The following is a 43,566-nucleotide window of genomic DNA, read 5'->3' on the forward strand; positions in this document are numbered from 1 at the left end:
GGAAACCCTTTGAAAAGGGTTCTCCCCTCCCCGAACCCCACCCCTTCCTAAACTTTTTGGTTTCATCGCGGCCCGGAATCCCCGAATAGATTCCGGGCCTTTGAACATATTTTTGGCTGCCGACAGACAAAGACCACGAGATCCCAGCAATGTTTCCCTTAGAGCATTTTGCTTTTGAAAATGCTCTGCAAGCCATGCGTCGGCATGGCTTGCCGCTAGCTTCGGCGTAGGCGCAATTCACTTGCGCCGTCAACGCCGGAGCGGGCGTCTTAAAAGCAATCTGCTCTAGGAGCTGACGATGGATGTGTGCTTGGCGACAATGCAAGACTATGATGACTGGTTGATCCTCGCTCGCGAGGTTGAACACCTCTTTGGGCCCATGGCTGACGAGACTTCGTTCCAGGAAGCCTTGCGGCAGTTACTCGCCATGAAGCAGGCCTTCTGCGTGCGTGATGGAGACGGTGGGTCTGGCTGCACATTGCTTGGTGGCATAGCCATCGATGTAGGAGAGAACGCCATTGCCTGGCTTGCGGTAGCGACGCAGGCTCAGGGCCGAGGAATTGGCAAGGCGCTGCTTATGCGTGCTATCGAGGCGCTCGATCCTGACCGCAACGTGGTGGTACAAACCTTCGCGCCCGAAGTCTTGCAAGGCATCCCGGCGCGCAAGCTCTACCAGCGCTTCGGCTTCATGGATCACGCGCTTGCCGATCCCACGCCCGCTGGAGTTCCCACGGTTGTCATGGTCAGGCTGGCAATCCAACGGAAGGAATAACCCGACACTGTCGCCGGGTTCAACGCGGAGCGGAAACACATGATGAACATAACGCGCACGCCTTTTCCTTATTGCCATGGCGATGCCGATCTCTACGGCGTTCTCGTGCGCGACGAATCCCTTCCGTCGCTCTGTCCCGGCATCCTGCTCATTCACGAATTCACCGGCCTGACAGCGCCCATGCTGGCCCATGCCGAGCGGCTGGCGGGCGAAGGGTACGTCGTGCTTGCCGCCGATATGTATGGCCGGGGCATCCTGCCGGCTGATGCGTCCGAGGCCAGCCGCATCTCGCGCATCTACCGCGACGACCGCAAGCTCATGCGCGAGCGTGCCGCGGCGGGTCTGCGCGCTCTGGCTGCAGTCGAGGGCGTCGACGGGAGCGCAATCGCTGCACTGGGCTTCTCTTTTGGGGGGTGCGTGGCCCTGGAGCTGGCGCGGTCGGGTGCAGAACTGGCGGCGGCCTGCAGTGTGTACGGCTACCTGAACACGCCGTTTCCGGCTGCTCCCGGCGATGTGCGTTGCCCAGTGCTCGCGCTGCACGGCGCGTTGGACAAGGTCGTGCCCATGGCCGTGGTCGCGCCTTTCGTGGAGGAGATGCGCGATGCGGACGTCCAGTGCCGCATGGTCATATACACCGACGCCGGACACGGCTTCTGCAATCCTACAGTGCAGACGGACGCGCGTAGCGGCTCGTTTTATGACCCGAAAATCGCCGAAAGAGCCTGGAAAGACGTGCTGGACTTCCTGCGCGTCGCCCTGCCTTCATCTCACGCCTGATTCAACGCAATTCGCAGATAAGAACTTCGCGGGTCCAGGGGATCGCATCCCCTTGCGGGGTGCAGGGGCAGCGCCTCTGCCGGGTGGGGTTCGGGGAGGGCGGGTCCTTCCCGACTCTTCAGTATTGCTTGCGCCGCGAAAAGCCTTCGCCAAGCACATTGGAGGTCGTGCCCACAATGGTGAAGGCCTTGGGATCGACCCTGTAGATAATTTCTTCCAGGCGCTTGAGCTGTATATTGTTGATGATCGTGAGCATGACTTCCTTGGGCTGGCCCGAATAGGCGCCCATGCCGTGCAGGAGCGTCACCCCTCGGCGCAGATTGGTCTTGATGGAGTCGGTGATTTCCTGCTGCCGGTCGGAGATGATGATGACCATCTTGCGCTGGTTGAACATGCCCAGGAAGTACTCCAGCACCCAGGAGCTGATGAAGATCATGGCCAGCGAGTAGAGCACGTCGTTGGGGTTGAGGAAGAACAGTCCGGCGCCGAACAGGAGCATGTTGAACGTGAAGCCCACTTGTCCCACGCGGATATTGTAGCGCTGGTTGAGGAATATGGCGACGATGTCCGTGCCGCCGGCCGAACCCAGGGAGCGCAGGGAAATGCCCGCGCCTGCGCCCATGAGGGCGCCGCCCGCCATTACGGCCAGGAACTTGTTCTCCAGGACCACGGTCCAGGGCAGCAGTTCGATGAAAAGGGAGAGACTGACCATGCCGAATATGGTGTACAGCACGAAGCGACGGCTTATGAAGATCCAGCCCACGGCCATGATGGGCAGATTGAGCAGGAAATACCAGACTCCCGGGCTAAACAGGTCGGTTACATAGAACAGCAGGAGTCCAAGGCCGGAGATGCCCCCTGTTATGAGCCCATAGGGCAGGGCTACTGCTTTCAGGCCGAAAGCGAATATGGCCGAGCCTGACAGAAGCAGCCAAAGATTCCAGGGAACGGAATAGGACAGATTTCTAAAGCGTTGCGGCATAGCTATGACGATCCTTTGCCTTGAATGAAGACAAAGGCCTAACGGATTTTATGCGGAGGATAAACAGGAAATATCCAAAGACGAGATAACTACTCTTCGGATATTTGCTCGCTGAGGGTGATATTGAAGGCGACGGCAAAAAAGTTGTGGAAGAAATCCACGTACTCAACATAAACCCCAGCAGGCACGGTGATACGCGCGGGCGCGAAGTTGACGAGGCCCTTGACGCCGGCTTCGACCAAGTAATTGGCCGCGCGTTGGGCGCGTTCGGGCGGAGTGGTGATAACGCCCATCTCGATGTTCAGTTCCTGGACTTTTTCCTTGAGGCGACGGGAACAGACCACTTCCAGGCCGGAGATGACTTCGCCGATCTTGAAGGGGTCGCAGTCGAAGGCTCCGACGATATGAAAGCCGCGCTGCTTGAAGAACTTGTGCCTGAGCAAGGCCCGGCCGAGGTTGCCCACGCCGACCAAAGCGCAGTTCCAGACGCGGTTGATGCCCAGCGATTCCTTGATGGAGGTGATGAGGTCCTGGACGTAATAGCCGACTCCACGTACGCCGAACTCACCGAAGTAGGCGAGGTCCTTACGTATTTGGGAAGGGTTCACAGCGCAGATGCGGGCCAAGTGCTCGGAGGAAATGACTTCGGAGCCATCACGCTTAAGATTCTCGAGAACCTCGACGTATACGGCCAGCCGTTGGATCGTAGCTCGGGGAATATGCTGGCTCTTGAGGCTCATTGCTGTATACCGTAGCGCTCCAAATCTAAAATAAATAAGAAAATATGACGAAAAGGAGGCCGCTTACGCGGCCTCCTCCACGAATCGAATTAGCCAAGCATCGGGTTGGCGAAAAGCAGGATCAGGTTGACGACCAGGGCGTAGATGGCCAGGGACTCGATGAAGGCCAGGCCCAGGATCAGGGTGATGGTGATCTTGCCGCCGGCTTCCGGGTTGCGGGCGGTGCCTTCGCAAGCGGCCTTCAGGCCCATGCCCTGAGCGATGCCGCAACCGGCAGCGGCAATGGCCATGCCGAGGGCGGTGGCAAGGGAGGTCATGGAGATGACTTCGGGGGCGATCTCGGCGGCGAAAGCAACGCCGGCGACGGCAACCAGAGCCACGGTGTTCAGGATGGTCATAAGAGCCTTGCGCATGTCACTCACTCCTCAAAGTAGTATAATGTTTTGGTCTAGCGACCGTTTCCCCAGTGTTCGTTCGGGCCGGGACGCGCGGTTTAGTGCGCGTGCTCCAGGGAGCCCTTCAGGTAAATCATGGTCAGCATGAAGAAGATGAACGCCTGGATGGTCTTGGCCAGGCCGAACAGGAAGTACATGGGAATCGTGGCCACGATGGGGGCCATGGAGAAGAGCAGAATGAGCACGATTTCCTCGCCGCGGATGTTGCCGAAGAGTCGCAGGGTGAGCGACAGCGGCCGGGCCAGGTGCGAGAAAACCTCGATGATGAACATGAGCGGAGCGAGCGCGAGGATCGGGCCCATGAAGTGCTTGATGTAGCCGAATCCGTGCTCGCGGATGCCCCAGTAGTTGTAATAGAGGAACACGACGACAGCCATGGCCGCGTTGGTGTTCACGTTGGCCGTGGAGGCGTCACAGCCGGGAATGAGGCCCATCAGGTTGTTGAACCAGATGAAGATGAACAGAGTGGCCAGAATGGTGAAAACCTTGCGGCCCTCTTCACCTATGTTGGCCACGACGAAGTCCTCAAGGCCTCCGATGATGACCTCGAAAAAGTTCTGCAGGCCGCCGGGAACCATGCTCACTCGCTTCTGGACCAGGATGCCCATGGTGATGAGTATGGCCATAACAACCCAAGTGAAAAAGATGTGCGGGGGTACGGGCACGCCCAGCTCGTGCAAAAGAACCGGCACTAATTGATGCGGAAGTCCACCAGCGACCATTTCAAGCCTCCTTCACATTATGACCATGTAACCGGGTTGCACCCCAGTATAGCGCCGTGACCAGAACCGTTGAAAGCCCTGCGAGCAGGGCCCATACCGGTACTTCCAGCCAAACAATGAGCCCGTACAAAGCCGCTCCCGTCAGTATGAGCCGGCCGTAGAAGCGTATGAGCAGCGCTGCCACCGCTCCTTTCTGCATGCGCACGATGTGTTGCACGAACTTGGCCAGCGAATAAAGATTCGCCGACGCGAGCAGCGCACCAGCAGCAAAGGCCAAACCCCAGATCGACAGACGCGCAGCAATCAGGGCCGCAAGCACGAACAAGCCGGCGAGCATGAATTGCGTACGCACAAGCCGCCGGACCTCAAGCTGCATGAAACCTCTACGCAGAAGAGCGCGATCAATCCTTTCCGGAATGCTGGCCAGAGTCTTTCCGTTCATATTCTTGAATTCGTTTGACTTCCTCGTACACGCTCTTGAACCCGGCCACTACGCCGAGGATAAGCATGACCAGGGTCAGCCATGGCTTCGTTCCTAGCCATTTATCCAGAAAGTAGCCCGTGGCCAGACCAATGAAGGTGGCCGTAACGAGCTGCAGGCCAATGGTCGTCGCATTGAGGATGACGCCCCATGTTCCGGAGGGTTGCTTCCCCTTTTGAAAGAACATAGCATAAACCTTGAGAACGACGCCTTGCCGGAAAACGGCGGTTCGTTCATTTGTTCACAAGTTGGAGGGCTCTTATCACAGCCCTCGACGGACCGTCAACGCCTTCTCCATGAACAAGGCGGGGAAAACTCTATTTTTCACCTTCGCCGGCCGCTCGTGAAAATGTCGTGTCCGCCTGCCACGCCTGCTCCGGCATATGCCGGCCCCACTTTATCCTGTTGCATCCGTGGACAACCGCCCGGCTTCGATTTACACCCATTTGCCCCCGGCGTCGACGCCGGAATACCCTCTAAAGCTCACCATGGGAAAACCATTGTCATTAGCTCCTGAACGCCTGCGGGCGGGTTTGCAGCCCGAGGCAGTACCCTATGCGGACTCACGACAGATCCCCCGCCGCGAGCGCTTCGAGCCTCCACAGCCGAGAGCCTTGCGCGCCCTGAATCTCGCTGTGAACATTCCCGGCAACGAGTACAACGTCTACCTCTCGGGCGAGGAAAGCCTCGGGCGCACATATTTCCTGCGCCATTTTCTGGAGCCCGTGGCGGCCAAAGCCGATGTGCCTCCCGACGTGCTGTACGTCTACAACTTCGATGACGAGGACCGGCCCAGGGCTCTCCAACTGCCCCCAGGCCAGGGCCGCACCTTGAAGGCCGAACTGGCCAAGGCCGTCGCCCTGCTGCGCGAGCGCATCCCAGGCAGCCTGGAGCAGGACGCTTTTGTCCAGCGCCGTGAGGCCCTGCTCAAGACCTATCAGAGCACCAAGGATGACCTCTATACGCGCATGGAGGATGAGGCCGAAAGCAAGGGCTTCACACTTGGCATGGAAACAGAGGGGCAGCTCTCCCTTTCCCCGCGCGTCAAGGGCAAGACCTTGTCCCTTGAGGAGTTCGAAAAGCTCGACAGCGAGACCCAGCGCACTCTTCGCGGCAAGCGGGACGAACTGCTGGCGGCAATGAACGGCATGCTGCGCCAAGTGCAGGCCGTCGAGCGCGGTTTTACCGAGCAGGAGCGCTCCATCGAGCGGGAATTCGCCTCCAGCGAGGTCCGCGAGATACTGGCCCCATTGCGCGAAAGCTTTGCTTCCCAGGGCAAAGTCATGGATTATCTGGCGGCCCTGGAAAAGGATGTTCTGGCCAACCTGGAACGCTTCGCGACCCGTCCCGAGCAGCAGCCCCAGCCTCAACCACAGCAGCCGCAGGCCGAGCCGGCCCAGGCCGAGGATTTCTGCGGCCGCTACGAGGCCCATCTGCTCGTGGACAATTCGGGCCTGAAAGGCGCTCCCGTCATCGTCGAGGACCATCCAACCTATTTCAATCTGCTGGGCAGCATGGAGCGCGAGAGCGAGCTCGGCGCCCTGTACACCGACTTCACGCTCATCAAGCCCGGCGCATTGCACCGGGCCAACCACGGCTATCTCATCCTCAAGGCCGATGACGTGCTCAACTCCCCTTCGGCCTGGGAAGGCTTGCTGCGGGCCTTGCGCTCGGGCCTGGCGCGCCTTGAAGACCCTTCGGAACACTCGGAGCAGGTGCGTACGCGCACCATCGAGCCCGAGCCCATCCCGCTGCAGGTCAAGATTCTGCTCGTGGGCACGGACGAGATATACGAGCACCTGCTCTACCATGATAGCCGCTTCCGCAAGCTGTTCAAGATCAAGGCCCACCTGCAGAGCCATGTCGCACGCTCCGAAGGCGACATCCTGGGATTCCTGCAGGGCTGCGGAACCATCATCGCGGACGCCGGCCTGCTGCCCTTCGACCGCGAGGCCCTGGCGGGCTTGGTAGACCACGCCTCGCGCATCGTCGAGGACCAGACCAAGCTGTCCCTGCACTATCCGCTCATCCGCGAACTCATGATCGAGGCCTCGGCCATGGCCAAGCTGCAAGGCAAGGACATGGTGGACGCCGCCGTGCTGCACGAGGCCCAGGCCGCGCGGGATTTCCGGGCCAACCTCTACGAAGAGGAGTTCATGGCCGACTACGACCGCGAGATCATCAAGGTCGCCACTTCCGGTTCGGCCGTGGGCCGCGTCAACGGCCTGTCCGTGACCTACTTCGGCGAGTACGAGTTCGGCCTGCCGCACCACATCGCCTGCACCGTGGGCGTGGGCCGCGAAGGCATCGTGGACCTGGAGCGCGAGGCCGAACTGGGCGGCCCGATCCACACCAAGGCCATGATGATCCTCAAGAGCTATCTGCTGGGCCTGTTCGCCTACGACAAGCCGCTCATCCTCTCGGGCTCGCTCTACTTCGAGCAGTCCTATGCCGAGGTGGAAGGCGACTCGGCCTCGGGCGCGGAGCTGGCCGCCCTGCTATCGGCTTTGGCCGAGGCGCCGATCGAACTGTCCCTGGCCTTCACCGGAGCCGTGAACCAGTCCGGGGCCATCATGGCCGTGGGCGGGGTGACCCGCAAGATCGAGGGATTCTTCGAGGTCTGTCGCCGTCGCGGCCTCACCGGCAGGCAGGGCGTGCTCATCCCGGCCGACAACGTGCGCAACCTCATGCTCAAGCCCGAAGTCGTGCGCGCCGTGGCCGACGGCAAGTTCTCCATCTATCCCGTGGCCTGCATCGAGGATGCGCTGGAGCTGCTCACCGGCATTCAGGCCGGCAAGCGCGGCCCTGACGGGACCTTCCCCGAGGGCACGCTCTACCGCCGCGTGGACGACCGCCTGGGGGCCCTGGCCAGGGCCGCGGCCCAGTTCGGCCAAAGCTGGAGGATCTGAAGCCGCGGCGTATCCTGGACCGGCCCGGCCGCAGGCCTTAAGCATTCATCATGAGCACGAGCGAAAAGATCCTCAGCGCGGCGCAGGCCGGATCCGGCCAGTCCGGAGGCCTTTTGCGCGCCTTGCGCCATCGCAATTACCGCCTGTTCTTCGCCGGCCAAGGCATCTCCCTGGTTGGCACCTGGATGCAGACCATGGCCCAGGCCTGGCTGGTCTATCGCCTGAGCGGCTCCAGCCTGGCTTTGGGACTGGTAGGCTTCGCGGGCCAGATCCCCGTGTTCCTGCTGGCCGTGTTCGGCGGCGTGGTGGCCGACGCGCGCAACCGGCGCGCCATCATGCTCTGGACCCAGGCCCTGTCCATGCTCCTGGCCCTGGCCGCGGCGGCCCTGACCCTGAGCGGCGTCGTGCAGGTCTGGCATGTCATGCTGCTGGCCGTGGGCCTGGGCGTGGTCAACGCCTTCGACATCCCGGCCCGGCAGGCCTTCGTCATAGACATGGTCGGACGCCAGGACCTGCATAACGCTATCGCCCTGAACTCCTCCATGTTCAACAGCGCGCGAGTGCTCGGGCCGACCCTGGCGGGCCTGCTGGTGCCCCTGGTAGGCGAAGGCTGGTGCTTCCTGCTCAATGGCGCGAGCTACCTGGCGGTCATGGCCAGCCTGCTGCTCATGCGCCTGCCCCCGGACGCGCCGAAGCCCACCGGGGCTTCGGCCTGGCGCCGTGTGGGTGACGGCCTGACCTTCGCCGCGCATCACACGGCCATACGCACAGTTCTGCTGCTCACCGGATTGAGCAGCTTGCTTGGCACGTCCTACGCGACCCTCATGCCCGTGTTCGCGGACAGAATACTCGGCGGCGGGCCAGGGGCCTTGGGCCTGCTCATGGGCGCGGCCGGGCTTGGAGCCTTTGGCGGAGCCATGCTGCTGGCCGCCCGGCGCGACTCGCTGGGCCTGGGGCGCTGGATCATCCGGGCCGGCGTGGGTTTCGGGCTAAGCCTTGCGGTTTTCTCCCTTTCGCGCCAGCTCTGGCTCTCCGCGGCGCTGCTCGCGCCCGTGGGCTTCTGCATGGTGGTCATGATGGCCTCGGCCAATACCCTGCTGCAGCAGACCACGCCGGACGGTTACCGGGGCAGGGTCATGGCCCTGTTCTCCATTATGGTCGTGGGCATGTCGCCCTTTGGAGCTCTGCTGGCCGGAGCCTTGGCCCATTTGATCGGCCCGCAGCTCACGGTGCTGGCCGGTGGGTTGGCCTGCGTGGCCGCGGCGGCGGGCTTCAGGCCCGGACTGACGCGTTGCGTGGCCCAGTAACGGGCAGCATCCCGCTCTGGCGCTGTCCATGGGCATGCGCGAACCTGTCCCTGATAATTGCTTCCCTTGGAAATAATGCTCCCGTAAACAGCTTGTCACGACTTCACGCAGGGTACTAAGGTAATGAACTGCGGGTCTGCCCGCGACCAAGCGCCGCGCAGCCCGCTCCACCGCCAACGGGGAGGCGAAAGGCGTTCCGCTTTGCGGCCGCCGCCCGGCTTCCCCTCTTGGAGGACCGATGTCCAAAGCTTGGATCAGAGCCAAACGCCCGGCCTTCGTACGCGACGTGCTACGCGACTTCTGCCTGGCCAGTCTCAAGCTGGAAGAGCAGTTTCGCCATAACGATCAGCATAAGCGCCTCAACTTCGACGAAATCCGCGACCTTCTCGGCTTCGAGATGAACAAGGGCCTGCTCTGGCGGCTCAAGGACACGGCGCACCACCTGTTTCGCAACGAACCCGGCGAAAGATTGGTGGGTCGCTTTCTCGATTGGTCCATGGGCTACATTTTTCACGAAACCATCAAGCTCAAGGAGGACGCCTATCAGCAGGCAACTTACGGGCAATGGTTCCGCCAGATGCAGGGTACGGCCATGGCCACCGAGGAATCGGACATAACTCGCGAGCTCTACAAGGTCGTGGAACAGACGCGCGAGTCCATTGAACGCGAAATTGCACGCATACGCTTCATTCTTGCGCACTGCCGCAGACTGTTTCCCCTTTACCTTTGTGAACATAAAGACAACTTGCTTTTGGCGCGCCTGATCTTCGAGGAACAGGGGCTGGTCGAGGAAACCTTTGGCAACGATTTTGCACGGTTGCAACGCGCCATCTACGGCAGCGAACCCGAGCTCATGTACGTGTATGCCTCGAGAAGCCTGCGGCAAGGCGGCTGGATGGAAGATGCGGCCAGGGCCGTGGAGGAAGCCGCGAGATTGTGCAATTCTAGCCCCTTGGTGTTGCAGGAAAAAGAAATTGTTGATAGTTGGCAGAAGAAACTCAAAGTCTGATTCTCGTTTTCCATGGCGAATACTGACCTACAAAAACTAGGAGGAGATACCATGAAGAAGCTCACACTATTCGTGTTGGCCATTGCACTCATGACTGCGTTCGGTTGCGCCAAGAAGCAGACCGCCGCCCAGACTGAACCCGTAGCCCAACAAGAGCAGGCTGTGGAAGAGCCCATGGCTGAGCCGGAGCCTACGCCCGAGCCCGTGGTCGAAGCCGAACCCACGGCGCAGGAGCTGTACGACCAGCGCTACGCTGCACTGCCCACCACGTACACCGTGGAGAAGGGCGACGCCTTGTGGTGGATCGCCGAGTTTCAGCAGATCTACAACGACCCCTTCATGTGGCCGCTCATTTACCAGGCCAACCGTTCCCAGATCAGCAACCCGAACCTGATCGAGCCCGGTCAGGTCCTGGAGATTCCGCGCTCCGGCTTCACGCTGCAGGACATCAAGGCTGCCCGCAAGATGGCCGGCGCGCCCTGGGCGGACCTGGAGCCCGCCGAGACGTCCGTGCTGCCTTCGGACATCCGTTCCGAGCTGGGCTACGGGTTCTAGCCGAGCAGAGACCATAGACCAGCTTTTCTGGATTTTCGCCGCAAGGCATGCTACTGAAAAGGCGTTCCGGTAAATCACCGGGGCGCCTTTTTCAATCCCACCCGAATCAGCACGCACCCGCGCTGTCAACCTATTGGGAGCTTAGACCCATGAGCCTTCTGCATCTAAACAAAACCGAACGCAAGCTGAGCCTGAAGAACCCGGCCAATCCCGAACTCTTCCGGCGCATCTATCCCTACACCAATATCAGCCGCATAAGCTTCGACGATCGCTTCATCATGCCCAGGCCGGCCGACCCCATGTTCATCACGGACACTACGTTTCGTGACGGACAGCAGGCCCGTCCTCCATATTCCGTAGATCAGATCAGTCATATATTCGACCTGTTACATAAGCTAGGCGGCAAGTCCGGGCTCATTCGCGCAAGCGAGTTCTTCCTCTATTCGGACAAGGATCGCCGCGCCGTGGAAGCTTGCCTGGCCAAGGGCTACAAATATCCGCGCGTCACCGGCTGGATCCGGGCCAACGCCAAAGACCTCAAGCTGGTCAAGGACATGGGCCTGACCGAGACGGGCATGCTCACCTCGGTTTCGGACTACCATATTTACTTGAAGCTGCAGAAGAATCGTAAGCAGGCCATGGACGATTACCTTGAAGTGGTCAGCAAGGCCCTGGATTGGGGCATCACCCCCCGCTGCCATTTCGAGGACATCACCCGCGCGGACATCTACGGCTTCTGCATCCCCTTTGCCCAGAAGCTCATGCAATTGTCCAAGGAATACCATCTGCCGGTGAAGATCCGCCTGTGCGACACCATGGGCTACGGCGTGCCCTACCCCGGCTCGGACCTGCCGCGCTCGGTGGCGCGCATCGTGCGCGCCTTCACCGACGAGGCCGAGGTGCCCGGCGAGTGGCTCGAATGGCACGGCCACAACGACTTCCACAAGGTGCTCGTCAACGGCGTGGTGGCCTGGCTCTATGGCTGCGGCGGCATTAACGGCACGCTGCTCGGCTTCGGCGAACGCACGGGCAACTCGCCCATCGAGGCGCTGGTCATCGAGTACATACAGCTCACTGGCGACGACGACGCAGCCGAGACCCCGGTCATCTCCGAGATCGCCGAATACTTCGAACGCGAGTTGGGCTACCGCGTGCCGGACAATTACCCGTTCGTGGGCAAGGACTTCAACGCCACCAGCGCGGGCATCCATGTGGACGGGCTGCTCAAGAACGAGGAAATCTACAACATCTTCGACACGACCAAGCTCCTCAACCGCAAGGTGCCCATCATCATCACCGACAAGTCCGGCCGCGCGGGCGTGGCCTACTGGATCAACCACCAGCTGGGCCTGTCCAAGGACGCGCAGATCGACAAGCGCCACCCGGCCGTGGGCAAGATCTACGAGTCCATCGAAAAAGCCTACCAGGCGGGCCGCACCACATCCTTCTCCAACCAGGAGATGAAGTCCCTGGTCAAACGCTACCTGCCCGAGCTGTTCGCCTCCGAATTCGACCACCTCAAGCAGCTGGCGCACAATCTATCGGCCAGGCTCGTGGTGCGTCTCTCGGAATCCCCCGAGGTGCGCTCCATGAATCCCGATGCGGCGGGCAAGGTCATCGGCGACTTCCTGGCCAAATACCCGGTCATCCAGTTCGTCAACCTGGTGGACACCGATGGCAAGGTGGTGGAACGCGTGGTGGCCAACGAAGAGGACAAGCCTAAATACGCGCCCCTGACTCGAGGCACCGACCTGTCAAGCCGCGAATGGTTCATCACGCCCATGCAGACCGGCAAGCTGCACATCACCAATTTCTACCAGTCGCAGTACACGGGCAAGCTCCTGCTGACCGTGGCCGTGCCCGTGGTGGACGAGCAGGACAACCCGCGCGGCGTGCTCGGCGCGGACATTCGTTTCGAGGAGCTGCTCAAGCGACACGCAGAACTTGATCCGCAAGACCCCACCGAGATGGTGTAGGCGCACGGGGGAAAGCCACTCATGGCAGGATGCAGCCTGAAAGGCTTGGCCGCCGTTCTCATGGCGGTGCTTGCAACCGGCGCTCTATTGACCGCCTGCGCCGGCAAGAGCCCCATCTATCAGCAGAAACACACGATAGCGCAGCCCTCCACAAGGCAGGGCCAAGCGCAATCCAGCCCGAACAAGGGCAAGATCAGGCCGTATACGGTCATGGGTGAAACATACCACCCGCTGAAAAGTGCCGACGGCTATGCCGAGGAAGGCCTGGCCTCCTGGTACGGGCGGGATTTCCACGGAAAGGCCACGGCCAACGGCGAGATGTACGACATGTACAAGCCCAGTGCCGCGCACAAGCTTTTGCCCCTGGGCACGCGCGTGCGCGTCACCAACCTGGAGAACGGCAAGTCCATCTACCTGACCATTAATGATCGGGGACCTTTCGTTAAAGGCCGCATCATCGATCTGTCCTATGAGGCCGCCAACCGTCTGGGCTCGCTTGATAAGGGCGTAGCCATGGTACGCGTGGAAAGCGTGGGCGGCATTCCCGGCGCGGTGGGCGGCAATCTTCCCGGCCCGTTCTACATCCAGGTGGGCTCGTTCACTCAGCGCGACAACGCGGACAAACTCAAGGCCGAGATGTACGCCAGCGGCTACCGCTCCACGCGCCTGGTCGAGGCGCAGGTGGACGGGTCAACCTGGTGGCGCGTGCAGGCCGGCGAATTCCAGAATCTGGCCACGGCCAGGCTGGAACTGAACAGAATAACCTTGAGTTACTCCGAAGCCTTCGTGGTAGCTCGCTGACAATCCGCCTGGAGAAGGGCCGCCTGCCAAGCGGCCCGCTCCTCCTCTCCCAAAGACCTCTTGTGCTTGACGCCGGAGCCGGCCAGATACGGATAGCCGGACGGTTTCCAGCGTCTAGAGCAGATCGCTTTTAAGACGCCCGCTCCGGCGTTGACGGCGCAAGTGAATTGCGCCGTCAACGCCGGAGCTCGCGGCAAGCCATGCCGACGCATGGCTTACAGAGCATTTTCAAAAGCAAATGCTCTAGACACTGTACGCGCTCCTTACTGCAAACACCTTTCACGCTTGAAAGGGCACTCCGCCCAACTGACACCAAGCCACGTGCACGAACGCCTCGCTTTGGCAGCCTAGCCGCGCGGGTATGGTTTCTGCAACACCCCTGTCTAAACCTTTGCGTGCAATTATGGCCGTCGAAATCGGAACCCTTGCGCCTGGGAGGCTTTGCACGACCTGATACCCCAAAAATTTGCCCTGATCATTATTGTATAGACGAGGCGACTTGCACAACCTTATATAGTCTCTAGGCAGATCAATTCATCAAGATTGCAAGATTGCCACTCCTTACCTAACCATTATTACGTTGGGAGGAAGGGTATCAGGGCCTCCACAAAGGCTGCCTCCAACCACTCTGCGCGCATATATGGTCTTCATGAAGGCGGCAGCATCACCATTTCAAATAGCGCTGGGAACACTCCCGCTTCCGGTCCCTATATGCAAAAATGCCAGATGAAAGCCGTGGTTGGCGGCGGCGAATTCCCGCCGTGCTCCTCGGCTCATGGACCAGAAACAGGGGATGTTCAGTTGTGGGGATGTTTGCTCGCGTTACGGTCGGCGCACACTCATGGGCAAATCGCTGCAGCCCACCTCAAGGATAGGGAATGAATAGCAACGTCTTTCCCATCGTAGCCATCTTTGTTTCCGCTGGCGGACTGCAAGCCCTGGAGTCGCTCCTGGCTGGCCTGCCACGAAATCCGGGCTTGGCCCTCGTGGTCGTCATGCAGGGCAAATGGAGCTCGGATGCCTCCCTGCACGGAATCTTGAGCGCGCAGGCTCGCTTTCCAATAATCTGCGCCGGGCACGGCATGGCAGTGCAGGCCGATACGGCCTATGTCATATCGCCAAGCCAAAGCATGAAGATCGAGCACGGTCTCCTGCGCCTGGCGTCATCGGCGGACGAGGTCTTGAAGCCGCACCCGTTCGATCGGTTCTTGCGCTCGCTAGCCGTGGATCGCGGGCCATGCGCGGCCTGCGTCATGCTTTCCGGCGCGGGCCTGGACGGTATCGCAGGTCTGCGTGCGATACGCGCCGCCGGGGGGTTGTGCCTGATCCTGGAAGGGGGCGAGATCCAAGACGGCCTGCCGCGCAAGGCTGTCCAGTCCGGTCTGGCAGATTTCGTCCTGCCTGCGGCGAGCATGGGCGGAACGCTCCTTGACCTCGTCTCTTGCCGAACTCGCAGCCGGCAAGGCAGCCAAAACGACGGCCCGCGGTTACCAGACGACGCGCAGAGCCTAGCCGCCATCATATCGGCCGTTCAACAAGCCGCGGGGCAGGATTTCTCCCAGTACAAGCACAGCACGTTGCTCCGGCGCACGCACAAGCGCATGCTGGCGGTCGGGGCGGCCACGCTGCAGGACTACGCCCGCCTCGTGGCCACGGATGAGGATGAAGCCAGAGCGCTCAAGGACGACCTGCTCATCGGCGTCACGAGGTTCTTCCGCGACCACGAGGCATTTGATCTTCTCGCCAGACGGGTCTTGCCCGAGGTCCTTGCCCGCAGCCCGCAAGACGATCTGGTCCGCATATGGTGCGTTGGCTGCTCCACGGGAGAGGAGGCCTATTCAGTGGCCATGCTGTTCCTGGAGCACATGGAGCAGACCGGAGATAAACGCGGGCTACAGGTCTTCGCAACGGATGCCGACTTCGAAGGCATCGAGGCCGCGCGTGCCGGAATCTACTCCGCTGCCGCGGCGGCGGACATAGGCGAGCGGCGCCGCAGGCGCTTCTTCATGCCAGAAGGCGAATACTTCCGCGTCCTCCCGAAACTGCGCGACTCGATAGTTTTCGCCGTGCAGGATCTGCTGCGCGATCCGCCCATCATGCGCATCGACCTGATCGTTTGCCGCAACATGCTCATCTACCTGGACAGCCCGGCCCAGAAGGTCGCGGCGCAGATATTCTTCCAGTCGCTGCATCCGGGCGGCTTCCTTCTGCTTGGGCCGTCGGAGACACTGGGGGGTTGCGGCGAGCTGTTCCAGGTCGAGGACAAAAAATGGAAACTCTTCAAGCGCCGGCCTTCGGCCACGCTTCCCAAGGGTGCGCTGCTGACCATGCCGGTCCGGCGCATCGCCTCCATCGGGAGCGAGCAACGCGTTCAGCTTAAGCCGGCCGAGGATCTCGGCCTGACGCTGTTGCGCACGCTTGCGCGGCGATACGGCCGTCCGGCGCTGCTGGTCGGCGAACGCAACGAGATCCTGCACTCTTTTGGGGATCTTGGCCCCTATCTGAGCTTTCCGGAGGGCGAGCCGACAAACTCCCTGTTCCGCACCGCGCGGCCGTTCCTGCGGCCGCACCTCCGCGCTGCGCTGCATAAGTGCCGCAAGGACAGGGTGCCGGTCGCGCTTGAAGACCTGCATGACGATGGTTCCGCCACTCCGCGATTCCGGCTGACGGTTTCGCCTCTGGAGGCCGACGGTTCGCCAGGGGTGCTGCTGGTGGTCTTCGAGGCGTCCGAGAGACGCGAGGAGAGCGAAACGCTCGATCAAGTGCGTATCGCTCCCACGGCGCTTGGCAGCAACGAACTCGTGCGCCGCCTGGAGGATCAACTGCGGGTGACGGGAGAGGAACTCCAGGACATGCTCGCCCGGCATGAGTCCACGCATGAGGAGCTGAGCGCGGCCAACGAGGAGCTCATCTCCATGAACGAGGAACTGCAGTCCTCCAACGAGGAGTTGGAAAGCTCACAGGAAGAACTGCAGGCCATGAACGAGGAGCTCTATGCGCTAAATACCGAGCTTCAGGCCAAGGTCGCCGAGTTGGCCGATCTCAATTCAGATATCGAGAATCTCTTCCGCAGCACGGAGATAGCCACGATCTTCCTGGATCAACGCTTATCCATCAAACGCTTCACGCCTCGGGCCACGGACATCTTCCACCTGCGGCAGGAAGACCGCGGCCGGCCTTTGTTCCAATTGGCGAGCCTGCTGGAAAGCGGCCAGGAGGATGCCCTGGCGGAGGATTGCCGCCGCGCCTTAACTGAGCTGGCCAGCATCGAAAAGGAGGTTCGCTCCAAGCCCGGCCGGACCTTCCATGTTCGGATATCCCCATATCACTCGCTGGCGAATGTGATCGAGGGCCTGGTCCTGATCTTCGTTGATATTACCGAACGCAAAGCCATGGAGGAGGAACTGCGCCAGCACCGTGACGAGCTGGAACGCCTGGTGGCCGAGCGCACTAACGAACTGGCCACGGTCAACGCAGCGCTCACGGCCCTGTTGGCCGACGTCGAAACGGCCAGGAACGAGGCGCAGCAGCGGGCGCGAGAACTCGATGCGGCCATCTCCTCCATGACTGAAGGCATCATGCTCTTCGACCAGGACAAGCGGCTCGTCAAGATCAACCAGGTCGCCCAGGACATGTTCGGCTACACGAAAGAGATGCTGGCTCTTTCTCTAAAAGACAGAGCCGGCCCCCTGCTCGCGGAGACACTTGACGGCCAGCCTGTTGTTTTCGACTCGCTGCCGATCATGCGGGCCTTTGGTGGGGAAACCGTGCGGGACATGGAGATCAAGTACGGCATACCTGGCCGCAGCGAACCCCTGTACGCTTCTGTTTCAGCGGCCCCGGTCCAATTGCCCGACGGCAGGCAGATCGGAGCCATAGTCACCTTCGCGGACATCGGCCAGCGCATCAAGGCGGACAGGCTCCTGCGGGCAAGCGAGGAGCGCTTCCGGGCCACATTCGAGCAGGCCGCGGTCGGTATCGCACACCGCGGCCCCGGCGGCGTATTCATTCAAATGAACGACCGGTACTGCGAGATCGTCGGTCGTTCCCGTGAAGAGCTGCTGGGCTTGAAAAGTCAGGACATCACGCATCCCGACGACGTGGACGAGGATCTTGAACTGACCGGCCGCCTCATGAGCGGGCAAATCGGCACATACTCCAGGGAAAAGCGCTACCTGCGCAAGGACGGTTCCCCGGCCTGGGTCAGTCTCAGCGTCTCCCTTGTCAAGGGGCCTGACGGCGAGCCGGTCTACGCCATCGCCGTGGTGCAGGATATCTCAGCCCGAAAACAAGCCGAGGAACGTGCCGAAAGCGTGGCCAAGTTCCCGGAGCAGAATCCCTATCCCGTGCTCCGTTTCGACAGGAGCGGGACGCTGCTATACGCAAACAAGGCCAGCCGGCTGCTTGTGGGCTCCCCGGAATCCCCACTGGGAAAGACATCAGGCGACCTTCTGGAGACAATCCGGCAAGCGGTCAGAATGGGCCAACGGCGGGATATGGAGGTTTTCCTGGACGGCAGCGCCTATCTTCTGGCGATAGCGCCCATACCGGACCAGGATTACGTGAATGTATACGGCATGGACGTGACCGCGCTCACCAGGGTTCAGAACGCCCTGCGGGAGAGCCAGGCGGACTTGGATCGCGCCCAGACCGTGGCACAGACCGGAAGCTGGCGGCTCGATATCCGGCGAAACGAGCTGATCTGGTCCGACGAGACCTACCGCTTGTTCGGAATTCCCCATGGGACGCCGCTGACATATGAGCTGTTTCTGTCCCGAGTGCACCCCGACGACCGGGAGCAAGTGGCCACGAAGTGGACGGCCGCCATTCAGGGCGAGGCTTACGATATCGAGCACAGGATCGTCGTGGCCGGCGCAGTGAAGTGGGTCCGCGAGGTCGCGGAACTGGAGTTCGACGGGAAAGGCGAGCTGCTCGGCGGATTCGGGACAGTCCAGGACATTACCGACCGCAAGCGGATGGAGCAGGAACTCATCCTGGCCAAGGAAAAAGCCGAACAGCGGGCCAGGATCGAGGAAAGACTCGCTCAGGCCGCTCAGGACCTGTCCACGGCGCGCGACTTGGAGTCGATCATGACCGTCGTGCGCACGTCGACCAGGGAGTTGACCGGCGCGGACGGTGTTTCGTTCGTCCTGCGCGATGGAGACAAATGCTTTTACGCCGACGAGGACGCCATCGAGCCCCTGTGGAAGGGCCAGCGCTTTCCCATGGAAATGTGCATTAGCGGCTGGGTCATGCTCAACCGGCAGACCGCTGTGATCAAGGACATCTACGCCGACCCGCGCATCCCCATGGACACCTACCGGCCGACCTTCGTCAAGAGCCTGGCCATGGTGCCCGTGCGCAGCGCGAATCCCGTGGCCGCCATCGGCGCTTACTGGGCCGCCGAGCACAACCCCGAACCAGACGCGGTAAGATTCCTGCAATCCCTGGCGGACCTGACTTCCGTGGCCATGGACAACGTGCGGCTCTACGACGAGTTGCGGCAGTGGGCGGATGCGCTGGAGGCGCAGAAGGAGGTCGCCGAGCAGGCCACCAGGGCCAAGAGCGAATTCCTGGCCAACATGAGCCATGAAATCCGCACGCCCATGAACGGCATCCTCGGCATGAACGAACTCGCGCTGATGCGCGTAAACGATGCGCAGGCCAGGGAGTACCTGCTGCTGGCCAAGAAGTCCGGCCTGGCCCTCCTGGACATCATCAACGACATCCTGGACCTCTCCAAGATCGAAGCCGGCAAGATCGCTTTGGACCAGGAGCCCTTCGACCTGCGCGACGTTCTCGACTCCACGCTCAAGCCCCTGTCGCTGGGCGCGGACGAAAAAGGGCTGCACATCCATCATACCCTTGAGGACTGCGCGCCGGAGCGCCTGATCGGCGACAAGGGCCGTCTGCGGCAGGTGCTCACCAATCTCGTGAGCAATGCGGTCAAATTCTCCGAGCAGGGCGTGGTGCGGGTAACCGTAAGCAGCAACGGCGAAGCCTCGTCCCCGGACCGCACGCAACTGCTGTTCACGGTCGCGGACCAGGGCATCGGCATCCCTCCGGACAAGCTTGCCTCCATCTTCGAGAGCTTCGCCCAGCTCAAATCCTCGGCGCACATCAAGTACGGAGGCACGGGTTTGGGCCTGACCATCTGCAGGCAGCTCGTGGAGCTCATGGGCGGCAGCATCTGGGCCGAGAGCGAAGTCGGCAAGGGTTCGACCTTCTTCTTCACCATCGAATGCGACGTGGCGCAAGAAGAGGAGCCCAAGGCTGAAACAGGCCGTCCGCAAAAAGCGCTTCAGAAGCGCAGGCTAAAGGTGCTGCTGGCCGAGGACAACAAGGTGAACCAGCTTCTGGCCATGGAGCTGCTCCGGCGCAAGGGCCACACGGTCAGCCTGGCGGAAAACGGACGCGAAGCCCTCGACAAGCTTTCCGCGGATTCCTTCGACCTCGTGCTCATGGACGTGCTCATGCCGGAGATGGACGGCGACGAGGCCGCCAAGCGCATACGCGCGGGCGAGGCGGGCGATCCCAAAATTCCCATCGTGGCCCTGACCGCTTACGCCCTCAAGGGCGATCGCGAAAAACTATTGGACGCCGGCATGGACGATTATCTCTCCAAGCCCATCGACCTGGAGGAGTTTGACCAAGTACTGGAACGCCTGTTCACGACGAACGACTGAGCGAGTAATCAGCAGGCCGGCAACTATCAGCCTGTGTATTATGCAATACCCTCGGTCCGTATTATCGGCGATAGGTTTGCGTTAAGGCGCATTTTCATTTTACTGCTTGACTAAGGGTGGGAATATTTTGTTATTGTTGCTTAATTGGATAGGACTGATCTCATGCATCCGCAACCTGCATGACGCCCAGCTAAATATTTCCGGAGAAATCAACTGAATGACGGACAGCACACGAATTCTCATCGTGGACGATGATCCGCTTAGCCTGGTCGCCTTCGGTGCCATGCTTGAGAAGCACTTTCCCGTGGACACGGCCACCGGTCCCGCCCAGGCCTTGGAGCGGCTCGAAGCGCACCCTCCCTATGCCGTCGTAATTTCGGATATGTATATGCCCGGTATGGACGGCATTGATTTCCTGGCCGAAGCCGGCCGTCTGAGCCCCAGCACGGTGAAAATCATGCTCACGGGGCATGCCGATCTGGAAACGGCCATGGCCGCAGTGAACAAGGGCCACGTATTCGGCTTCTTCAGCAAGACATGCCAGCCACAGACCCTGGTCACCGCCGTGCGCAAGGCCGTTGCCGAGCACCACAAGCACGGCGCGCGCACCGGCCGCCCTTTCTCCAAAGGCAAGCTGCTGACCAGGGAGGAGTTCGATTTCCTTACCAGCCAATGATCCTGCCACGCGATACCGACTTGCCCTTGAACGGCAAGTGATTAATCAGTATTGAGCAATCCGGCCCTAACCCGCGCGGGCCAATCCCTCATCTCCCTCCACTGCCGCGGGGAGGCCCCATGATCGAACGCGTGCTCCTGGTGGACGACGATCCCGTATTCCTCGCCGTGTACCAGGGCGTCCTTTCCCAGCACTTCCAGGTGCAAACCGCCGAGGGCCCCGAGCGTGCCTTGGCGTTGGTGCGCGATCAAGGGCCATTCGCCGTGATCATCTCGGACATGCATATGCCCGGCATGGACGGCCTGTCCTTCCTGGAACGTATCCGGCACATCAGCCCGCGCACGGTGAAGATCATGCTCACCGGCCTGCCAGACCTGCAAACAGCCATGGCCGCGGTGAACGTAACCGGTGTTTTCGGCTTTTTCAGTAAAGAGTGCGACTCGTCGGAACTGGTGGACAAGGTGCGCGCGGCCATCGCCGAATACCGCAAACGCACGGTCCATAGCGCTGAAACTATTCCAGCTTCGGAAATCCTTACCAAGGAAGAGAAGGAGTTCTTCTTCAAGAAGGACTAGGGACGGCCAGGTCATCGCGGCAACGAGTCCTTGGGCGAATCTCCTTTTTCTGATAAGCGAGGCCGGCCGGCCCGAAGTGCCGAGGCGGCCAGGCTGACTGCCAAGCCCTACCGCCGTCATCACAAAAAGGAGAACCACCATGGCTCTGTCCATAGGCATCGTGGGCCTGCCCAATGTGGGCAAGTCCACACTTTTCAATGCACTCACCAAGGCCCAGAACGCCGAGTGCGCCAACTACCCCTTCTGCACCATCGAACCCAACAAAGCCGTTGTGCCTGTGCCGGACGAGCGGCTGAACGCGCTGGCCAAGCTGGTTAAGCCACAGAAGGTCGTGCATGCCACGGTGGACTTCGTCGACATCGCGGGCCTGGTAAAGGGCGCGAGCAAGGGTGAGGGCCTGGGCAACAAGTTCCTGGCCAACATCCGCGAGGGCCAGGCCATTCTGCACGTGGTGCGCTGTTTCGATACCGGCGACGTTGTGCACGTGGACGGCTCCGTGGACCCCCTGCGCGACATCGAAACCATCGATACCGAGCTGATCCTGGCCGACCTGCAGCTCGTGGAGAACCGGGCGGATCGCCTGGCCAAGCAAATCAAGGGTGACAAGAAGCTCCAACCCGTGCTCGACGCGGCCAAGGCCCTTGCCGAGCATTTGGGCAAAGGCGAGCCGGCCGCGACTTTCGAAGGCCGTGAGACCGACGCCGGCAAGATGCTCTTCAACGAGCTGGGCCTCATCACGGCCAAGAACGTCATCTACTGCTGCAACGTGGACGAGGAGAGCCTGGCCGAGGACAACGCCCATGTGACGCGCGTGCGCGAACTGGCGGCCCAGCGCGGCGCGCCGGTGGTCAAGATCTCGGCCAAGGTGGAGGAGGAGCTGGTGGGCATGTCCGACGAGGAATACCTTGAGTTCCTGACCTCCTTCGGGGTTAAGGAATCGGGCCTGGCCCAGGTCATCCACACGGGCTACGCTTCCTTGGGCCTCATCAGCTACTTTACCGCCGGCGTAAAGGAAGTCCGCGCCTGGACCATCCGCAAGGGCTGGAAAGCGCCCCAGGCCGCCAGCGTCATTCACACGGACTTCGAGCGCGGCTTCATCCGCGCCGAAGTCATTGCCTACGGAGACTACATGGCCTGCGGCTCCGAGTCGGCCTGCCGCTCCAAGGGCCTACTGCGCGTGGAAGGCAAGGAATATGAGGTTAAAGACGGCGACGTCATGCACTTCCTGTTCAACGTCTAAAGCATAAAAGCCCGGGAAGCTCACCTTCTACGGTTATCCCACTTGCCCGGACCATCTTCGGATAATACGCGCCATTCTAATGGGAAAGACAAGGCATTAACTTAACGGATTATCTAAACTTCCTGAACATAGCGCCTCGTCGGAATTTCTGCTCCGGCGAGGCGCTGTCTTTTGGAGCGGCACCCCCCGTATCACTCTTGCGACGGCCATTCAGCACTTCCCGCCCAACCCGTCCATGAAAGGCGACCCGCAGCGGCCGTGACTTTCCTTGAGACATGCAAGTACGGCCAGAGCCAGCATTTCTTTTTTCCTCTTCAATGTCTGGTGTTTGCGATGAGTGCAGAAATAATTCTTATTGTTTCCAAGATTTGCATCTGCATTATGTCATAAAAAAATATGCAGATGGGTCTTTACAGACATCTGGCGACAAGAGTAAAAGGGAATCAATGCATCGGGACGGTCCCTTTGCAGATTGGGTTCACAGTAACGGAGGGTTGCTATCGTTAAGCCATCTCCCCATAACCGGCATTTGAGTGCCGCCACAAGATTCGCCAGTGCGCGATGAAGTTCCCGGCTCCTCGCCGATGGGAAACAGCCGTTCCAACGGCTCACCGCGCCTACGGCGAATCTTTTTGAGCCCCGCCTCCTTTTCTCCCCGATCCCTCTTTCCAGCGCCTCTGATCTAGCCTGCGACCATAAGCTCAAGGCTTACAGCCCCACATCACGCTTGCGGCGAAGAGTCCGCGCTCCAGCCGATGTCCCCAGATGATGCCCAAGATGCAGCAAAGCGCAAGGATCGACGTCCGCCGTTTATAACCCAGCACAATGGTTTGTCGGTATTTTGCAAGAAGAGTTGCCGCGAAAAGCAGCCCAAAGCATGTCGGGGACGATGTGCAAGGCATAACCGCACCCTCGCGCGAGGGCGGTCCGCCAGAGCAACTCGTCAATGAAGTTGGAGGGCCAGGGAAAACTTTCCCGGGGGGGAGGGGCCTGGGGAGGGCAAAACCCTGCCCAGCTTTTACGCGACTTGTGTCAGGTGCATGTACGACGAATCCTGCTTGCGCTGCGATTCTAGACAGACGGGCTCAGATGGAAGCTTGCAGCCTGGCCTGTTCCAAATGGCGCTGGAATACCCAATCGGTGAGCACGGGCACGCCATCCGCGGGTAGGCGAGACCAGAGCAGTTCCCCTTCCCCGCCCTGACTGGCCATACCGATGAACTGCAGACCAAGGTCCACTGTCTGGCCCTGGTCAGCCACGGCCGCGCTGCGGATGACCGCGAATAAAACCAGCGGGGCGGACCAGGACTGGCCTCCATCCCACAGGCGCATACGCAGGAAGAACCTGCGGCCTTTTTGGAAAGACAGGCCGTGCATCATCTTCTGGCGGATGACGGTGGGCGAAAGGCGCAGGCGCATGCCGCTGGCGGACATGTCCATGATGCGCAGTTGTGATTCCTCATTCGAGTGCACGAGATCGGCCGGGCCCCATTCGTCGAGTTTGCCTTCCTGACCGGACTTGAGGAGTTTGGCGGCCCAGAGTTCGGCACATACGCTCTGACTCTCCACTGGCTCGATACGCAGAGTAGAGCGGGATAGGACCTCCATGCTCCTGGGCAACTCCAGGATGGCCATGCGGAATCCGAGCTTGGTCACACCAGCCTCGAGCAGGTTGGAGGAGAAACGACAGAAGCTCAGCTTGCCGTCCCGGCGCACGCCCATGAAGCCGATGGCTTCACGGTTCTTTAGATCGCTCAGGCAGACGCCGTGCTCCCTGATCTCCATGTAGACCCGCCCCTGGCGGAGCTGATAAGGCGTGCCGTGGATGGCCGCCATCTGGTCGCCCTCGCCAGGCAAAAGCAGTTCAAGGGAGGCGCCCTGCTCCATGGCCGACTCGAACCAAGCCTTGGCTTCGCTGACCACGTCATCTTTGGCGGGTGCAGCGTCGGCGTTTCTACGCCAGGGTAAAATGCCCAGGAGCTTGGCCTTCATGATTCACCTTGTTTAAATGCTTTCCTGCCAGATTATACCGGAATGTCCATTGACTATCCATACTATCTGGACAGCGTTCATGTCTTACATTTAAAAATGTGCGCAGGTAAAGTTAAAAGACAACTCAGCCTCGACACGGCGAATCATAGCGAGCCGACAGCCCGCTTCGTATTCCTACGGCACTTACACTTGTCAGCAGCCACCTTCCGCTTCTCGGCATTGACGTGCGCCTTTCACATTCCGACATGCAATAAACAGGATTTGGTATTCAACGACTTACTCAATGAACTATTATATCTTCAGATTAGACCTTTCACACGCAAGGCAGAGCGCATCCATTTATCATCTCAATTGTACGAAATTCCACTTGTCTTTATTTATACATACTGTCTCAAAACACCATTAGCATAGATGCGCCACAAAAGGACTGCACTTCTAGAGCATTTTGCTTTTGAAAATGCTCTGCAAGCCATGCGTCGGCATGGCTTGCCGCCCCGCAGGCGTAGGCGGAATGTAATTCCGCCGTCAACGCCGAAGGGAGCGTCTGAAATGCAAAATGCTTTAATAACCAGAAGACGCCTGATTGGAAGCTGCCCAGCCGCCAAGAAGACCTGGCGGCGATCAAAATGATTAGCCTTCTCCGTCATCCTCGAATTCGCTGGCACGCTCGGCCGCCAATTGCTCCGGGCTCATGCTCCAATAAGGCGTGCCGTCGCTCGTGCGACGCACCTTGACCTGCTGGAATTCGCCTTTCTTTATTTTGGACGCCATGAACACGTCCTTGCCGTCGAACTCGGCCCAGACGCCGGTGACCTTGATCTTCTGTCCCGCGGTCAGGCCGAATTCCTCCAACTGCTTGCCAACGAAGGCCTTGGGTCCCAGATGCACGGTCACCAGCTCGTCGTCGGCCCTGTCACGCATGATTACGCCAATGCCTGGAGCCATGCCATCCAGAGGAGTCAACTCGACGATTTCCTGGAAGGAGCCCTTGACCCTATCCAGCTCCTGCGGATCATAGCGCTGGTCGTACTCCCCATTTTGCTCCCAGCCAGTTAAACCCGAGGCCTGCGGGGTCTCGCTTTCCCCGCAGGCAACCAAGGCCGCAAGAATCACAAAAAACACAAGGGCCCGCACAAAAGCCGCAGTTCCGGCCGGACGCTTCGCCTGCCCATAAGTACCGCGCATAATTCCCTCCTTGCCTGATGAGCCAACCTTGGTATTGTAATGTGCTCGGAGGATTATGTTAAGGCTCCAACCTCCCTTTTGTCGCAGCAGCATGAATAAGGCGGCCCGCCCAGAGCACTCTGGGCGGGCCGCCACACAAAGCCGTTAATGCAGGGGCTAAACGATACGCTCGGCCATCTCTACCGCAGCTTGGCGGACCGCATCCTGGTCGCACGAAGGGCAAGTCATCTCGAACAGCCGCTCCAAAAGCTCAAGCTCGGACATATCTTCCACGCTGCCGCGCTCGGCCATGGGCTGCTCTTCAATACTGTCGCGCATTTCCGTCACGGCTCCTCCTCTCTGGTCCTGGGGCTTGCGAGCCTCGTTCCCATGCGTATCGGACACCGGACAGTGACTCTCGGCAATGTTGCCCGGCTCCGCAGACCATTGGCCAATCCCGCATCTGGGTCGCGCTTTCGTGGCGCTGGGCGAAATCTAGCCCTAAGCCTTTGTCCGAGCCAGCGGACGGACTCCGATTTTCATGTCCGTGGATTGCCGACAGACGGTTGAGTCACAAATCAGCCTTGACTTCTCTCCTCGGTGGCCATGCGCGTAAACATTTCCAGCACCGCGCGGCATTCCTTCTGGATTTCCTTGTCCGCGCGGCCCTCGGCGATGTCTTCAATAATTTCCAGCAGCTTGGGCGCAGTCAGAAACAGGAAGGCATTGTGGAAGGCCGTGGTTTCGCCGCCGGTTATATCTTCCCATGGGAAAAGACCCACAAGGGTCTCCTGATCTTCGGCCAGCACGGCGTAGGCCTTGCCATCCTCGGATTCGAGCTCGAAAACCTCGGGGTGCAATTCCTGCGTGAACAACTTTTTCATACTCCGCTCCCTGGCGCTTTCCGGCTACAATCACCGGCGCGCTGCTTCAGCGCCTTCCGGCGCTGGAGTGTCGTGAACAAAATTGACGCTGCCTGTATCGCTTTTTGCGCTTACGCGCCTGCCCTTGCAAGGACGGGAGAGAGACAAACCCCACCAGGACTGGCTTCGAGCCTGTTTACGGTATGGCATGCCAATTGCCTTACATCCATCCGCAGGAGAGGCAACGGCCTTCCTGCAAGGGGTTGCTTCCCGTCGGCCCCTTGCATTGCCTTATACCCATGGCCAACATGGCGAGCGCCCCGCCATGTTGGCCAGCGGGCCCACCCTACACCCCCACAGGGCCCGTCGGCCGCCTGGCTTCATGCCGAGGCGGCCTTTTTCTTTCAGTCCCAACCATTCGGCTCGTACGCTGGCGGGCTCCGTCTGTCCAGATTCGCGCTGCCTATCCCCGCAATGGCCTTCGCCTCGTGCCTCTGCTCCGACATACGTGCCTCAATGCCGAAACGGCCCGCAGCTCCCATGATTTCGTCATCCTGCGTCTGTTTAACATGCTCTGGGCCTCTGCACGGCCATCTCCTATCGTGCATCAATCGGGCATACGCAATGGCGAAAATGATTTAGCCCGTTACGCATGTCATTCCGGCCACTGTTATTCGGCATACTCCCGCCGCTCCATGCGCGGTTTCCGCCAATAGCATCCAGACGCCTAGGCGCAAGCGCATCCCTGCGCATCTCGACGTGAGAAAAGAACGTACGAAGCTTTACAAAAACATGCGCTCAGCCTGTGTCGGGCCATGAAGGCCGTTCAGCCAACCCCGCTTCGACAATACGAAACATGCATGGCATGCAAGTTGCGCTATGGAAGCCGTCAACTATGCCGGATGGTCTTATAAACACTGCATGAGAGCGGAGAAGCACATGAGGAAGATCGCCTTGCTCGCGGCCCTGGCCGCTTTTTCGACCACCATATCAGCCAATGGAGGGCTACAGCCCGGCCAGGCGGTCACCCTGTGCGACGATGGCGGAGCGTACGTCATCGTGAACACGCCCGAAGAATGCAAGGGTACGCCCTCGAACGGCACCATTACCGTCGTGGGTGGCGATATGATCTCAATAGACATGGATGGCAAGAACTTGATCATTGATACGGCCGGCAAGGATTCGTAAGCGGCTGGCCGAGTCTGAGCGCCGGACTTGCGCGGGCAGGACTCCGCAGCCAAAGCAAGCCGAGCGCGGGAGGCCTGCGCGTTCAGTCCTCGAAGGGACGAGATTTCTCGGCAGGCTGAGGGTCTCGAGGAGAGCGTACCCTCCTCAAGACCCTTGCCCGAAGACTCGCTAGATCATGGCGAAAGCTGGTTCTAATCCTCCAGCTCTTCACCGTTCAGTTCGCCGCGGAACTTGCGCGACAAGCGGAAGACCACGACCTTGCGCGGCGGCAAGGTGATGGTTTCGTTGGTCTGGGGGTTGCGCCCCTTGCGAGCCCGCTTGTCGTAAGCCTCGAACTTGCCGAAGCCGCTGATGAGCAGAGAATGGTCGCGCTTTATGGACTGCTTCATGATGTCGAGCAAGGTTTCCACATGCGCCTTGATCTCGGCCCGGTTCAAGTCCGTCTTCTCGTAGATGTAGTCCACGATCTCGGCCTTGGTCAGCGTCTTGTTCAGGTGCAGTCTCCGCTCGCCCAGAGAGCTAGCTTCGGACCGCGCTTGCGATGCGTTGGGCATAATCGTTCATCTCCTCCTTGCCGGCATAGGATGTCTGGCCCCAGAGCTTGAGGCCGTCGCCGGCGAACCGCGGGATGAGGTGGAAGTGGGCGTGCATCACCACCTGGCCTGCCGCGGCGTTGGTATTGACGCCAAAGTTGAGACCATCCGCCCCGGTCCCTTCCATGACGGCCCTACCCACGACCTTGAGCGCCGCAAGGATCTCCTCGCCCAGGTCGCTGGGCAAATCGAGCAAGGTACGATAATGCTCCTTGGGAACGAGCAAGGTGTGGCCCTTCATGCTGGGTGCGATATCGAGAAAGGCCAGCAGCCTTTCGCTTTCGTAGATTTTGGCGCACGGCACCTCGCCGGCCGCTATCCTGCAGAAGATGCACTGTTCGTCCCTCATGGGCTCGCCTCCCTTGCTTCGGCCTGCGCCGGGTTGCCCTGGCCTGCACGGCTAGATCGAACGTTGAAGCGCCGACAGCCGGCATTAGCTAAAGCTAACGAACTCAGCAGTTTAAATCAAGACGTTTAAAAAAATATTCATTCCCTTTTCTTTTTCGTCCTGCCAACCGAACATGGTATAGCATGCCGCGCCTGATCGCCTTCCGCCACCCCCGTTCGCGCCGCGGCAGCGCCACGCGCAGGATCTTGCCGGTATTCCTGCCGCAGCACGGCTGCCCCGGACGCTGTCGCTTCTGCTCCCAGCGGTTGCAAACCGGACTAGACCGCAAGCCTCTGGCCGAACACCATGCCCAACTGGCCGCCGAGTTGGATCGCCTGCACCGGACAGGCTCCCAGCCCCTGGAAATCGGCTTTTACGGCGCCACATTCACGGCCCTACCCGAACCGTGGCCCGAACGATTCGTGGCCTTGGCTGCATCCTACATGAAGCAGGGACTTATTGCACGCATCCGCTGCTCCACACGGCCAGATGCCTGCGATTTTTCTTTGCTGTCCAGATTGAGGGACCTGGGGCTAGAACTTGTCGAAATCGGCGTGCAGACCTTCGACGCCGAGGCGCTGGCTCGCTCCGGCCGTGGTCACGGACCAGCCGAGGCCCTGGCCGGCTGCCGGGCTGTCAGCGTGGCGGGCCTGGCTTTGGGTCTGCACCTCATGCCCGGCCTGCCCGGTCAATCCGGCGCCGCCTTCCTGCGCGACGTGGACACGGCCGTATCCCTGGAGCCCGAGAGCGTGCGTCTGCACCCTTGTCTCGTGCTCGCCGGCACCCCCCTAGCCGGGGATCTGACGGCCGGGAGCTACCGCCCTTGGGGCCTTGCGCGAACCATCAATCTGCTGGCCCTGGCCTTGCTGCGCCTGTGGAGTCGCTCCGTCGACGTCATTCGCCTGGGCGTCGCGCCCGAGGAGGCCTTCGTCACCAGCATCCTGGCCGGACCGTGGCATGCGGCCCTGGGCCAGCGCGCCATGTCACTTGCCCTGTATCTGCACGTCCGCTCGCGCGCCGCGGCTCTGGGCCTGCCAGCCAGGCGGCTGCACCTGCCGCGCCGCTACCAGAGCGACGTGCGCGGCTGGCGCGGCGAGCTGTTGCCGGCCTGGCGCAAAATCGGGCTTGAGCCCGAGGCCCTGGTTGTCTGGGATCGCGAGTTCTTCTTGCTGGAGGCCTGATCTTGTTTTAGCTTCCCGCCCGGTGAAATGGCGTCAAGGTGCATTGCACAGAGGCCAAGGAGAGTGAGCCCATGGAATGGCCGCATAAGGACCTGCTGGATGTTGGACAACTCAGCCGCGAGGAAGCCGAGCACGTTTTCCGCACCGGCCGATATTTCCAGGAGATCAACGCCAGGCCGGTGAAGAAGGTGCCCACGCTCAAGGGCCGCACCGTGGTCTTGTTCTTCGCCGAGCCGAGCACGCGCACCAAGACATCCTTCGACATGGCCGCCAAGCGGCTTTCGGCCGACACCTTTTCCCTGGCCAAGTCCGGCAGTTCGCTGACCAAGGGCGAAAGTCTCAAGGACACTGCCTGGACCTTGCAGGCCATGAGCCTGGACGCCCTGGTCATACGCCACCAGGCCAGCGGCGCGGCCCAATATTTGGCCGAGCGGCTGGAGTGCTCCGTGATCAACGCGGGCGACGGCTGGCACGCCCACCCCACCCAGGCCCTGCTGGACGCCTTTACCCTGTACCAGGAATGGGGTTCGGTGCAGGGCAAGACCATCCTAATACTGGGCGACATTGCCCACAGCCGCGTTGCGCGTTCCAATGTGCAGCTGCTGACCATGCTGGGCGCGAAAGTGCGCCTGTGCGGACCGCGCACGCTCATGCCTTCGGCCGTGGGAGGCTGGCCCGTGGAGGTCGGCTATAACCTGGACGAGGCCGTGCGCGGCGTCGACGCCGTCATGTGCCTGCGGCTGCAGCTTGAGCGCCAAACCTCCTGCCTGTTCCCGGACGGGCGCGAGTACGCGCGCTCATACTGCCTGGGCATGCGCCACCTGGAACGGGCCAACGCCGGAGCGAAGATCCTGCACCCAGGCCCCATCAACCGCGGGCTGGAGATCTCCTCCGATGTCGCGGACTGCCCGGACAGCCTTATCCTCGACCAGGTGGCCAGCGGCGTGGCCGTGCGCATGGCCCTGCTTTTCCTGTACGTGACGCGCAAGGAGGTCGAATGATGGCCGCACCTGAACTGGTTATCCGCAATGCGCGGTGCTTGGGCCGGGCCGTGGACCTGCTCGTGTCCGACGGCAAGGTGCTGGAGCTGACCGATCACGCGCCCGATCGGGACTATGGCGCAGCGCGAACCGTGGATGCAGGCGGCGCGATCCTGCTGCCGGCGCTCATCGACGCACACACGCACCTGCGCGAGCCCGGCTTCGAATACAAGGAAGACATTGCCTCGGGCCTGGCTGCCGCCGCGCACGGCGGCTTCGGCCGGATCATGTGCATGGCCAACACGCGGCCCGTCAACGACCACGCACCCATAACGCAGGCCATGCTCGGCGCGGCCCGCAAGACTTGGCCCCAGGGCCCGTTCCTGCACCCCATCGGCGCGCTGACCAAGGACCTGAAGGGCCAGGAGCTGGCGCCCATGGCCGAATTGGCCGAGGTCGGCTGCGTGGCCTTCTCCAACGACGGCTTGCCCGTGGCCGATACGGAACGCTTCCGTCGCGCCGTGGAGTACGCGGCCAGCGTGGGCCGGCCGGTCATCGACCACTGCGAGGACCCGCACATGGCCCCAGCCGCGGGTGTCAACGAAGGCGCGATCTCCAGCCGCCTGGGCCTGCGCGGCCAGCCCGACGTGGCCGAAGCCGTGCAGGTGGCCCGCGACATCCTGCTGGCCGAATATCTGGCCATTCCCATCCATCTGGCGCACATCAGCTGCATCCGCTCGCTGGAGTTCATCCGTGCGGCCAAGGCGCGCGGCGTGGCGGTCACGGCCGAGACCTGCCCGCACTACCTGCTGCTGACCGAAGAGGCCGTGGACGGCTACCGCACCGAGGCCAAGGTCAACCCGCCACTGCGCACGCAGGCCGACCTGCAGGCCATGCGCGCGGCCATTGCCGACGGCACCATCGACATGCTCGCCACGGACCATGCCCCGCACGCCGCGCACGAGAAGGATGTGGAGTTCGACTTGGCCCCGTGCGGCATCTCCGGCCTGGATACGGCCCTGCCGCTGACCTGGGATCTGGTGCGCGAAGGCGTGCTGGACGAAGCGGCCTTCCGACGCCTGTGGCACGAACGGCCCGCCGAGGTCTTCGGCCTGCCGGCCAACTATTTCCGGCCCGGCGATCCGGCGGACTTCATCCTGTTCGATCCCGAGGCCCGCTGGACCCTCACGACCGAGACCATGCGCTCCAAGGGCAAGAACACGCCCTTCCTTGGCAGGGAGATGCGCGGACGCTGCACGCTGCTTTCCATGGCCGGCAATGTGGTGCTCGGCTAGCCCTGGCTTCGAATGGCGATTAAAGGTCCGGCTCAATTCCGACAGCGGCGTAAGCCGACGCGCGGCTCCATACGAAACGAGGCGACGCCTTTTCGCCCCGGTTTAGAGCATTTTGCTTTTGAAAATGCTCTGCAAGCCATGCGTCGGCATGGCTTGCTGCCCCGCAGGCGTAGGCGGAATGTAATTCCGCCGTCAACGCCGAAGGGAGCGTCTGAAATGCAAAATGCTTTAGCAGATATCGCGCTCCTGGCCACTTCGCCGGTCCGGCGCACATCCTCTGTCCAGCGCCACAAGGCAGGCATGCGCAGCCGGGCGCGTACGGCCTTGACAGCGTTCGTTCAGGCAGCTAGCACGGCAAGCAGATCATCGCGCAACCCGAGCACCTCGTAGCGGCCATGTCCGCACGCCGATAGGCCAATATGTTCACCAGCTTTTTTTCCGTACTGCTGCCGACAGACAGGCAGCTCTTCTCGCTTTTGGCCCTGTTCGGCCTATGGAGCGCTTTCGTCTCCTGCCTGGCTTTCCTGCCCGCCCTGGCACCGGTGCTGCAAAACGCCAGCCCCATGGTCCGCGCATACCTGCTGGCCGCCACCGTCTCGCACATGGCCATGCTCAACGCCGCCGCCGTGTTGATCGCTTTGGCTGCCTACATCCTGACCAGATCCCGCACCGTGGCCTGGAGCCTGGCCTTCGCGCTCATGTTGGCCTTGAATCTTTTCCTTCTGGCCGACGCATACTCCTTCTCCATCTTCCGCCTGCATCTCAATGCCATGATCTTGAGCCTGGCTCTGCCTCCGACCGGTTGGAGCTCCCTGGACCCGACCTCCAGCGCTGTCCTCAAACTTGCCCTGGCTTTCGGCGTGCTGCTCCTGGCGCAAATCGCCGGCCTGCTATGGGCCATGCGTGGCGCGGTCCGGCTCAAACGGCGGGCCCTCGTGGGCCTGGCTTGCGTCCTGATAGCCATCGTGGCTGCGGACAAGGCCACCTATGCCTACGGCGACCTGTTCGGCCGGCGCGAAATCCTTCAGGTCGACAAGCTGTTCCAGCTCTATCAGCCTTTTACCGTAAAGCGCATGGCGTCCAAGACCTTCGGCGTCAAGGGCAACAAGGGCGACGCTTATGCCGCGAGCGATCCGGCCACGCTCGCCGTGGGCCAACTGGCCTATCCGTTACGGCCGATTGAGCTTGGACAAGCCAGCGCACGTCATAACATCGTGCTCGTCCTCCTCGATGCCTGGCGCTTCGACATGCTGAACGAGGCCGTCACGCCCAACCTGGACGTCTTCGCCAGGGAACACGCCACGACTTTCGCCAACCACTATAGCGGCGGCAACACCAGCCGCTTCGGGGTCTTTTCCCTGCTTTACGGCCTGCCGGGCTCCTACTGGAATGATGCGCTCAAGCAGCGCAAGGGCAGCGCTCTCATGGACACCTTGGCCACGGCAGGCTACGAGTTTCATATCACGTCCAGCGCGGACCTGCGCTGGCCCGAGTTCCGCAGGACCGCCTTCGTGAACCTGGCCGAAGCCGACATACGCGATGCTTTCGATACCAAAATCAAGCACAAGCGCGACCGCACCCTCACGGACGCATTCGCGGCCTTTGCCGCCAAGCGCGCCCTCGGTCCAGGCAACAAGCCTTTCTTCTACTTCCTGCTCTTCGATTCGGCCCAAAGCCCCTACAGCTACTCCGAGGAATACGAGAAGCTCGCCTCTCAAAGCGCGTTGAGCGCCGCAGGCGGAGACGGATTGGCACATGCCAACCGCTACCGGAACGCCCTCCGTTACCTGGACCAGCTGTGCGGAGAAATCCTGCGCGCGGTGCTCGACACGCGCCTGGCCACGAACACGATCCTCGTCTTCACCAGCGCTCACGGCGAAGAATTCGATGAACTTGGCTTCCTGGATGACAGCAGCGCCTTCACCGTCGGCCAGACCAAGGTGCCCATGCTGGTCTTCTGGCCGGGCCGCCCGCCCGCCCGTGTGGAGCGACTCACCTCGCACCATGACCTCGCTCCCACGCTGCTGGGCATGCTCGGCGCGAACAACGAGCCGCGGGACTACTCCGTGGGCCAGGACCTCTTCGCGGAAATGGGCCGAAGCTACGTGACCAGCGCGAACTGGGACGCCACGGCCTACATCGACGGCTCGAACGTATGCATCTTTCCCGCCGAGAGCAGCTCGATGCTGTCCACGGAAATCCGCGACAGCGAGAACCGCCCGGCCGACAAGCCCGGCGAGGTCCTGAAGCGCATACGCCCGAATCTGTCCCGGATGGCCCAGGACATGGGGCGCTTCTACCGGCGCTAGCCTTGGCCCGATTGCCGGGCTTGCCCCGGCAAGGCCTCAGACTTGCCACGCGCCGGGCTTAACGTAGACTGCGGCCATGGGCATGAACGAATTCCTGCAAATCCTCCCCCTGCTGGCCATCCTCGCCGCGGTCATCGGCCTGCGCATCCTGTCCCGCAAACGGCCCATGACCTGGGACCGGCTCAAATCCGGACGAAAACGGACACCGCGCGAAAAATAAGCTGCCGGACCGAGGAATGCATGTCTCCCCGACCCGCTAGGTAGCCCCCTGACCCAATCCTAGAACAGATTGCCTTTAAGACGCCCACTCCGGCGTCGACGGCGCAAGTGAATCGCGCCTACGCCTACGCGCGGCGGCAAGCCATGCCGACGCACGGCTTGCAGAGCATTTTCAAAAGCAAATGCTCTTGCCTCAAACCACGCCGTCCCCCTGGAAATAGGACAACTGCCCCGTGGATTCGAGCACGCTGCGCCAGTAGTTGGAGCAGGTGTCGATGCGCTTGCGGCCGCCGCGGGTGATGAGCTGCAGGGGCACGTTCACGTACTGGGAGTTCCAGCGGCTGACCATCATGGCCGTCTTGCCGGCCATGCCCGCGTGCACCGCGTTCTGGCCCAGGAACCCGCAGTAGATACGGTCATTGGTGTTGGCCGGCACCGAGCGGATGATGTAGCTCGGGTCGATGTATTTGAGCGTCATGTCGATGCCCGCCTTCTTGAAGTGGTCCTTGATGCTGCCGATGAGCAGGCTGGCGATGTCCCCCAGCACCGGGTTGCCCGAGGCGTCGGTCTGGCCCGTGGACTTGAGCAGGTCCTGGCCCGCGCCCTCTGCCGTGACGATGACCGCGTGGCCGCGCCGGCGGATGCGCCGTTCAAGGGCCTTGAGCAGGCCGGTTTCGCCGTCGAGTTCGAAGGGGTCCTCGGGCACGAGCACGAAATTCACGTCCTTGAGGGCCATGGAAGCCTGGGCCGCGATGAAGCCCGATTCGCGGCCCATGACCTTTACCAGCCCGATGCCGTTGGGCGCACCGTTGGCCTCGGTGTGCGCGCAGTCGATGGCCTCGCAGGCCTTGCCCACGGCCGTGTCGAAGCCGAAGGTCGTGGACACGTACTGGATGTCGTTGTCAATGGTCTTGGGGATGCCGATGATGCCGATACGCAGGTCGCGGCCGGCGATCTCCTGCTGGATCTTCTCGGCAGCGCGCATGGTTCCGTCGCCGCCGATCATGAACAGGATGTTGATGTTCAGCCGCTCCAGGGCGTCGACGATGCCGTCGATGGGCTGCGGCCCGCGCGAGGAGCCCAGTATGGTCCCGCCGAACTGGTGGATGCGCGAGACGGCCATGGGATTCAGCTCCATGATCTCGTGCCCGTACTTGGGGATGAAGCCCTCCAGGCCGTAGCGGATACCCATGACCGCGGACACGCCATAGTTATGGAAGGCTTCCAGCACGATGGAACGGATAACGTCATTGATGCCGGGGCACAGGCCGCCGGCCGTGACCACTGCGCACTTGGTCTTGGACGGGTCGAAGTAGATCTTCTCGCGCGGGCCGGCCTCCTCCATGGAGGACGTATTGTCGCCCCGCGTATCGCAAGAGGTAGTGTGCACGTCGAGCAGCACGCGCGAGTCGTCGGAAATGAAGCGGCCATGTCGCAGCGGCGAGTCTATCTTCGCCTTGCCGAGCGCGGGGATGACCGTATCCTCGGGATGGGGGATGGGATCGGGGCAGAGCCTCGATTTTTGACTTGGCTTGGCCATGCATGGACCTCCGGAATCCGGCGGTGAGTGTGTCGATTCGGGCCGGGCGTTACCCCGGGACATGGACCTTCGACTAGTATTGCCTTCTTTCCAGCCCATGGGCAAGGCCGTTGCGGTTGACATGCTCCACTGGATATTCCCGGGCGACACGGCGCATTGACTTCAGGCCCGCAGGGATTATGAATAATCTATCGGCGCGTCCGGCGCTCGTCATGCGGCGCGCAGCGAAACCTGCCGGCAGGGCCGGCGAGCGAGGACACATGGCCAAATACAACTGGTCGCCCTGGATCGCGGCTGTGACCAAAGCCAGGCAGGAACGACCTGCCGAAACAGTGGGCCATCCTGGCTGCAGACTTCCCGGGCGCGGTGGGCAATACGCGTGGCATCCCTGCCTGGACATGTACGAGTCCGCCTCGGGCGTGACCCTAAGCGTGGAGCTGCCCGGCCTGAGCCGCGAGGACATCTCCCTCGAAATCGAAAGCCGCGGACTGCTCATTTCCGGTGAGCGCCGCCCGGAGAAGGACCCGGAGGAAGGCGTTTTCCACATGTTGGAACGCTCCCACGGCCGTTTCGTCCGCCATGTGGACCTGCCCGAGGGCCTGGACCTGTCCGCCATACGGGCCGTGCTGCGCGACGGGGTGCTCACCGTAAGCGTGCCGCGTGCACCATCGGGCGGAGGCAGGCGCATCCAGGTGGAGGATTAGCCGGCCGACCGCCGACACGCCACCCAGAACCCAATCAGGAGCATCCGCAACATGTCCAGCCAGCTCAAGACCGGCCTGCTGCTCGGCCTGCTCACCGCTATCGTCCTGCTCATCGGCCAGGCCATCGGCGGCAGGGGCGGTCTCATGCTTGCCTTTCTCTTCGCCATAGTCATGAACGTCGGCAGCTACTGGTTCTCGGACAAGATCGTCCTGTCCATGTACCGCGCCCGCGAACTCGCGCCCGAGGACGCGCCCATGCTGCACGCCATGGTGGACGAACTGGCGGCCGAGGCCCGCATTCCCAAGCCCAAACTTTACGTCGTGCCCCAGGAAAGCCCCAACGCCTTCGCCACGGGCCGCAACCCTGAAAATGCCGCCGTGGCGGTCACCGAGGGCATCATGCATCTGCTCAGCCCCGAGGAGCTGCGCGGCGTCATCGCCCACGAGCTGGCCCATGTAAAGAATCGCGACATTCTCGTGCAGACCGTGGCCGCTGTTCTGGCCGGCGTAATCGTCATGCTGGCCAACTGGGTCAAGTGGACGGCCATCTTCGGCTTTGGCCGCAGCGACGAGGAAGGCGGCGGCAACCCGCTGGCGGCCCTGGCCATGGCCATCGTCGCGCCCATCGCCGCGACCATCATCCAGTTCGCCATCTCCCGCTCGCGCGAATACCTGGCCGACGAAACCGGCGCGCGCATTTCGCGCAGCCCCCTGTCCCTGGCCGGAGCCCTGGAAAAGCTCAGTCGAGGCAGCGAGCGCGTGCCGCTGCACGGCAATCAGGCCACCGAGAACATGTTCATCGTCAACCCGTTCTCGGGCCGCAGCATGATGAGCCTGTTCTCCACCCACCCGCCCATCGAGGAGCGCGTGGCACGCCTGCGCCAGATGGCCGGCGCACGTTAAAGAATAAGAGCTGGGGGAGGGCTTTGCCCTCCCCCAGGACCCCGCTTTTTAGAGCATTTTGCTTTTGAAAATGCTCTGCAAGCCATGCGTCGGCATGGCTTGCCGCCGCGTAGGCGTAGGCGCAATTCACTTGCGCCGTCAAAGCCGGAGCGGGCGCCTTAAAAACAATCTGCTTTATTGAAGATTTGTTTCAGAAAACTAGGGCTTACTCTGTATTCCTGGAGCAATTCGCCCTGGACTTTTCCGGCCCTGTAGTGGTTGAGTAAAGCGCAACCAAATGGATGTTGGGCATTCGATGGATGCGCAAAGCCTGCGTTGCCGTGCTTTCATGGTGATTCATCATCCGATTCGACCGTCGCCATTTGCATTGGAGTGATCATGCGCGCGCTTTCATCTAATCGGCCCATTGCGATTCTCCTGTCCTGCTTGCTCTGTCTGCTGCTCACGCAAGCCTTTGGGGGTCGCGCCGCCCTGGCCGCGCAGACACCCGACAACGACTTACGGCGCTCGCCCATCGTACGCGCCGTGGAGAAAGTCGCGCCCGCCGTGGTCAACATAACGGCAGCTCGTCAGGAGCAGCGCAGCATGAACCCCTTCGCCGACTTCTTCGGCCAGGAGATGCAGCCCTTCTTCGGCCAGATGTTCCCCGAAACCCAACGCACGGTCATCGCCACCAGCCTGGGCTCGGGCGTCATCATCGACGGCAAGGCCGGGCTCATCCTGACCAACGCGCACGTCGTGGCCGAAGCAACCGACGTGACCGTGCGTCTGCAGGACGGTCGCGAATTCGCCGTGGAACTGGTGGGAGCGGACCCGGACTTCGACCTGGCCGTGCTGCGCGTGAACAGGAAGGAGCTGAAGGGCCAAGCCCTGCCCCAGACCGCAATGGGCGATTCGTCCTTCATCCTTATCGGCGAGACCGTCATCGCCATCGGCAACCCCTTCGGTTTCACGCACACCGTGACCACCGGCGTGATCTCGGCCGTCAACCGTACGGTGCGCACCGACGAGGTCGCCTTCACGGATTTCATCCAGACCGACGCGGCCATCAACCCCGGCAACTCCGGCGGGCCGCTGCTCAACATCCTTGGCGAGCTCATCGGAGTGAACACGGCCATCCAGGCCCAGGCCCAAGGCATCGGCTTCGCCATCCCAATCAACAAGGCCCGCCGCGTGGTGGATGAGCTGGTCGCCTCGGGCCGCGTGGCCCACATCTGGCTCGGCCTGGACGGCCAGGACCTGGACCAGGCCTCGGCCAGTTACTTCGGGCTGGCCCGCTGCGCCGGCATGCTCGTGACCCTTGTGCGCCCCGGCACTCCCGCTGCGCGCGCCGGCCTCAAACCCGGCGACGTGCTCCAGACCGTCGACGGTCTGGCCGTGCAGGACAAGGATCACTACCTGGACATCCTGCGCAACTACACCGTGAACCAGCCCATGACGCTTGGCGTGCAGCGCGACGGAAAGCTCCTGAAGGTCGAGGCACGCGGAGCGCGCTTCGATGCCGCCACGGCCCAGCGATTGGCCGTCGAACGTTGGGGCCTGAGCATCGACGAACGCTCCTCGCGGGGCGCGGCGGCCGTGAGCCGCGTGAACCCGAACAGCCCGGCCGGCAAACTCGGCCTGCGCTCCGGCGACGCCATCCTGCAGATCGGCGCATACCACATGGCCAACGCCGACGACTTCATCAAGGCCTTCTCCCGCTACCGCCTCAAGAACATGGTGCTCATGAAGGTGGCGCGCGGCGGCCGGGCCTATATCGTGCGCCTGCGCATATAGCCGACCTTTCCCACCGCGCGTGTCTCTGCTAGCCTGGACGCATGCGCATAGCCGTCATCTCCGACATCCACGGCAACCTGAACGCCCTGCGTCGGGTCCTGGACGATATCGAAAGCCAGAGGGCCGAGGATATCGTCTGCCTGGGCGACACCGTGGGCTACGGCCCCGAGCCCGAGGAGTGCCTGAGCCTCGTGCGTGAGCGAGGCATCTCCATGGTCATGGGCAACCACGAGCAGGCCCTGGCCGACCCCGCGTTTCTCGACGGCTTCAACCCGCACGCCCGCGAAGCCCTGCGGCATACGGCCACATTCCTCTCCGCCGACTCCCTGAACTACATCCGCCAACTGCCGCGCTTCATCGTGCGCCACGGCGCGCGCTTCGTGCACGGCCTGCCGCCGGAAAGCGTGGGGACATACCTCTTTCAGGCCGACACGCGGAAGCTGCGCGGAATCTTCGAGGCCGCGCGTGAGCGCATCTGCTTCGTGGGTCACACCCACGAGCTGCTGCTCGTGTGGTATGACGGCGAACGCGCCACCAAGGATGAGCTTCGGCCGGGCCTGAATCCCGTGGTGCCCTCCTACCGTTACATCGTCAACGTGGGCAGCGTGGGCCAACCCCGCGACGGCGACAACCGCGCCAAGTACGTTATCTGGAACAGAAAGGCGCACACGGTGGAACTGCGCCGCGTAGAGTACGGCTACAAGGACACGGCGGCCAAGATCATCGCGCGGGGGTTCGACAAGCGGTATGCGGAGAGGCTGTACTGACAGACTGGGGGGTTAATTGGCACGGGGAGTGGAATGGACAAAGTGAATTCAGGCAATCTTAGGCGATATGGAGACGCTCCCTTTTCCGTGGCCGTCATACACGGAGGGCCGGGAGCCGCCGGGGAAATGGCTCCTGTTGCGAAAGAGCTATCTCTTGTCTGCAGCGTCCTGGAGCCGCTCCAGACGGTGACGTCCCTCGAAGGTCAGATTCAGGAGCTGCAAAAGGTCCTGGAGAACCATGCGCACCTGCCCATAACCTTGATTGGTCATTCCTGGGGTGCCTGGCTTGGCCTGATCTTCGCTGCTCACTGCCCTTCGTTTGTAAAGAAGCTGATCCTGGTTGGGAGTGGGCCATTCGAGGAAAAATATGCCTCAAGCATCATTGATACCAGACTGAAGCGCCTGGATGAGCAAGAGCGGCTTTTTGCGCATTCCTTTATGGAGTCGTTGCGTAGGGGGGAAAGCCAGGATGAAAAGGCGGCTTTTGCACAATTTGGCAAGCTCATGGCGAAAGCCGACACATACGATCCTCTGCCTCTTGGCGTCGAAGAGGAAGTGAACTGCCGTGGCGACATCTTTCGGAAGGTTTGGGAGGAAGCCCGTGCGTTAAGGCAAAGCGGAGGGCTTCTGGACATTGCAAGGCAGGTCCGGTGCCCGGTTGTCGCGATTCACGGGGATTACGATCCACATCCATCCGAAGGCGTCAGAAATCCTTTATCTCTAGTTATTAACGACTTTCAGTTCATTCTGTTGCCAAACTGTGGTCATAAACCCTGGGTGGAAAGGTCTGCCAAAGATGCATTCCACCGCATTCTGATGGACGCAGTGAACTGACTTCCAGCAGGACGCGAGAGTGGCACGGCCTGATCCAACCAATAGGTCCGTCACCGCTCCTGACGCCGGGCCAGCAGGTCGCGGATATCCTTCAGCAGCACCTCCTGGCGCGTGGGCGCGGGTTCGACCGGCGGCTCGGCCGCGCTCTTGCGACGCATGCTGTTGATGCCCTTGACCAGCAGAAAAACTGCCAGGGCCACGATAAGGAAATCCACCACGCTCTGAATGAACGCGCCGTAGCGCAAGGTCACGGCCTCCACGCCTTCTCCTGCTGGTTTGAGCAGCAAGGACAGGCTGGAAAAATCCACGCCTCCCACCAGCACCCCTACGGGCGGCATGATCACGTCCTCCACCAGGGACGTCACGACCCTGCCGAAGGCCGCGCCGATGATGATGCCCACGGCCAGATCGACCATGTTGCCCTTGACGGCGAACTCCTTGAATTCCTTGATCAGGCCCATGCGCCCTCCGGTAGATGAGAGTAACTCCCATGTTGGGCATAGGCCTTGGCGGGTAAAATGGCAATACAGCGAATCAGTCCTCGGTCCAACCCAAGACGCGGCATTTACCGGCGGGGCCGCCGTCGCATTGGATGAGTTCCAGCAGCGATCGACCCAGGCTGTCGAGAATCATCTTCTTATCTATATGCAGTTCGGCATAGGTTCTGGCTTCGGTACGCGCCCCTGACGCGTGCCATTATCCGCCAGCAGACCGGTCACGACATTGGCCAGACTCTCGGCATCGGCGTGCGGCACGACCAGGCCGCCGGCCTGGGTCACCACGCGGGCCAGTTCGCTGCCGGGCGCGGCCGTGGCCACCACCGGACCGCCGCAGGCCAGGATGGACATCAGCTTGGAGGGCATGCAACGGCCGTCGGCGCCGGGCCGCTGGGGCAACAGGTGCGCGTCGGCCTCTGCCAGCATGGCCGCATGCGTCGCTTCGGGCTGCAAGGGCAGGAAGTGCAAGTTCGGCACGTCGCCATGGTCCTGGGCCCGGCTCCACACCGAGCATGGTCCGCAGCACGCCTTTGCCTTCCACTCGCTCGATTGGTTTGAAGACTTCCAGGTCGGCCCAGTTGGGCAGCAGGCTGATACGCTCCGGCCGCACGCCCTTGCGCTCCAGGGCCAGGCCCATGGAGCGCGACACGGCCGAAACGCGGTCAAAACGGGTCAACAGCAGGCGTTCAAGACCGTGGGCCAGGGCAAGCCCGGCCTTGCCGAGCGGACCGCCGGGCTTGGCAGGGACGTGGAGCGGACAGCGTTACACGCGCACGCCCGCGCGCTCCTCGCGCCAAGCCCAGCCGGCAGACTTCGGCGCTGCTCGCCACCAGGGGTAATACGGACGGGCCGTAACCACACGCACGTCGAAGCCGCGCGTGGCCAGACCCTCGGCCATCTCGGCCGTGTACTTGCCCACGCCCACGGGCTCCATCGCGTAGTTGAGCCCGTGAACAAGCACGCGCGGCCTGGCGGAAGGAGCTGGACGCAATTGGATCAGAGCGCCATGAGCCTGGGAGGGGCCACGTTCTCCAGGTACCACTCATACGTCTGGCGGATGCCTTCATCCAGAGGGACCTTGGCCCGCCAGCCAGTTGCGTGCAGCCTTGTCACGTCCAGCAGCTTTCTTGGCGTGCCGTCGGGCATGCTTTTGTCGAACACGACCCGGCCCGTAAAGCCCACGGCCTGGCGCACGTGCTCGGCCAGCTCGGCAATGGTCACGTCCTGGCCCACGCCCACGTTGACGATCTGCTCTTCGTCATAATTTTGCATGAGGTGCACGCTGGCATCGGCCATGTCGTCCACGTGCAAAAACTCCCGCCTGGGTTTGCCCGTGCCCCACACGACCACCTCGGGCGCGCCGGCCTCCTTGGCCTCGTGGAACTTGCGCAAAAGCGCCGGCAGGACGTGCGAGTTCGCCAGATCGAAGTTGTCGCCCGGGCCGTAGAGGTTGGTGGGCATGAGCGAGATGGCGGAAAACCCGTACTGGCGGCGGTAAGCTTGGCACATCTTGATCCCCGCGATCTTAGCTACCGCGTACCACTCGTTGGTCGGCTCAAGCGGCCCGGTCAGCAGATGCTCCTCGTTTATCGGCTGGGGCGCAAGCTTTGGGTAGATGCACGAGGAGCCCAAAAAACACAGCTTCTTGACCCCGCTTTTCCAGGCCGCGTCGATGACGTTGGTCTGGATCAGCAGGTTGTCGCGGATGAAC

General features: G+C 61.7%; 40 protein-coding genes and 1 pseudogene. 23 read left to right on the forward strand and 18 right to left on the reverse strand.

Annotated features, from left to right (window positions below):
• The first annotated feature begins 298 nt into the window (after window positions 1-298).
• Window positions 299-772 carry a GNAT family N-acetyltransferase gene (locus tag H585_RS0115875; RefSeq protein WP_027368549.1) on the forward strand — a complete coding sequence of 158 codons (474 nt, stop codon included), beginning with the start codon at window positions 299-301 and terminating at the stop codon, window positions 770-772.
• Between the two features lie 39 nt (window positions 773-811).
• The gene (locus H585_RS0115880) at window positions 812-1,549 is read left to right on the forward strand and encodes a dienelactone hydrolase family protein (RefSeq protein WP_027368550.1); all 738 of its coding nucleotides are present in this window, start codon (window positions 812-814) and stop codon (window positions 1,547-1,549) included.
• A 118-nt stretch (window positions 1,550-1,667) separates the two neighbouring features.
• Here H585_RS0115880 and H585_RS0115885 read toward each other — a convergent pair whose 3' ends face one another.
• The 6 genes from H585_RS0115885 to H585_RS0115910 all read right to left on the reverse strand — a co-directional run bounded on the left by H585_RS0115885 (window position 1,668) and on the right by H585_RS0115910 (window position 5,116).
• The gene (locus H585_RS0115885; RefSeq protein ID WP_027368551.1) at window positions 1,668-2,531 is read right to left on the reverse strand and encodes a YitT family protein; all 864 of its coding nucleotides are present in this window, start codon (window positions 2,529-2,531) and stop codon (window positions 1,668-1,670) included.
• Between the two features lie 89 nt (window positions 2,532-2,620).
• Window positions 2,621-3,271, reverse strand: coding sequence for a redox-sensing transcriptional repressor Rex (locus H585_RS0115890; protein ID WP_005986192.1), 651 nt, complete (start codon window positions 3,269-3,271; stop codon window positions 2,621-2,623).
• An 89-nt stretch (window positions 3,272-3,360) separates the two neighbouring features.
• A complete protein-coding gene (locus H585_RS0115895; RefSeq protein WP_005986190.1) occupies window positions 3,361-3,684 on the reverse strand; it encodes an ATP synthase subunit c family protein in 324 nt (107 codons plus the stop codon).
• Between the two features lie 80 nt (window positions 3,685-3,764).
• Entirely contained in the window at window positions 3,765-4,448 is a 684-nt protein-coding gene (atpB, locus tag H585_RS0115900; RefSeq protein WP_014259003.1) for a F0F1 ATP synthase subunit A, read from the reverse strand.
• A gap of 1 nt (window position 4,449) precedes the next feature.
• Window positions 4,450-4,824, reverse strand: a complete 375-nt coding sequence (locus tag H585_RS0115905; RefSeq protein WP_005986186.1) for an ATP synthase subunit I — start codon at window positions 4,822-4,824, stop codon at window positions 4,450-4,452.
• 25 nt (window positions 4,825-4,849) lie between these two features.
• Window positions 4,850-5,116 carry an AtpZ/AtpI family protein gene (locus tag H585_RS0115910; protein WP_005986184.1) on the reverse strand — a complete coding sequence of 89 codons (267 nt, stop codon included), beginning with the start codon at window positions 5,114-5,116 and terminating at the stop codon, window positions 4,850-4,852.
• A 301-nt stretch (window positions 5,117-5,417) separates the two neighbouring features.
• On the opposite strand from H585_RS0115910, the gene H585_RS0115915 reads away from it, so the two are divergent.
• The 10 genes from H585_RS0115915 to ychF all read left to right on the forward strand — a co-directional run bounded on the left by H585_RS0115915 (window position 5,418) and on the right by ychF (window position 22,663).
• Window positions 5,418-7,838, forward strand: coding sequence for a Lon protease family protein (locus H585_RS0115915; RefSeq protein ID WP_027368553.1), 2,421 nt, complete (start codon window positions 5,418-5,420; stop codon window positions 7,836-7,838).
• 50 nt (window positions 7,839-7,888) lie between these two features.
• A complete protein-coding gene (locus H585_RS0115920) occupies window positions 7,889-9,145 on the forward strand; it encodes an MFS transporter (protein ID WP_027368554.1) in 1,257 nt (418 codons plus the stop codon).
• A gap of 238 nt (window positions 9,146-9,383) precedes the next feature.
• Window positions 9,384-10,154 carry a hypothetical protein gene (locus H585_RS0115925; protein ID WP_014259006.1) on the forward strand — a complete coding sequence of 257 codons (771 nt, stop codon included), beginning with the start codon at window positions 9,384-9,386 and terminating at the stop codon, window positions 10,152-10,154.
• Between the two features lie 51 nt (window positions 10,155-10,205).
• Window positions 10,206-10,709, forward strand: a complete 504-nt coding sequence (locus H585_RS0115930) for a LysM peptidoglycan-binding domain-containing protein (protein ID WP_014259007.1) — start codon at window positions 10,206-10,208, stop codon at window positions 10,707-10,709.
• A gap of 149 nt (window positions 10,710-10,858) precedes the next feature.
• Window positions 10,859-12,685 carry a triose-phosphate isomerase gene (locus tag H585_RS0115935; protein ID WP_027368555.1) on the forward strand — a complete coding sequence of 609 codons (1,827 nt, stop codon included), beginning with the start codon at window positions 10,859-10,861 and terminating at the stop codon, window positions 12,683-12,685.
• A gap of 21 nt (window positions 12,686-12,706) precedes the next feature.
• Window positions 12,707-13,486 carry a septal ring lytic transglycosylase RlpA family protein gene (locus H585_RS0115940; protein ID WP_027368556.1) on the forward strand — a complete coding sequence of 260 codons (780 nt, stop codon included), beginning with the start codon at window positions 12,707-12,709 and terminating at the stop codon, window positions 13,484-13,486.
• A gap of 878 nt (window positions 13,487-14,364) precedes the next feature.
• Complete coding sequence (locus tag H585_RS0115945; protein WP_027368557.1) at window positions 14,365-20,172, forward strand: PAS domain S-box protein; 5,808 nt, start codon at window positions 14,365-14,367, stop codon at window positions 20,170-20,172.
• 217 nt (window positions 20,173-20,389) lie between these two features.
• Window positions 20,390-20,848, forward strand: coding sequence for a response regulator (locus tag H585_RS0115950; protein WP_014259011.1), 459 nt, complete (start codon window positions 20,390-20,392; stop codon window positions 20,846-20,848).
• 119 nt (window positions 20,849-20,967) lie between these two features.
• Window positions 20,968-21,423 (forward strand): response regulator, encoded by a 456-nt coding sequence (locus tag H585_RS0115955; protein WP_027368558.1) that lies wholly within the window; start codon window positions 20,968-20,970, stop codon window positions 21,421-21,423.
• Window positions 21,424-21,562: 139 nt separating this feature from the next.
• Entirely contained in the window at window positions 21,563-22,663 is a 1,101-nt protein-coding gene (ychF, locus tag H585_RS0115960) for a redox-regulated ATPase YchF (RefSeq protein ID WP_014259013.1), read from the forward strand.
• A gap of 1,085 nt (window positions 22,664-23,748) precedes the next feature.
• Here the strand turns inward: ychF and H585_RS0115965 are convergent.
• The 4 genes from H585_RS0115965 to H585_RS0115980 form a co-directional block, all read right to left on the reverse strand.
• Window positions 23,749-24,654 (reverse strand): PilZ domain-containing protein, encoded by a 906-nt coding sequence (locus H585_RS0115965; RefSeq protein WP_027368559.1) that lies wholly within the window; start codon window positions 24,652-24,654, stop codon window positions 23,749-23,751.
• Between the two features lie 630 nt (window positions 24,655-25,284).
• Window positions 25,285-25,839 (reverse strand): MamS/MamX family magnetosome protein, encoded by a 555-nt coding sequence (locus H585_RS0115970; protein WP_027368560.1) that lies wholly within the window; start codon window positions 25,837-25,839, stop codon window positions 25,285-25,287.
• Window positions 25,840-25,995: 156 nt separating this feature from the next.
• Window positions 25,996-26,166: a hypothetical protein gene (locus tag H585_RS23420; protein ID WP_162531410.1), complete on the reverse strand. Its 171-nt coding sequence runs from the start codon at window positions 26,164-26,166 to the stop codon at window positions 25,996-25,998.
• A 230-nt stretch (window positions 26,167-26,396) separates the two neighbouring features.
• Window positions 26,397-26,702, reverse strand: coding sequence for a hypothetical protein (locus H585_RS0115980; RefSeq protein WP_027368561.1), 306 nt, complete (start codon window positions 26,700-26,702; stop codon window positions 26,397-26,399).
• A 918-nt stretch (window positions 26,703-27,620) separates the two neighbouring features.
• On the opposite strand from H585_RS0115980, the gene H585_RS0115990 reads away from it, so the two are divergent.
• Window positions 27,621-27,869 (forward strand): hypothetical protein, encoded by a 249-nt coding sequence (locus tag H585_RS0115990; RefSeq protein WP_005986152.1) that lies wholly within the window; start codon window positions 27,621-27,623, stop codon window positions 27,867-27,869.
• Between the two features lie 191 nt (window positions 27,870-28,060).
• Here H585_RS0115990 and H585_RS0115995 read toward each other — a convergent pair whose 3' ends face one another.
• Together H585_RS0115995 and H585_RS0116000 are read right to left on the reverse strand one after the other, a co-directional pair.
• Window positions 28,061-28,363, reverse strand: a complete 303-nt coding sequence (locus H585_RS0115995) for an integration host factor subunit alpha (protein WP_027368562.1) — start codon at window positions 28,361-28,363, stop codon at window positions 28,061-28,063.
• Between the two features lie 25 nt (window positions 28,364-28,388).
• Complete coding sequence (locus tag H585_RS0116000; RefSeq protein ID WP_005986148.1) at window positions 28,389-28,811, reverse strand: HIT family protein; 423 nt, start codon at window positions 28,809-28,811, stop codon at window positions 28,389-28,391.
• 182 nt (window positions 28,812-28,993) lie between these two features.
• Here H585_RS0116000 and H585_RS0116005 point away from each other — a divergent pair, with 182 nt between their 5' ends.
• The 5 genes from H585_RS0116005 to H585_RS23300 all read left to right on the forward strand — a co-directional run bounded on the left by H585_RS0116005 (window position 28,994) and on the right by H585_RS23300 (window position 34,835).
• The gene (locus tag H585_RS0116005; protein WP_027368563.1) at window positions 28,994-30,031 is read left to right on the forward strand and encodes a radical SAM protein; all 1,038 of its coding nucleotides are present in this window, start codon (window positions 28,994-28,996) and stop codon (window positions 30,029-30,031) included.
• Between the two features lie 71 nt (window positions 30,032-30,102).
• Window positions 30,103-31,032 carry an aspartate carbamoyltransferase catalytic subunit gene (locus tag H585_RS0116010; RefSeq protein WP_014259019.1) on the forward strand — a complete coding sequence of 310 codons (930 nt, stop codon included), beginning with the start codon at window positions 30,103-30,105 and terminating at the stop codon, window positions 31,030-31,032.
• Window positions 31,032-32,306, forward strand: coding sequence for a dihydroorotase (locus tag H585_RS0116015; RefSeq protein WP_102046963.1), 1,275 nt, complete (start codon window positions 31,032-31,034; stop codon window positions 32,304-32,306). Before H585_RS0116010 ends, H585_RS0116015 begins: the two co-directional genes overlap by 1 nt.
• Before the next feature lie 419 nt (window positions 32,307-32,725).
• Complete coding sequence (locus H585_RS0116020) at window positions 32,726-34,615, forward strand: sulfatase-like hydrolase/transferase (RefSeq protein WP_027368565.1); 1,890 nt, start codon at window positions 32,726-32,728, stop codon at window positions 34,613-34,615.
• A 76-nt stretch (window positions 34,616-34,691) separates the two neighbouring features.
• On the forward strand, window positions 34,692-34,835 hold the full coding sequence (locus H585_RS23300; protein ID WP_154658857.1) for a hypothetical protein: 144 nt from the start codon (window positions 34,692-34,694) through the stop codon (window positions 34,833-34,835).
• Window positions 34,836-35,027: 192 nt separating this feature from the next.
• On the opposite strand, the gene H585_RS0116030 is transcribed toward H585_RS23300, so the two are convergent.
• Window positions 35,028-36,374, reverse strand: coding sequence for an ATP-dependent 6-phosphofructokinase (locus H585_RS0116030; RefSeq protein ID WP_034628299.1), 1,347 nt, complete (start codon window positions 36,372-36,374; stop codon window positions 35,028-35,030).
• A 260-nt stretch (window positions 36,375-36,634) separates the two neighbouring features.
• Between H585_RS0116030 and H585_RS0116035 the strand changes: the two genes are divergently transcribed.
• From H585_RS0116035 to H585_RS0116055, 5 genes are all read left to right on the forward strand, one after another.
• Window positions 36,635-37,078: an Hsp20/alpha crystallin family protein gene (locus H585_RS0116035; protein WP_027368567.1), complete on the forward strand. Its 444-nt coding sequence runs from the start codon at window positions 36,635-36,637 to the stop codon at window positions 37,076-37,078.
• Window positions 37,079-37,129: 51 nt separating this feature from the next.
• Complete coding sequence (locus H585_RS0116040) at window positions 37,130-37,981, forward strand: zinc metalloprotease HtpX (protein ID WP_014259024.1); 852 nt, start codon at window positions 37,130-37,132, stop codon at window positions 37,979-37,981.
• Between the two features lie 378 nt (window positions 37,982-38,359).
• Window positions 38,360-39,757 (forward strand): trypsin-like peptidase domain-containing protein, encoded by a 1,398-nt coding sequence (locus tag H585_RS0116045; protein ID WP_027368568.1) that lies wholly within the window; start codon window positions 38,360-38,362, stop codon window positions 39,755-39,757.
• A gap of 41 nt (window positions 39,758-39,798) precedes the next feature.
• Window positions 39,799-40,524 (forward strand): metallophosphoesterase family protein, encoded by a 726-nt coding sequence (locus H585_RS0116050; RefSeq protein WP_027368569.1) that lies wholly within the window; start codon window positions 39,799-39,801, stop codon window positions 40,522-40,524.
• A 33-nt stretch (window positions 40,525-40,557) separates the two neighbouring features.
• Window positions 40,558-41,358 carry an alpha/beta fold hydrolase gene (locus H585_RS0116055; protein ID WP_027368570.1) on the forward strand — a complete coding sequence of 267 codons (801 nt, stop codon included), beginning with the start codon at window positions 40,558-40,560 and terminating at the stop codon, window positions 41,356-41,358.
• A 50-nt stretch (window positions 41,359-41,408) separates the two neighbouring features.
• Here the strand turns inward: H585_RS0116055 and mscL are convergent, their stop codons facing one another.
• The 5 genes and pseudogenes from mscL to H585_RS0116075 all read right to left on the reverse strand — a co-directional run.
• Window positions 41,409-41,819: a large-conductance mechanosensitive channel protein MscL gene (gene mscL / locus H585_RS0116060; protein WP_027368571.1), complete on the reverse strand. Its 411-nt coding sequence runs from the start codon at window positions 41,817-41,819 to the stop codon at window positions 41,409-41,411.
• 180 nt (window positions 41,820-41,999) lie between these two features.
• Window positions 42,000-42,362: a glycosyltransferase gene (locus H585_RS23380; protein ID WP_027368572.1), complete on the reverse strand. Its 363-nt coding sequence runs from the start codon at window positions 42,360-42,362 to the stop codon at window positions 42,000-42,002.
• 79 nt (window positions 42,363-42,441) lie between these two features.
• Window positions 42,442-42,558 (reverse strand): annotated as a pseudogene (locus H585_RS23965) (hypothetical protein); the annotation flags it as partial.
• 60 nt (window positions 42,559-42,618) lie between these two features.
• Window positions 42,619-42,816, reverse strand: a complete 198-nt coding sequence (locus tag H585_RS22715; protein WP_138708208.1) for a glycosyltransferase — start codon at window positions 42,814-42,816, stop codon at window positions 42,619-42,621.
• Window positions 42,817-42,851: 35 nt separating this feature from the next.
• Window positions 42,852-43,566 (reverse strand): GDP-L-fucose synthase family protein (locus H585_RS0116075; RefSeq protein ID WP_027368573.1); only part of this gene is annotated, 715 nt, incomplete at its 5' end.

This window comes from Desulfocurvibacter africanus subsp. africanus DSM 2603 (genome assembly GCF_000422545.1).
GTDB classification, from domain to species: Bacteria; Desulfobacterota; Desulfovibrionia; order Desulfovibrionales; family Desulfovibrionaceae; genus Desulfocurvibacter; species Desulfocurvibacter africanus.

Bases quoted from the DNA above. Each gene is read 5' to 3' on its own strand.
- H585_RS0115940 (WP_027368556.1), top strand. From the start codon at position 12,707: ATGGCAGGATGCAGCCTGAAAGGCTTGGCCGCCGTTCTCATGGCGGTG.
- H585_RS0116010 (WP_014259019.1), top strand. From the start codon at position 30,103: ATGGAATGGCCGCATAAGGACCTGCTGGATGTTGGACAACTCAGCCGC.
- H585_RS0115950 (WP_014259011.1), top strand. From the start codon at position 20,390: ATGACGGACAGCACACGAATTCTCATCGTGGACGATGATCCGCTTAGC.
- H585_RS0115980 (WP_027368561.1), bottom strand. From the start codon at position 26,702: ATGAAAAAGTTGTTCACGCAGGAATTGCACCCCGAGGTTTTCGAGCTC.
- H585_RS0115880 (WP_027368550.1), top strand. From the start codon at position 812: ATGATGAACATAACGCGCACGCCTTTTCCTTATTGCCATGGCGATGCC.
- H585_RS0115895 (WP_005986190.1), bottom strand. From the start codon at position 3,684: ATGCGCAAGGCTCTTATGACCATCCTGAACACCGTGGCTCTGGTTGCC.
- H585_RS0116040 (WP_014259024.1), top strand. From the start codon at position 37,130: ATGTCCAGCCAGCTCAAGACCGGCCTGCTGCTCGGCCTGCTCACCGCT.
- H585_RS0116020 (WP_027368565.1), top strand. From the start codon at position 32,726: ATGTTCACCAGCTTTTTTTCCGTACTGCTGCCGACAGACAGGCAGCTC.
- ychF (WP_014259013.1), top strand. From the start codon at position 21,563: ATGGCTCTGTCCATAGGCATCGTGGGCCTGCCCAATGTGGGCAAGTCC.
- H585_RS0116030 (WP_034628299.1), bottom strand. From the start codon at position 36,374: ATGGCCAAGCCAAGTCAAAAATCGAGGCTCTGCCCCGATCCCATCCCC.
- H585_RS0116000 (WP_005986148.1), bottom strand. From the start codon at position 28,811: ATGAGGGACGAACAGTGCATCTTCTGCAGGATAGCGGCCGGCGAGGTG.
- H585_RS0115915 (WP_027368553.1), top strand. From the start codon at position 5,418: ATGGGAAAACCATTGTCATTAGCTCCTGAACGCCTGCGGGCGGGTTTG.
- H585_RS0116055 (WP_027368570.1), top strand. From the start codon at position 40,558: ATGGACAAAGTGAATTCAGGCAATCTTAGGCGATATGGAGACGCTCCC.
- H585_RS0115925 (WP_014259006.1), top strand. From the start codon at position 9,384: ATGTCCAAAGCTTGGATCAGAGCCAAACGCCCGGCCTTCGTACGCGAC.
- H585_RS0115905 (WP_005986186.1), bottom strand. From the start codon at position 4,824: ATGCAGCTTGAGGTCCGGCGGCTTGTGCGTACGCAATTCATGCTCGCC.
- H585_RS0116005 (WP_027368563.1), top strand. From the start codon at position 28,994: ATGCCGCGCCTGATCGCCTTCCGCCACCCCCGTTCGCGCCGCGGCAGC.
- H585_RS0115875 (WP_027368549.1), top strand. From the start codon at position 299: ATGGATGTGTGCTTGGCGACAATGCAAGACTATGATGACTGGTTGATC.
- H585_RS0115965 (WP_027368559.1), bottom strand. From the start codon at position 24,654: ATGAAGGCCAAGCTCCTGGGCATTTTACCCTGGCGTAGAAACGCCGAC.
- atpB (WP_014259003.1), bottom strand. From the start codon at position 4,448: ATGGTCGCTGGTGGACTTCCGCATCAATTAGTGCCGGTTCTTTTGCAC.
- H585_RS0116015 (WP_102046963.1), top strand. From the start codon at position 31,032: ATGGCCGCACCTGAACTGGTTATCCGCAATGCGCGGTGCTTGGGCCGG.
- H585_RS0115955 (WP_027368558.1), top strand. From the start codon at position 20,968: ATGATCGAACGCGTGCTCCTGGTGGACGACGATCCCGTATTCCTCGCC.
- H585_RS0116045 (WP_027368568.1), top strand. From the start codon at position 38,360: ATGCGCGCGCTTTCATCTAATCGGCCCATTGCGATTCTCCTGTCCTGC.
- H585_RS0115970 (WP_027368560.1), bottom strand. From the start codon at position 25,839: ATGCGCGGTACTTATGGGCAGGCGAAGCGTCCGGCCGGAACTGCGGCT.
- H585_RS0116035 (WP_027368567.1), top strand. From the start codon at position 36,635: ATGGCCAAATACAACTGGTCGCCCTGGATCGCGGCTGTGACCAAAGCC.
- H585_RS0115920 (WP_027368554.1), top strand. From the start codon at position 7,889: ATGAGCACGAGCGAAAAGATCCTCAGCGCGGCGCAGGCCGGATCCGGC.
- mscL (WP_027368571.1), bottom strand. From the start codon at position 41,819: ATGGGCCTGATCAAGGAATTCAAGGAGTTCGCCGTCAAGGGCAACATG.
- H585_RS0115945 (WP_027368557.1), top strand. From the start codon at position 14,365: ATGAATAGCAACGTCTTTCCCATCGTAGCCATCTTTGTTTCCGCTGGC.
- H585_RS0116050 (WP_027368569.1), top strand. From the start codon at position 39,799: ATGCGCATAGCCGTCATCTCCGACATCCACGGCAACCTGAACGCCCTG.
- H585_RS23300 (WP_154658857.1), top strand. From the start codon at position 34,692: ATGGGCATGAACGAATTCCTGCAAATCCTCCCCCTGCTGGCCATCCTC.
- H585_RS0115890 (WP_005986192.1), bottom strand. From the start codon at position 3,271: ATGAGCCTCAAGAGCCAGCATATTCCCCGAGCTACGATCCAACGGCTG.
- H585_RS0115935 (WP_027368555.1), top strand. From the start codon at position 10,859: ATGAGCCTTCTGCATCTAAACAAAACCGAACGCAAGCTGAGCCTGAAG.
- H585_RS0115885 (WP_027368551.1), bottom strand. From the start codon at position 2,531: ATGCCGCAACGCTTTAGAAATCTGTCCTATTCCGTTCCCTGGAATCTT.
- H585_RS0115930 (WP_014259007.1), top strand. From the start codon at position 10,206: ATGAAGAAGCTCACACTATTCGTGTTGGCCATTGCACTCATGACTGCG.
- H585_RS0115990 (WP_005986152.1), top strand. From the start codon at position 27,621: ATGAGGAAGATCGCCTTGCTCGCGGCCCTGGCCGCTTTTTCGACCACC.
- H585_RS0115910 (WP_005986184.1), bottom strand. From the start codon at position 5,116: ATGTTCTTTCAAAAGGGGAAGCAACCCTCCGGAACATGGGGCGTCATC.